Raw genomic sequence first — 57400 nt, 5'->3', positions numbered from 1 at the left:
GAATGCTGCAACTGGCCAGGTAGCCGAGCACGGCAACACCGATGATCGCGCAAGAGACGATGGGCGCGTAGTGACTGGACGACATCATGATCCCGGCGCCGATGGTCCCGGCGAGAATCGCCAGGAAGGTGCCCATCTCCACCAGTCCGTTGCCGCCGACCAGTTCTTCTTCACGCAGGGCCTGAGGCAGGATCGAGTATTTCACCGGCCCGAACAGCGCCGAGTGGGTGCCCATTGCAAAGAGCGCCACCAGCATCAACGACAGATGATCAAAGATGAAACCGACGGCGCCGACCGCCATGATGACGATTTCGCCGAGCTTGATCAGACGGATCAGACGGTCCTTGGCGAACTTCTCGCCGAATTGCCCGGCCAGTGCCGAGAACAAAAAGAACGGCAGGATGAACAGCAGCGCGCAGAGGTTGACCCAGATCGAGCGGTCACCGTCGAGGGTCAGTTTGTACAGAATGGCGAGGATCAACGACTGCTTGAACAGGTTGTCGTTGAACGCCCCGAGGGACTGGGTCACGAAAAACGGCAGGAAGCGCCGGGTGCGGAGCAAGGTGAACTGTGAGGGGTGACTCATCTTCCATGTGTCCCTGATGTTGGGTTGCGAGTGGCGTGGATACCCGTATTGGAATGTCGAACGGCGATCCAGGCCACACACTACCTAATCTTTGCAGGTTATTTCTTTAATCCTGCAATGCACGGCGACACAAACAGTTCGCCCCGCCATGCGCCTTGCAGCGTCCGCCGGGCAACGATCAGCCACATCACCGACAGTAGCGCCACCAGCACACAGCCGAAGATGCTGAAAAAAGTCAGGCTCAAGATGCTGGCCAGTTTCAATGTCGCCAGTGAGTACACCCCCAACGGAAAGGTAAACCCCCACCAGCCGAGGTTGAACGGGATGCCGGCGCGCAGGTAACGCAAGGTAATCAACACCGCGACCATCATCCACCACAAGCCAAAACCCCACAGCGTGATCCCGGCCACCAGCCCCAGGCCAGCGGCGATTTCACCGATACCCGGCAGGCCGTTGGCGGCGAAGATGGCCGGCGCATCCGCCCCCAGCAGCAACATGCCCAGTGCCCCGGTGCCAATCGGGCCCAGCGCCAGCCAACTGGAGGCCGCCATGTTTTCGTGGGGCAGTTTATGCAGTGCCATGCGCAGCAACAGGATCGTCAGAATGCTGAACGCTACCGGCAGGGAAAAGGCCCACAGCACATAACTGGTCACCAGCATCACCAGCTGCGAATGGGCATCCGCCAGGTGCGGCGCCAGCAGGCCACCGCTGGTAGCGGCGACTTCTGCGGCCACCACCGGCAACAGCCAAACGGCAGTCATTTGATCGATGCTGTGTTCCTGTCGGGTGAACATCATGTAGGGAATCAGCACGCCGCACGCCAGCGACATCCCCACATCCAGCCACCAGAGCATTTCGGCGACATGAATCACACCTTCGCCCCAGCGTGGCAGCCCAAACACCAGAAAACCGTTAATGATGGTCGCGAGGCCCATGGGAATGGTGCCGAAGAACATCGACACCGTCGAATGGCCGAAAATTCTCCGGGCTTCGTCAAAGAACAGCACCCAGCGCGCCGCGTACAGGGCGGTGAACACCACGAACAGGAAAAAATTCAGCAGCCATAACCCTTCGGCGAGCACACGCAAGCCGGGCATGGCGAGGGGCAATTGCGCCAGCGCCAGCGCCAGCACTCCGGTGCCCATGGTCGCGGCGAACCAGTTGGGCGTGAATTGACGGATGACTTCACGCGGGTGCTGCAAATGGCTGAACGGTTTGATACCGGTTTTGACGCTTTGGGTGCATGTCATGGCGAACTCCTGGTCCTCTGGTGAGGTAGAGCCCATGGTAGAAGCAGATCGAATATCTATATAACGGGTAATATCTCTATAAGTTATCTGTTTCGCAGATATAGCGTCACACGCTGCCTTCCGATTCGATCACCAGAATCCGCGCAGCTCCCTGTGGATGCGCCACATGCTCGGTGCCAACGGACGCATAAAAGATGTCGCCGACCTCCAGCAACGCCTGCTTCTCAATGCCCGCTTCGCGATACCGCATCTGCACTTGCCCATCCAGCACCACGAACACTTCCTGGCCATCGTTGACGTGCCATTTATACGGCTGGTCCGTCCAGTGCAAACGCGTGGTGATGCCATTCATACTGGCAATGTCCAGCGCGCCCCAGGCACGCTCAGCGGTGAAGGATTTGCTGCGGATGATCTTCAAGGGGGGCGGTCCGTCGAATGAATGGCGACACCAAGGCTAGCGATCAACGCACATTAGCGCTACAGACTTTCAATGATCGCTGACGCACCACTGGAGGTTGACACACAACCTGCGACACACCACCAGGCCACGACCTTGGTCGACACTGACTAACCGCGGCGGTCGTGCGAGACTGTCTGACCGGGCGGGAGTCCCGGGTGTCTTTTGTCTGGAGTTCCCATGTCGCTGTCCAGCGGGCTGATCGCCGCCGTCGCCCTGGCCTATATGGCCATCATGTTCGCCATCGCCTTTTACGGTGACCGTCGCAGCACGCCGTTGCCGCCGCGTGTGCGCGCGTGGGTGTACAGCCTGTCGTTGGCGGTCTATTGCACCAGCTGGACGTTCTTTGGGGCCGTGGGCCAGGCGGCGGAACAGCTCTGGTCTTTCCTGCCGATCTACCTCGGGCCGATCCTGCTGCTGGTGGGCGCGCCGTGGGTCCTGCAAAAAATGGTGATGATCAGCAAGCAGGAAAACATCACCTCCATCGCCGACTTTATCGCCGCCCGTTACGGCAAATCCCAGTCGCTGGCCGTGGTGGTGGCACTGATTTGCCTGGTCGGTGTGTTGCCCTACATCGCCTTGCAGCTCAAAGGCATCGTGCTCGGGGTGAACTTGCTGATTGGCGCGGGTGCCGACGCCATGGGGGTTCGCGCCCAGGACACGGCATTGATTGTGTCGCTGGTGCTGGCGCTGTTCACCATCGTCTTCGGTACCCGCAACCTCGATGCCACGGAACACCACCGTGGCATGGTGCTGGCGATTGCGTTTGAGTCACTGGTCAAGCTGTTTGCGTTTCTCGCCGTCGGCGCGTTCGTCACGTTCGGTCTGTACGACGGGTTCGACGATTTGTTCAACCAAGCCATGCTCGCCCCCCGCCTCGAGCAATACTGGAAGGAAACCATCAACTGGCCCTCGATGGTGGTGCAAACGGGCGTAGCGATGATGGCGATCATCTGCTTGCCTCGGCAGTTCCATGTGACGGTGGTGGAAAACATTGACCCTCAGGATTTGCGCCTGGCCAAATGGGTGTTCCCGGCGTACCTGGCGTTGGCGGCGTTGTTTGTCGTACCCATCGCCCTCGCCGGTCAGATGATGCTGCCCAGTTCGGTTTTGCCGGACTCGTTTGTCATCAGTTTGCCGCTGGCGCAGTCCCACCCTGCCCTCGCCTTGCTGGCGTTCATCGGCGGCGCCTCGGCGGCGACCGGTATGGTGATTGTCGCCAGCGTGGCGCTATCGACCATGGTCTCCAACGACATGCTGTTGCCGTGGTTGCTGCGACGCAACAACGCCGAGCGGCCGTTCGAAGTGTTTCGTCAATGGATGCTCTCGGTGCGCCGCGTGAGCATCGTGGTGATTTTGTTGTTGGCCTACGTCAGTTATCGCCTGCTGGGTTCGACCGCCAGCCTGGCCACCATCGGCCAGATCGCCTTCGCCGCCGTGACGCAACTGGCCCCGGCCATGCTCGGCGCGCTGTATTGGAAGCAGGCCAACCGTCGCGGCGTATTTGCTGGCCTCGCCGCCGGGACATTCCTGTGGTTTTACACGCTGGTCTTGCCGATTGCAGCCCGCGGCCTCGGCTTGTCGCTGGGCACCTTCCCAGGTTTGGAATGGTTGCACAGCAACCCGTTGAACCTGCCGATCACCCCGCTGACCCAAGGCGTGGTGCTATCGCTGGCGGGCAACTTCACGTTGTTTGCCTGGGTGTCGGTGTTGTCGCGCACACGGGTGTCGGAGCACTGGCAGGCGGGCCGTTTCATCGGTCAGGAAATCAGCGCACGCCCCAGCGCCCGTTCGATGCTGGCGGTGCAAATCGACGATCTGCTGCAACTGGCGGCGCGATTCGTCGGTGAAGAACGCGCGCGTCAGAGTTTCATCCGTTTCGCCTACCGCCAGGGCAAAGGCTTCAACCCGAATCAAAACGCCGATGGCGAATGGATTGCCCACACTGAACGCTTGCTCGCGGGTGTGCTCGGCGCGTCTTCGACGCGTGCGGTGGTAAAAGCGGCCATCGAAGGTCGGGAAATGCAGCTGGAGGATGTCGTGCGAATCGCCGACGAGGCCTCGGAAGTGTTGCAGTTCAACCGCGCGCTGCTGCAAGGCGCTATTGAAAACATCACCCAAGGCATCAGCGTGGTCGACCAGTCGCTGAAGCTGGTGGCCTGGAACCGGCGTTATCTGGAGCTGTTCAACTACCCGGACGGGCTGATCAGCGTCGGACGACCAATTGCCGACATCATTCGCTACAACGCCGAACGCGGTCTGTGTGGACCTGGCGAGGCGGAAGTCCACGTTGCCCGACGTTTGCACTGGATGCGTCAGGGCCGCGCCCACACCTCCGAACGACTGTTTCCCAACGGGCGGGTGATCGAGCTGATCGGCAATCCGATGCCTGGTGGTGGTTTCGTCATGAGCTTCACCGACATCACCGCGTTCCGCGAAGCCGAACAAGCACTGACCGAAGCCAACGAAGGCCTGGAGCAGCGGGTGGCCGAGCGCACCCGAGAATTGTCGCAACTCAACGTTGCGCTGACGGAAGCCAAGGGCACCGCCGAGTCCGCCAACCAATCGAAAACCCGCTTTCTCGCGGCCGTCAGCCATGACTTGATGCAACCGCTAAACGCCGCTCGCCTGTTCTCCGCAGCGTTGTCCCACCAGGACGATGGCTTGTCCGGCGAGGCGCAGAAACTGGTCCATCACCTGGACAGCTCGTTGCGCTCGGCCGAAGACTTGATCAGCGACCTGCTGGACATTTCCCGCTTGGAAAACGGCAAGATCAACCCCGATCCCAAGCCCTTCGCGCTCAACGAACTGTTCGACACCCTCGGTGCCGAGTTCAAGGCGCAGGCTCAGGAACAAGGGCTGACCTTCCGTGTTCGGGGCAGCACGTTACGGGTCGACAGCGACATCAAACTGCTGCGACGGATCCTGCAAAACTTTCTGACCAATGCTTTCCGCTATGCCAAAGGGCCGGTGCTGCTCGGCGTTCGACGACGCAAGGGTGAGTTGTGCCTGGAGGTCTGGGACCGGGGACCGGGCATTGCACAGGACAAACTGCAGGTGATTTTCGAAGAGTTCAAGCGCCTCGACAGCCACCAGACTCGCGCCGAGAAAGGTCTGGGTTTGGGCCTGGCGATTGCCGATGGTTTGTGTCGCGTACTGGGTCATACCTTACGCGTACGTTCCTGGCCGGGGCGCGGCAGTGTGTTCAGCGTCAGTGTGCCGCTGGCCCACGCACAAACCGTGGCGCCAACCCAGCCTACCGAACTCAACGGCCATGTGGCGAGCGGCGCGCAGGTGCTGTGCATCGATAACGAAGACAGCATTTTGATCGGCATGAACAGCCTGCTGACGCGCTGGGGGTGCCAGGTCTGGACGGCGCGTAACCGCGAGGAGTGTGCAGCGCTGCTCAATAACGGAATGCGTCCGCAATTGGCACTGGTGGATTACCACCTCGACCATGGCGAAACCGGGACCGAGCTGATGGCGTGGTTGCGCACTCAACTGGGCGAGCCGGTGCCAGGGGTGGTGATCAGCGCCGATGGCCGGCCGGAGACGGTGGCGCAAGTGCATGCGGCGGGGCTGGATTATTTGACCAAACCGGTGAAGCCGGCGGCGTTAAGGGCGTTGTTGAGCCGGCATTTGCCGTTGTAGCGCGCCAGGTTTTAGTCTTGCAGGGCAGAAAATTCCGCCATCGCGAGCAGGCTCGCTCCCACAGGGTTTTGCGCAGTTCATGTGGGAGCGAGCCTGCTCACGATGCTTTTCGGATTACTCCGGCAACTCGACCAAGCCATCCACATCGGTCATCGCCCGCTCCAGCAAGTCTGCCGGCAAGCTCTTGCTCGCGCGCGCGCCGAGCAACTTCAGCTGTTCGCTGCGGCTGACGAGATTGCCGCGGCCCTCTGTCAGCTTGTTGCGCGCAGAGCTGTAGGCTTTGTCCAGTTGCTGCAAGCGATTGCCGACTTCGTCCAGATCCTGAATGAACAACACGAATTTGTCGTACAGCCACCCGGCGCGCTCGGCGATTTCCCGGGCATTCTGGCTCTGCCGTTCCTGCTTCCACAGGCTGTCGATGACCCGCAGCGTGGCCAATAACGTGGTGGGGCTGACGATCACAATGTTGCGGTCGAACGCCTCCTGGAACAGCGTCGGCTCCGCCTGCAAGGCGGCGGAAAACGCCGCTTCGATTGGCACGAAGAGCAACACGAAATCCAGGCTGTGCAAGCCGTCGAGCCGTTTGTAATCCTTGCCGGCCAGGCCTTTCACGTGATTGCGCAGCGACAGGACGTGCTGTTTGATGGCGATCTGGCCGATGGCATCGTCTTCGGCCGCCACGTACTGCTGATAGGCCGTCAGGCTGACCTTGGAGTCGACCACCACCTGCTTGTCGCCCGGCAGGTAAATAATCACATCCGGCTGGAAGCGTTCACCGTCCGGGCCTTTGAGATTGACCTGGGTCTGGTATTCACGGCCCTTCTCCAGACCGGCGTGTTCAAGCACTCGCTCGAGAATCAGCTCGCCCCAATTGCCCTGGGTTTTCTGCCCTTTGAGGGCGCGCGTCAGGTTGGTGGCTTCATCGCTCAGGCGCAGGTTCAGCTGTTGCAGGCGCTCCAGTTCCTTGGCCAGCGAGAAACGCTCGCGGGCTTCGGCCTGATAACTTTCCTCGACGCGTTTTTCGAAGGATTGAATGCGCTCCTTCAAAGGATCGAGCAACTGACCCAGTCGCTGCTGACTGGTTTCGGCAAAGCGTTGCTCACGCTCATCGAAAATCTTGCCCGCCAGTTCGGCGAACTGCGCTCGCAGCTCGTCTCGTGAACCTTGCAGATCGCTGAGACGCTGCTGATGGCTTTCCTGCTGCTCACGCAACTCGGCGTTGAGTGAAGCCGCCTGCGTGTCCAGGCGACGCAGCTCAGCCTCTTTACCCGCGCGCTCAATATTCCAGGCGTGAGCCGCATCGCGGGCGTCGTCGCGTTCGATTTGCAGCAGTTCAACTTCACGGCGCGCGGCGGCGAGGTCTGCCTGCCGGGCGGCGTTAGCCTGGCTCAGGTCACCGATTTCATCGCGACAGGCGTCCAGTTGGGCATTCAGGCCGTCCTGCGCCAATTGCGCCATCGCCAGACGCTCTTCCAACAGTGCCGCCCCGGCTTGCGAGACGCTCGCACGACGCTGAATTTGCCAGGCCAGTACCAGCAACGGCAGACCAGCGCCCGCCAGACCGAGTAATAGGCTGGTCAAGTCCATAGCCATAGGGATTCCTGCCGATGAGATAAAGCTTGAAGGTTAACCAAGGCCGCCAGACTTGGACAGCTCAGTCTTCGATCAGCCCCAGTTCCTGTTGGGCGCGCGCGTCCCCTGCTCGCGCGGCCTGGCGCAACAAGTCCTGACCAATGCGCCGATCCCGGGCATTGCCGCATTCGCGACACATCAGCTGCCCAAGTCGACTTTGCGCGGCCACGACGCCTTCACGGGCGGGCTGTTTGAGCAAACGTCCGGCGAAGTGTTTGATGTTGGGGTTTTCCCCAAGACGCTGACTGTCCAGCAGCCACTCAGCCACGCGCATCGAAAAGCGCTTGGGCGGGGCCACATTGGGAGGTGTGGAGGTAGGAGCGATTGGTACTGAGCGAAACTTCATAAAGCACTGTGGGACAGATCGGAAGGCGCGCAACTCTACTCTTTTTTTCTTACAGGTAAAGCCCAAAAAAACCCAGCACGCCCGTCCTAGAGCAAGCGCTCGGGACAATCCACAGAAGCTGTGGATAACTCAGTGGACAACCGCCCTTGAACTCGCGCAAAGCCCTGTGGGACGGGGCTCGCAGTCAAACTGACGATTTTTTCACCAGTAAAAAAAAGCGATGTTTTTCATTGACTTAAATTTTCAGTACAGGCACCCACTACGTCCCGGACCTGAATGACAGTGGGGTTACAGTCTGCGTGACTAATGTGCACAACTACCTTCGAGACAGTTATATCGACGCACTTTTTCGGCGCGTTTTTGCGCCGGTTTTGGGGATAACCCGGGAAAACCCTTGATCCAGGCAGATCACGGTCCGATGAACGACAGCAACCACCGGTCGGAATGTGAGGCACTGCAGGGCGCGCAGCCCAAGCTGATTTATCTTTTTTGCTAACACACTTCCATTCTCAAATTCAATCCGTTAGTATCCGCGGCGTTAGTACCAAGCTGAAAGTCAATTCTGGTCGAACAAATCCTCGCGGTCAGCCTTCCCTCAAGAGAAGCCTCCACCGACAAAAGAGGAGCGACCACCTCGATGGTTTCCAGGTAAACCTTGCGCCAACACAGCCTTCGAACAAATGCGAAGGGTGTTGCGAAGTTCACTTACTCTGACCGAACCAGCCTGCAAATTGATCAGGATCTTCACCCCGGGCCCAGAACCTTTGCCCTTGATGTGTTGCCTGCCCTCCTAAGTACCTACCTGCCAGCCCAAGCGCGCCAATTATCAGCGCTTCAAACTGGCTGCTTTGTTCCAGTCGGGTTCTTCGTTCGACCAATGGTGGTCGTCGTCACTGGAACGTTTTAACTTTGCACGGCTCTTATTCCGTGTCGCTTGTAGGAACACCCAATAATGACTACTCAAATCCATACCCAGGATGCAATCCGCACCCTAACCAATGCTTTTGCACCAATGAACTGCCTGATCATGGCCGCCCGCAAAGGCTGCTTCAGCTTCACTCTGGTCAACGAACACGGCATCGCTCGTCACAGCGAACGCCTGTACCCCGATCAATACTCCAGCGCAGAACCGCTGCAGGCCGTGATCGAGCGTACCCGTCAGGCATTGATTGCCTGAGACGCCAGAAAGACTGAAAAACCAGAAAGCCCTGCTCAAAAAGCGGGGCTTTTTATTGCCCGTTATTTCTCTTTTTCCAGACAGCCGCTAAGCACTAACCGATATAACGGTTATAACTCGAAGCCGGAAATATTTTAAAAACAGACCTTTACAGCGCGAATATGACACTACACTTCAACTCAAGCGGCTTGTTCCGCTTCCGGCGAGCCTGATTCGATCCACCGCTGCCAACGCTACCTTCAGGTTTCGCCGCCTACTTCACGTTTCGAGGGCTTTATGGGTATCGCTGCCAGCGAACTGTGCCGTTATGTGATTCGTCCGACATTGATTTACCTCGGACGCCATAGCGCAACTGCCGAATCCTTGCTGCTGGGCATCGCCGCCAGTCAGTCAGCCCTTGGCTCCGCCCTGCACGACCGCCGCGGACACGGCCTGTACCGAATTGCCGAGCTTCGCCACCAGGCACTTTGGGATCACTACCTGGCACTGGACCCCGAACGGGCGAGCCTTGTCCGCGGACTGGCCAGCCAACATGCCTTTCTCAGCGGGCCGCACCTGGAATTGACCGTTAACCTGCGTTACGCCACTGCCATCGCCTGGCTGCTGGTAGAAGAACAGAACACTCCCCTCCCCGCCGCCGATGACTTGTTGGGCATGGCCCGCATCTGGCGTCAGACCTTTCAGCCTCAAGGACGCCTGCGCGATTTCACCAGCGCCTGGCAAACCTGTGTTTCACCCCTGAATCAGGTCGCTTGCTGACCCACCAGTTTCACAAGATTGTGCAATCGGTGGCCAACCTGGTCGGATTGTCCTACAAAACCGCTCTAAATCAAGGCATACAGCCTATAGCGCCGGGACGAAAATGTTGGTAATTTTCGCCCCGGTGATCACCTCGAGTTCGAACAATGAAAAAAGTAATGCTCAAAACCACCCTTAGCCTCGCCGTTACCCTGGCTTCCACCCAGATCTTTGCAAGTGGCTTTGCCGTTAACGAACAAAGCATCAGCGGTATGGGTACGGGTTTTGCCGGGCGATCTTCCTCTGCCGATGACGCAAGTACAGTTTTTGGCAACCCCGCCGGCATGTCCCGCATCAAGCGCGAACAAGTCACCGGCGGTGTTGCGCTGATCGACGCGCACACTGACATCAGCGACGCAAGCTCCTTCCCGAACGGCGGCAGCAACGACGGCGACATGGTTCCGTCTATCGCCGTGCCTATGGGCTACTACGTCAAGCCAATCGACGACCAGTGGGCTTTCGGGTTTGGCGTGTACGCACCGTTCGGCCTGGTCACCGACTACGAAAACGGCTTTGCCGGCCGTTACTTCGGCAGCAAGAGCGAAGTAACAATCGTCACCCTGCAACCGACTGTCAGCTATGCCTTCAACGATAAGGTTTCCATCGGTTTCGGTCCGACCATCAACCGCATCGACGGCACCTTGGAATCGAACCTGTCGATCACCCAGGCCGCGCCAGACGGCAAGGTCAAGATCACCGGTGACGACACCGCGCTGGGCTACAACATCGGCTTGCTGGTTCAAGCGACCGACAGCACTCGCGTCGGCCTGACCTACCACTCGAAAGTTGACTACAAGCTCGATGGCAACACCAAGGTCAACTACAACGTACTGGGCCTGATCGGTCAGAACCCGAACCAGAAATACGACGCGTCGCTGGATCTGACCACACCTGAATCGGTGGACTTCTCGGTCACTCACCAGCTCAACGACCAGTGGACTCTTTACGCAGGCAGCACCTGGACTCGCTGGAGCCGCCTGAAAGACATCACCGTTGAAAACAGTGGTGTTCCGGGTGCTCTGAACGGCCAGTTCGGCACCATCACCGAAGAACAGAACTGGCATGACACCTGGGCTCACGCCATCGGCGCGTCCTACCAGCTGAACAAGCAATGGGTACTGCGTGGCGGTCTGTCCGTTGACCAGGCACCGACCAACAACGTCGACCGCTCCCCGCGCATCCCGACGGGCGATCGCAAGGCGTTCAGCCTGGGCGCTGGCTGGAGCCCGACCGACGACCTGACCATCGACGTGGCGTATTCGTACCTGCGTGAAGATTCGGTCAAGGTCAACAACGAAAACAACCGTGGCCAGACCTACAACGCCAAGTATGAAAACTCGGCGAACGGTTTTGGTCTCGGCGCGACCTACCGCTTCTGATGATTCACGGCGAGCCTGAACCGCTCGCCGACCGAATCAAAAAAGCCCCGCTCTCTGGTACAGAGGCGGGGCTTTTTAGTGGGCGCTGATCAGGGTTGGGAAGCCAGGGCTTGCTCCACTGCGGCAATGAACTCGGGATCATCGGGTTTGGTCAGGCTGGAAAAACTGGCGATGACCTGACCCTTGCGATCGACCACGTATTTGTAGAAATTCCACTTCGGCGCGCTGGTCTGTTTGGCGAGAACCTTGAACAGGTGCGTTGCATCGTCGCCTCGCACAGCCTGCGGCTCGGTCATGGTGAAGGTCACGCCGTAATTCACGTAACAGACTTTGGCCGTCTCGGCGGTGTCCTTGGACTCTTGCTTGAAATCGTTGGACGGAACGCCAATCACCTCCAGCCCCTGCCCCTTGAAGCGCTGATTGAGCGCCTCAAGGCTTTTGAACTGCGGGGCGAAACCGCAGTGGCTCGCGGTATTGACCACCACCAGCGGTTTACCCTCAAACCGTTGGCACAGGTCGATGGATTCCTTGGCGCGCAGCTTCTGCAATGAGCCTTGCAACAGCTCCGGGCACTCGCCCGCCTGGGCGAGCCCGGTAAACGTCATCAACAACGCGGAGACTGCAATCCAGCGCATCAGCATGTCGGTGCATCCTTGATAGGTAGTCAAAAACGAAGTTACTCGCCCTCGCCGCTCGCTAGCAAGCACCCATGCCCAACTGCATCAGCGCCAGCCCGCCCTGATGCCAGCCCCACCACGACAACGCCAGCAGCAAGACGCCGACAGCCGTTACAGCGATACGCGGCCACAGACGGCTCATATCGCACTCATCTGCGATTGCAGGCGCGCTACCGGCCGCTCACGCACCGGCCAGTTCAGGGCGGCAGCCAACAGGCTCAACAGAATTGCCACTTGCCAGATCAAGTCATAGCTCCCGGTTCGGTCATACACCACCCCGCCCAACCAGCCACCCAGAAACGAGCCGAGTTGGTGAAACAGGAAAACAATCCCACCGAGCATGGACAGGTTTCGCACGCCGAACAAGGTCGCTACGGTGCCGTTGGTCAATGGCACCGTCGACAGCCACAGAAACCCCATGGCCATGCCGAACAGGTATGCCGTGGTCGTCGTCACCGGCGCCCACAGGAACAGCGCAATTACCACCGCCCGCAGCAAGTACAAACCGGTCAGCAAGCGCGGTTTCGACATACGCCCGCCCAGCCAGCCGGCGGTGTACGTACCAAAGATGTTGAACAACCCGATCAGCGCCAGCACCGTGGTGCCGACGGATGCCGGAAGGTGCTGATCCACCAGGTAAGCCGGCAAATGCACGCCAATGAACACCACCTGAAAACCGCACACGAAGAAGCCGAACGCTAACAGCCAAAACCCCGAGTGAGAGCAAGCTTCACGTAGCGCTTCGGAGAGGGTTTGTTCATGGCCGAGGACCGGCAGCGGCTTGTCCTTGAGCATGCTCACCAGCGGCACGATCAACGCCACCAACAGGCCCAGCACCAGCAACGCGGCGGACCAGCCCAGCCAACCGATCAAGCCCAACGTGCCCGGCAACATCGCGAACTGACCGAATGAACCGGCCGCACTGGCGATGCCCATGCCCATGCTGCGCTTCTCGGGTGGCACCGCACGGCCGACCACGCCGAGGATCACCGAGAACGAGGTGCCGGACAGGCCGATGCCAATCAACAGGCCTGCGCTCAGGGACAGTGTCACGGCGGAATCAGACAGCCCCATGCACACCAGACCCAAGGCGTACAGTACGCCACCGACCAGCACCACTTTCGCCGCACCGAAGCGGTCGGCCAATGCGCCAGTAAAGGGCTGCGCCAGCCCCCAGATCAGATTCTGCAAGGCGATGGCAAACGCAAACGTCTCACGCCCCCAGCCGAACTCGGCACTCATCGGCGCCAGAAACAGCCCGAAGCCGTGGCGCACGCCCAAAGACAACGCAAGGATCAGCGCACTCCCCAACAACACCCAACCGCAGGTACGCCACATCGATGTCATGTCTTATTCTCCGGTAGCGGGTATATACCCGCTTAAGATCGGAAAAACCGGCTTCACGCCAGTTCGTCCAGCAGTCGCAGCAAGGTTTCACGTTTCTCGGCGCCCAGTCGGTCAATCAACCCCTGCTGCGCCGCTTCCCAGGCCGGCAAGGCGGCCTTCAGACGTTCGGCACCGGCTTCGGTCAGTCGGACGATGCGATTACGCATGTCTTCGCCCTCGACCAGCTTCACCAGCCCCTCGCCTTCCAGCACTCGCAAATTGCGCCCGAGGGTGCTGCGGTCCAGCCCCATGGCTTCGGCAAGGGTGGAAATACTCGGTTGATCCAGACGCTGCAAATTGCACAGCAAAGAATACTGGGCAACGTTGATCCCGAAGCCGTCCAGAGCGCCGTCGTAATGCCTGCTGACGCCACGGGCGGCGCGACGCAGGTTGATGCATAAACATTGAGAGTCGAGCATGGTGCGTGTATATACCCGTGGTTGTGTTAAATCAAGTTATGTATTGCCTGATAGACCGCTATCGCCGGCAAGCCGGCGATGAGGCCAGCACATCCGACACACAACCCTTCAAATCAACGCCAAACCTGCCAACACCGCTATCTCCAGCAACTCCAGCATCGCGCCTGCTGTATCGCCCGTCGTCCCGCCCAATCGCCGTAGCATGAGCTGCCGCAACCACAGGAAAATGACCGCTGCCACAGCAACGGCCAGAACACCGCTAAAACCCGCGATCAAAACACAACCCAACGCACTGACCGCCAACACCTGCCAGCCAGCCATTCGCGGCAGATGATCCGCCAGCGCCTGCCCCAAACCGCCAGCACGCACATAGGGCGTGGTCAGGAACAACCCCAGCATAGCGCTGCGACCGATCAGCGGAACGATGATCAGGAAAATACTGTGCTGCTGCTCGATCAACGCCAGTAACGCAGCGAACTTCAGCAACAACACCAGCACCAGCGTCACCACGGCAATCGGTCCGCTGCGCGGGTCTTTCATGATCGTCAGCGTACGTTCCCGGTCGCCAAATCCGCCAAGCCACGCGTCGGCGCTATCGGCCAGGCCATCCAGGTGCAACGCGCCGCTGAGCAAGACCCAAACCGTCAGCAACAACGCGGCATGCAGCAACAAAGGCGTGCCCAGCAAGAGCCAGTTCAGCGCCCACAGAATCGCGCCGAACAGCAGTCCCACCAGCGGATAAAACAGCAGCGAGCGGCCCAGTTCCTGAGGCGTCGGCATGCCGGGCAGGCGAATCGGCAGACTGCTCAGGAATTGCAGGGCGATCCAGAAGGGCAACATGGTCAGATCGATTCCTTGAGAAGGACGCCAGGTTCGACGCTCAACGAAAACAACGAGCCATGAGCGACTTCGACATTGAGCAACTGCTCACGCGGCAACCCCCGCGCTTGAGCCAGCAATAAACGCATGACGCCACCATGACTGATCAGCAGGACCCGTTCGCCAGCGCAAACTACTGACAGACGTTCGATCGCCGCCACTACCCGTTTGGAAAAGTCCGCCACCCGCTCCCCGTCCGGAGGCGTAAACGAATAAGGATCAGCCCAGAACAGACCCAATCCCTCGGCATCAACTTCCATCAACGCCGCTGCGCTCTGCCCTTCCCAGGCACCAAAGTGCAGTTCTTGCAGATCTTTATCCAGGTGCACCGGCAACCCCAGTTGCGCGCCAAGCTCTTCAGCAAACCGCGCGCAACGCTGCAAGGGCGAGCTGATCAATCGATCCCACGGCCCCTGGTCCAAAACCGCCGCGCGCATCTGCTCCCAGCCTTTGGCGGTCAACGCGTCGTCGAGGCTGCCGCGCAACCCGCCACCGAGTTCGGTCTCTCCGTGTCGTAGCAGGTCCAGACGCAACGTCATGCCGGGCGGTCCGCAACGGCGGCTTCGGCGAAGGTTGCCATCTGCCCGTGAAGATCACAGGCCAGACGCAACAACGGCACGGCCAACGCCGCACCACTGCCCTCGCCCAAACGCAGCCCCAGATCCAGCAACGGTTCAGCGTTCAAGGTTTCCAGCACATGACGATGGCCAGGCTCGGCACCGCGATGACCGAACAGTAGCCACGGGCGGCAATCAGGGTTCAAGCGCACCGCCACCAATGCCGCGACGCTGCAAATGAACCCGTCGACCAACACCGCCACGCCGTGTTGCGCACACGCCAGGTACGCGCCAACGAGCGCGGCAATTTCAAAGCCGCCAAGATTGAACAGCGTTTGCAAAGCGTCCCCGCGCTGAGCACGGTGCAGCGCCAACGCACGCTCGATGACCTGAGCTTTGTGGTTGACGCCCGCCACGTCCAGACCGGTGCCCGGCCCGGCCAGATGCACCACCGGGCAATCGAGCAAGGCACAGGCCAATGCACTGGCTGCCGTGGTGTTGCCGATGCCCATTTCTCCACCGATAAACAACTGAGCACCGGCGGCGATGGCGCGCTGCACGCTGTCACCACCGGCCTGCAAGGCGAGTGCGCCCTGCGCTGTCGTCATGGCCGGGCCTTTGACGAAATTCGCCGTGCCGGGACCAACGTTCAAGTGGCGCACCCCGGGCAGATTCAAGGTCGGCGTCACTGTGCCCAAATCAACCACTTCAAGCGAAGCGCCCAACTGTCGCGCCAACACGCTGATCGCAGCACCACCGTTGACGAAGTTGTGCAACATCTGCCCGGTCACTTCCTGAGGAAACGCCGACACGCCTTCAGCCACGACACCATGGTCACCGGCAAAAATCGCGATCCACAGGTGATCAAGACTCGGCTTGACCTGCCCCTGCAACCCGGCCAACTGTACCGCCACCGACTCCAGTCGACCGAGCGAGCCAGCCGGTTTGGTCAGTTGTTGTTGCCGCGCCTGCGCCTGTTCGAGGGCTTGCACATCGATTGGCTTGCACGGGTTCAGCCACCAGGATTGAGTCATGACGCAGTTCCTTTCAAAGTCAGGGGCAGGCCAGCGACCGTCAAGACGACACGCTGGCAACGCACGGCCAGCGCTTGATGCAGCCAACCGGCTTCATCGACGTAGCGGCGAGTCAATTCGCCGAGCGGCACGACACCCATTCCGGTCTCGTTGCTGACAAAAATGATTTCACCCGGCAACGAGGCCAGGCAGCCCAACAGCGCTTCGCGTTCGGCGCTGAGGCGTTCGGCGTCGTCGAGCATCAGCAGATTGGTCATCCACAGCGTCAGGCAATCCACCAGCAGGCAACGGTTGGCACGGGCGGTTTCGCGCAGGACACGGGCGAGCTCGACCGGTTCTTCGATCAATGCCCATTCGGCGGGACGCCGGGCACGGTGATGGGCGACGCGATCATTCATTTCACCGTCCAGTGGTTGGCTGGTGGCAATGTAGGTCACGGCCAATTGGCTATCGGTGGCGAGTTTTTCCGCCAAACGACTTTTGCCGGAGCGGGCGCCGCCGAGGATGAGTTGCAGCATGGTTTATTCCTTAAAATCATCGGTGAGGCGACTGCCGCCTTCGCGAGCAAGCCCGCTCCAACATTAGATCTCCAGTGAACATGGATTTTGTGTTCAACGCCGATCAAATGTGGGAGCGGGCTTGCTCGCGAAGAGGCCAGCAAAACCACCCTATATCCCGCAGAGCTGACGCAACAGCCGCGTATCCAAATGCTGCTCCACCAAATCCGCCAGCCGCTCGATATCGCGCTCGCGCAATGCGTGGTAATCGACCTCCTGCACCGCCTGCAACCCCGCCCAGCGCAGCAGCGCACTGCACGCCGCCGGCGACTCGAACAGACCATGCAGATAAGTGCCGAATATCTGCCCATCCACACTTTGCGCACCATCGCAGCGACCATCGTCCAGCTGCACGGCGGCGTTTTCCAGTGCCGGCCCGGAGGTCACGCCCGCATGGATTTCATAGCCGCTGACGGCGGCATCTTCCAGAGCCAGACGACCGCGCACATTGCGCAACTGCTTCTCTTCTTCGAGCTGCGTTTCGAACGCCAGCAACCCCAGACCAGCGCTGGAACCCGGTGCACCTTCCAGACCCAACGGGTCATGTACCTGTTCACCGAGCATTTGCAAACCACCGCAAATCCCCAGCACTTTGCCGCCATAGCGCAGATGGCGACTGATCGCCGAATCCCAGCCATTGGCCCGCAAAAAAGCGAGGTCACTGCGCACGCTTTTCGAGCCGGGCAGGATGATCAGGTCGGCCGGCGGAATCGACTGGCCGGGGCCGACGAATTGCAGGTCCACTTGCGGATGCAGGCGCAGTGGATCGAAGTCGGTGTGGTTGCTGATGCGCGGCAATACCGGCACCAGCACTTTGAGTACCTGGTCGGCCTTGTCGGCCTGGCGCTGATCGATGCCGTCTTCGGCTTCCAGGTGCAGGTCCATCACGTACGGCAGAACACCGATCACCGGTTTGCCGGTGCGCTCTTCGAGCCAGTCGAGGCCGGGCTGCAGCAAGGCGAGGTCGCCACGAAAACGATTGATGATGAAGCCCTTGATCCGCGCCTGTTCGGTCGGCGACAGCAACTCCAGCGTGCCCACCAGATGCGCGAAAACACCGCCGCGATTGATGTCGGCAATCAGCACCACCGGGCAATCCACCGCTTCGGCAAAGCCCATGTTGGCGATGTCGCCGGCTCGCAGATTGATCTCGGCTGGCGAGCCCGCACCTTCGACCATCACCACCGGATACGCCGCACTCAAGCGCTCGTGGGAGGCCAGTACCGCTTGCATGGCGATGGTTTTGTAGTCGTGATAGGCGACGGCGTTCATGGTCGTGACCGCGCGACCATGAATGATCACCTGGGCGCCGGTGTCGCTGTTGGGTTTGAGCAGCACCGGGTTCATGTCGGTGTGCGGTTCAAGATTGGCGGCCTGGGCCTGCACCGCTTGAGCCCGACCGATTTCACCACCGTCAGCGGTTACCGCGCTGTTGAGCGCCATGTTCTGCGGCTTGAACGGCACGACGCGCACGCCCTGGCGCACCACCCAACGACACAGCGCCGTCACCAGTGTGCTTTTACCGGCGTCAGACGTGGTGCCCTGCACCATTAACGTGGTCATTGGGCTTCCTTGGTGTAGGTTTCAAAGGCTTGGGCCAAGCGTGTCCAGTCCGCTTCGTCGGCAGGCAAGCCAAAGCGAAGGCTGCTGTTGTGTGGGAACAAGCGCAGCAAAATACCCTGCCGAGCCATGAACACATGCAATCGCTCCGCTTGCTCGGTGATCAGCCATTGGAACAAGGCGCATCCGCCCTGCGGCTTGAAACCGAACTGCTCAAGCAGTCGTGCCAGACGCTCGCTGGCTTCTTCGCTGCGCTGGCGCTGGCGGGCGTGACCCTCGGTGTCCAGCAGACAGGCCTGGCCAATCACACGGGTCGGCCCGCTGACCGCCCACGGCCCGACTTGCTCGGCGAGCAAGTTGAGCAGTTTGCGTTCCGCCAGCACGAACCCCAGCCGCACACCGGCCAGACCGAAAAACTTGCCGAACGAACGCAACACAATCAAGCCGACCTGATGGGTAAACGGCGCCACACTCAACTGCGGCGTGTTGTCCATAAACGCCTCGTCCACCACCAGCCAGCCACCACGGGAGGCCAGTCGGGTGTGCCAATCGAGCAGACGACTCGGGGTCAGGCTCAGGCCGGTCGGGTTGTTCGGGTTGACCACCACCAGCACGTCGAGGCTGTCGATAAAGAAATCGACTTCCTGCTCCAGCACCTCACGCACGATGTAGCCACAGCGTCGCCAGGCTTCGGCATGTTCGGCGTAGCACGGCGACAGCACACCGACCTTGCCGGCACGCCGTAAACGCGGGAGTAGCTGGATGGCCATTTGCGATCCGGCCACCGGCAGCACTTGAGCCGCGCTGTAATAGTCGCAGGCCGCCTGCTCCAGGCCGTCTCCGGTTTCCGGCAAGCGTGCCCAGGCACGGAGCGGGATGTCCGGAACCGGAAATGGCCAGGGCGCCAAGCCGCTGGACAAGTCGAGCCAATCGGCTTCGGCGATACCATATTCGCGCGCCGCCTTGCGCAATCGGCCACCGTGCTCAAGCATAGATTTCAGCTCCCACGCAGAGAATCAGCAACCATAACCATACCCCGCGTTGAACCAATTGCCAGCCACGGTCAATGGAATCGGCATCCGCCGGCACGCCTTCGCCCAGTTGTGGACGTTGATGCAATTCACCGTGATAAATCGCCGCCCCGCCCAACTCGACGCCCAATGCACCTGCGCCCGCCGCCATCACCGGGCCGGCATTCGGGCTGTCCCAGGTGGGGCCTTGGGTGCGCCAGCATTTCAACGCCAGACGGGTTTTTCCCAGCAGCGCGTAGGTCAACGCCACCAAGCGTGCGGGAATGTAGTTCAGGACGTCGTCGATTTTCGCCGCCGCCCAGCCGAATCGTTCGAAGCGTTCGTTGCGATAACCCCACATCGCATCCAGTGTGTTGCTCAATCGGTAGAGCACCACACCGGGCGCCCCCGCCACGGCAAACCAGAACAGCGCGGCAAACACCGCATCGCTGCCGTTCTCCAGCACTGATTCGGTGGCCGCACGGGCGACTTCGGTTTTATCCAGTTCACTGGTCTGGCGACTGACCAGATAGCCCACACGCGTGCGCGCTTCTTCCAGATCATCACTGCGCAGCGCCTTGGCCACCGGCTCGACGTGCTCACCGAGGCTGCGCATGCCGAGGGCGCAGTACAGCGCGAGAATCTCGACGACCCAGCCCACATAAGGCGCCCAGGACAATGCCGTGGCAAGCAAGGTCAGCGGCAGCACTGTAAGAACCCACGCGGTAACGCCATGGCTGCGCCAGCCGCGACCACCGCCGTTGAAACGTTGCTCGATGCGCTCGGCAAAACGGCCGAACTCCACCAGCGGATGCCAGCGTTTGGGCTCACCCAGCAGCGCGTCCAGCGCAACTGCGGCGACACTCAATAACGCCACACTCATTGACTCACTCCCCAATAATTTTCATACAGCAACTCACTGAGCGGACGCGCTTGCGCCCAGCCTTCGAGTACCAGCATCGGTGCTGGATAGAATGCCTTGACCGGCCCCAGGCAAAGAATCGCCAACGGCTTGGCCCCGAGTGGTAAACCCAGCAGGTCCGCCAACGCTTGCGGCTCGAACAGCGAAACCCAGCCCATGCCCAGCCCTTCGACGCGCGAGGCCAGCCACAGGTTCTGGATCGCACAGGACAACGAGGCCATGTCCATTTCCGGCAAGGTGCGACGGCCGAAGATGTGACGCTCGCGATCTTCCATCAGCGCCGCGACCATCACTTCCGCGCAGTCGTTGATGCCTTCGACCTTGAGCTTCATGAATTCGTCGGTGCGCTCGCCGAGCGCTTCAGCGGTGCGGATGCGTTCTTCTTCAACCAGCGACTGGATCTTGCCGCGCAGGACTCGATCACTGATGCGGATGAAGCGCCAGGGCTGCATCAGGCCGACACTCGGCGCTTGATGCGCGGCTTCGAGCAGGCGCCGCAATAATTCGGGCTCGACGGTACCGCCGCTGAAATGACGCATGTCGCGGCGTTCGGCGATGGCTCGATAGACTGCCGCGCGTTCGGCTTCGGAGAAAGCGTTGTCGCTCATGGCCTCTTCGCGAGCAAGCTCGCTCCCACAGAGGTTAGATGATCCATTGTGGGAGCGAGCCTGCTCGCGATGGCGGCCTCAAGGTCAGGCACAAACAACGCGGCTACAGCGGCGGGATTGGACGGAAAATAAAAGTGCACATAGGAAGCCGTCATCCGCCCCTCACGATAAACCGCCTCCGCCCCCCGCCCGCCATTCGGGCTCAGGCCCCGCGCAATCGGTTCAAGTTCGGTACTGGTCAGCGAATGGTGATACGTGTGCCCGCGCAACGCACCTTCCGGCAGTTCGACCGCTTGCAGGGCCAACGCCGCCAGACGCTTTTGCATCACCGCATCGCCTTTGAGCAAACCCGCCAGTTCGGCGCGAATGCCCTCGACATCAGTCAACGAATCGAGCAAATACAACATGCCGCCACATTCAGCCAACAGCGGTTTGCCCGCCGCATGATGTCCGCGAATCGCATTCAGCATCGAGGTGTTTTGTGACAGCGCCACATGGTGCAATTCCGGATAACCGCCTGGTAGATAAAGGCTGTCGGCTGCCGGTAATTCGCTGTCACGGATCGGTGAAAAAAACGACAGCTCGGCGCCCATGGCTCGCAGCAAATCCAGGCTCGCGCCGTAGGTGAACGCGAACGCTTCATCACGGGCCACAGCAATTCGCACACCACCGAGCAACGGTTCGGCAGCGATCACATCCGGGGCTGCAAATTCTACCGCCGGCGGCAATGCCACTTCACAACTGCCGGCCAACGCATCGGCCGCCGCATCAAGACGCAGATCGAGATCATTCAACTCACTGGCCTGGACCAGTCCTAAATGCCGACTCGGCAATTCGATCCCGGTTTCCCGCGACAAAGCACCGTACCAGCGCAAACCTTCGGTCAAACTGCCTTCGAGCAATTGCGCGTGCCTCAAGGTGCCCACACGGTTGGCCAGCACGCCGGCAAACGGCAAGTCCGGCTGATACTTCGCCAAGCCCAACGCCAATGCACCAAAGGTCTGGGCCATGGCGGTGCCGTCAATCACCGCAAGCACCGGCACGCCAAAGTGCCGCGCCAGGTCGGCGCTGGACGGCGTGCCGTCGAACAGCCCCATGACACCTTCGATGAGGATCAGGTCCGCATCAGCGGCCGCTTCCCACAACAGTCGGCGACTTTCCTGCTCGCCGACCATCCACATATCCAACTGATACACCGGCGCACCGCTGGCACGCTCGAGAATCATCGGGTCGAGAAAGTCCGGCCCGCATTTGAACACACGCACCTTGCGCCCCTGATTGCGATGCAAACGGGCCAGCGCGGCGGTGACGGTGGTCTTGCCCTGACCGGAAGCCGGCGCGGCAATCAGTACCGCCGGGCAATGACGTGGTTGATTCACAGCTCGACGCCTTTTTGCGCTTTGATCCCGGCCTGGAACGCGTGCTTGATCACGCCCATTTCAGTGACGGTGTCGGCCAATTCGATCATTTCCGGCTTGGCGCCGCGACCGGTCACTACAACGTGCTGCATGGGCGGGCGCGCCTGCAAATCGCTGAGCACCTGATCGAGATCGAGGTAGCCGTGTTTGAGGGCGATGTTCAATTCATCCAGCACCACCAGGCCGACGGACGGATCGCTGAGCAATTCACGGGACACTGCCCAGGCGGCTTCGGCGGCGGCGATGTCACGTTGGCGGTCCTGGGTTTCCCAAGTGAAGCCTTCGCCCATGACATGGAAACGCACTTGCTCCGGGAAGCGACGGAAAAACAGTTCTTCGCCGGTGCTGTTGCGGCCCTTGATGAATTGCACCACACCGCACTGCATGCCGTGGCCCATGGACCGGGCGAGCATGCCGAACGCCGAACTGCTTTTGCCTTTGCCGTTTCCGGTCAGCACCAGCAGCAAGCCGCATTCATTCGGGGAATTGGCGATGCGTTCGTCGATCACGGCTTTTTTGCGCTGCATGCGCGCCAAATGACGTTCGTCACGATCAGGGGTATCGGTCATGGGGGAGCTCTCCGTTGAGGCTGGATAACGGCGGGCAGGCACAAGAATAGACGGCAAGAAGCCTGGCATCGCCCACCGTGATGCCGCTGGATGAATCAGGCCGGTCTCCGGGCTCATGAGCGGCGTTCGGCCGGACTGCACGCCTTCCCATGTCATTTCTCGACACAGTGGCTCAAGGCGCAGTCTTCACTCATTTACCGTTGCGGGGGCAGCGCCGGGATCGTGAGGATTCGTCATTTGACGATAGCCACTCACCGGCTTCCCTGTTTCACTCTGTCGGCCACTGCCACAGAGCACCTGAAACAAGCCGCGAAGGTTAGAGGGTTGGGGGTGGAGCGTCAAATGAAGACAAAGCCGCGGCTAGCGATATACTGCCGCCGATCAATTTACTGACGCCAATCTTGCAGCGCACAGCCAGCAGTGATATCAAAGAGCCACAACCCAACAAATACACAATTACAAGGGTGAGCAACATGCAAGGCATGATTATCAGCAATCCGAAGCTGGAATTCCTGCGACCGGTGCTGGAACGCTGGTTTGACTGTATCGACCGCTACAACGCGATTCGCGGCGATAACGAAGCGCCCTACTGGCATGACGAAAAGGCCAACCTTGGCTTGCTCTCTACCGCGGCGTACATGGCGGAAATGGTCACACTGCAAAACACTCCCACGCGCAAACAGATTGAAGAAGACGAGCGCAACGCCCGCGCCGACCTGTTTATCGCGACCGCCGAAGAACGCGCCTACCTTCAGGCCACTCAACGCTGGCCCAAGGTCAACCGCCTGAACCTGACGCAGGCGTTGCAAGACATAACCGGCGAGGCCAAGCGCATCAGCTACGCCAGCGACCTGAAACTTGGCTGCCTGTTTGTTGCCCCGCAAAAAGCCCAGCAGAGTGCGACCCCGGAAGAACTCCAGGACATGGTCGACGACCTGCAAAAGGAGCACTGCTGTGCGGTAGCCTGGTATTTCCCTTACGCCTACCGCAAGTTGCGTAACGAAGCCGGTAACTATCACCCAGGCATCGCCGTCTTGTTCAAGGAAGCTCGCGGCTAAGTGGTTGAACCATCGCGCCACTATTCTTCTCTATGAATAAGACACTGCATTCATAGGGAAGACCCGCATGCGCAAGTCCCCGCTCGTTATCGCCATTGTGCTCGCCGGAGGGCTCGCCGCCTGTGGTGAAACCTCCCGCCTGCAAGTCTCCGACGGCACCGGCCCGTCACCCAAGTTGCCCGAACCTAATAAAACCCTGATCCCGACGGTGAACATCGCCCCGGCGATCGGCTGGCCGGACGGTGCGAAACCCACCGCTGCCGCTGGGACACAAGTGGCGGCCTTTGCTGAAGGCCTCGATCACCCGCGCTGGCTCTATGTGCTGCCCAACGGCGACGTGCTGGTGGCCGAAACCAGTGCACCACCCAAACCCGATGACGGCAAAGGCATTCGGGGCTGGGTCATGGGTAAAGCCATGGGCCGCGCCGGTGCCGCAGTCCCCAGCCCTAACCGCATCACATTGCTGCGTGACACGAACCACGACGGCATCGCTGAAACCCGTACGGTGTTTCTGGAAAACCTCAATTCACCCTTTGGCATGACGCTGGTCGGCAATGACCTGTACGTGGCCGACACCGACCGCTTGTTGCGTTTCCACTATGAAAGCGGTGCCACGGCGATCAAGTCGCCGCCGATCAAAGTGATTGATCTGCCGGGGGGCACGCTGAATCATCACTGGACCAAAAACGTCATCGCCAGCAAGGACGGCAGCAAGCTGTACGTCACAGTCGGTTCCAACAGCAACGTCGGTGAAAACGGAATGGACCAGGAAGAAGGCCGCGCGGCGATCTGGGAAGTGGACCGCGCCACCGGCAATCACCGGATATTCGCTTCGGGGATTCGCAATCCCAACGGCTTGGCCTGGGAGCCCCGCAGTGGTGCGTTGTGGACGGCGGTCAACGAGCGGGACGAAATCGGCAGCGACCTGGTCCCGGATTACATCACCTCGGTCAAGGATGGCGGGTTCTATGGCTGGCCATTCAGCTACTACGGTCAACACGTCGACATTCGCGTCGAGCCGCAAAATCCGGACCTGGTGGCCAAGGCCATCAAGCCTGACTACGCAGTGGGTCCGCACACGGCATCACTGGGCCTGACGTTCGCTGAAGGCAACACCTTGCCTGCGCAATTCAAGGAAGGCGCTTTCATCGGCCAGCACGGCTCGTGGAACCGTAAACCGCACAGTGGCTACAAAGTCATTTTCGTGCCGTTTTCGGGCGGCAAACCGATCGGGCAACCAGTGGATGTACTGACGGGTTTTCTCAACGAAGACGAAGAGGCCAGGGGCCGGCCGGTGGGCGTGCTGATCGATCAGCAGGGTGGCTTGCTGGTGGCGGATGATGTGGGGAACAAGGTGTGGCGCGTGTCCGCAGCCAAATAATTGCCCTCTTGTGGGAGCGAGACCGGCTTGCCGGCGATAGCGGTTTGTCAGTCAACATTGATGTCGCAGATCCAACGCTAACGCCGGCAAGCCGGTCTCACTCCTGCAGGATTCGGCGCCTTACTAAGGATTGCGTGCGAGATGCTCGGAGCGCAGAACGCGCTTGGCGCTTAGGTATGCCCTCTGCCAATAGGCTTTGGACAGGCTGTCGAGCTTCACCGTGCCGCCCGTCGCGGGCGCATGCACGAAGCGACCTTCACCGACGTAAATCCCCGCATGGCTGACCTGAGAGCCGCCATTGGTGGCGAAGAAAATCAGGTCACCGGTTTGCAGGCCTTCCTTGCCCACATTGGCGGCTTGCATGCTGATCATCTCGCGCGTTGTACGCGGCAGGGAAATGCCGGCAACATCACGGTAGACGTAGCCGATCAACCCGCTGCAATCGAAGCCCGAATCCGGCGTGTTGCCACCCCACCGATACGGCGTCCCCACCAGGCCGAGCGCGCGGAACAGCACATCTTCTGCCTCGGGGGAAAAGGACTGCGGGTTACCGAAGATAATGGGCGCGCGAACCACCGGGGCTGGCGGGGGGCGGCTGGCGCAGGCGCTGAGCAGCGCTGCGAAGAACAGGAGTGCGAGGCGGGCCGACATCGTCATAAGCAGAACATCCTGATCTGGCTGCGGCTTTTTCTGCCGGGAATGCAGAAAAGAAAACCGCCTGCGCAGGGCGCAGGCGGTTTGCCATCATTAATAGATCAGAATTCTAGCGGCTATGCGGCAAACTTCAAGTAAGACTTTAACTTAACCTTGCAAATTGTATGTTTACTTGCGAGCGGTGACCACGGTCGGGGCCATCGCGAGAGCGCGTTTGGCTTCGATGAAGGTCTTGTTCCAGTAGCTGTCGCCCAGGCTATCGACCCGAACACCACCGCTTTTGCGGCTGCTGGAGTGGATGAACTGGTTGTCACCGAGGTAGATCCCGGCGTGACTGACGCGGCCGCGACGGCCATTGGTGGCGAAGAACAGCAGATCACCTGGCTTCAGCGCGCTGCGAGCTACCAGCGGTGCGTCTACGTTGATCATTTCGCGAGTGGAGCGTGGCAGGTTCATGCCCGCTTCTTCACGGAACAGATAACCGATGAAGCCGCTGCAATCGAAACCGGCTTCAGAGGTACCGCCGAAACGGTAACGGGTACCGATCAGGGACATGCCACGTTCGAGAATGCTGTCGGCCAGCCCCGGAAGCTTGTACGACTTGCCGTCGGCGAAGTCGGCCAGTTCTTTATCGGTGGCCAGATCTTCCTGAAAAAGAACGGAAGTAGATTGTGCAGTGACCGAATTTTTAACCTGCTGTTGTTGCTCTTGCTGGGACACTGGAGAGTGAGCAGCGCAACCGATCAACAGGGTGACGAGTGCGAGAGGCACGAGGGGTGCGAAGCGCTTTAGCATGGGCACGACCGTGGCTGTTAGTTATAAAGAAGCCGAGACTATGCCCACAATCATCCTCATTTGCAAATTCAATCGAACTTTATGTGACTTATCGGTTTCTCGTTTACATCTAAGCGCTTAAGCCCGTTTTAGACGCTCGCGCAGCCTGCAGCCCTGTAGGAAAGCGGATTCCTGACGCCTGAAATATGCCAAAACCCCTGCCAGGCTTTGGTTTACCGAGCCTCTGTTACCAGCCCAGGGTTTCTTTCAGGAAGGGAATGGTCAGCTTGCGCTGAGCTTGAAGAGAGGCCTGATCGAGACGCTCAAGCAACTCGAACAGCGCACTCATGCTGCGAGTTCCGCGGGTCAAAATAAAATGCCCGACTTCATCGGTCAGGTGCAAACCGCGACGCGATGCACGCAATTGCAAAGCACGCAATTTGTCTTCATCGGAAAGCGGGCGCATCTGGAAAATCAGTGCCTGGGTCAAACGCGACTTCAAGTCCGCCAGCTTCACCGGCAGTTCACGCGGCGAGGTCGATGCGGCGATCAGCAGACGACGACCGCTGTCTCGCAGACGATTGAACAGATGGAATAGCGCCTCTTCCCAGTCCGCCCGACCGGCCACCGCCTGCAAATCATCCAGACAGACCAGTTCGTATTGTTCGAGGTTATCGAGAATAGTGATGCCACGATCAAGCAGCTCGGCCAATGGCAAGTACACCGCCGGCTCCCCCAACTGCTCGAAGCGCAGGCAGGCCGCCTGCAACAGATGCGTACGCCCTACCCCGTCCTTGCCCCAGAGATAAATCAGGCTTTCGGTCCACCCGGCGTCGGCTTCGCAGAGTCGCTCGACATAGCCGAGTGCTGCGGCATTGGCGCCTGGGTAGTAATTGATAAAGGTAGCGTCATCTCGCAGACGCACACCTAGGGGCAGCTGAATCGGTTTCATGCTGACTGAACAGTTCCAAAGGAACCGTTAGTGGCCTCTGTGTAAAGTTTGCGAAGTTTATACCCGTGACGCTGGTCGCACAATGCGACAGACCATAAGCAAAATCAAAGGTTTGCGTTAACGCTCTGGTTTCATGACAGTTTTGTTGGCGGTGCATGTGACAGCCACGCGAGGATGCAGGCCAACCCGGCGAGATCGGGGTTGGCCGTGACGGCCTTTCAACCGACCTTACTGCTTCGGCTCTTCTGCACCGCTGTACATATCAGAATCTTTGTATAAATCATTTACATGGCGCACCAGCACCATGATCACCGCCGCCACCGGCAACGCCAGCAACACCCCTGTGAAACCGAACAGCTCGCCGCCCGCCAGAACGGCAAAAATCACTGCCACCGGGTGCAGACCGATCCGGTCCCCTACCAACATGGGTGTCAGCACCATGCCTTCGAGCGCCTGCCCGACCATGAACACCGCGACGATGCCCAACATGGGATAGAGGTCGCCACCGAACTGGAACAGTCCGGCAATCAACGCCGCGCCAATCCCGACGACAAAGCCCATGTACGGCACGATTGCGGCCAGCCCGGCGATAACACCGATCAGCAGCCCCAACTCCAACCCCACCAGCATCAAGCCCGCAGAATAGATCACCCCCAGCGCTACCATCACCAGCAATTGCCCGCGAACGAACGCCCCCAGCACTTCGTGGCATTCGGCAGCGAGCATGACAGCGCGCTCTTCGCGATCACGCGGTAACAGGCTTCGGACCTTCCCCATCATCAGGTCCCAGTCCCGCAGCAGGTAAAAACTCACCACCGGGATCAACACCAGATTGGCCAACCAGCCAATCAACGCGAGACCGGACGCCGTGGCCTGACTCAACACAACTCCTACGATGTCACTGGTCTGCGTCACGTGCTCGCTGATCGCAGCCTTGAGCCGGTCAAATTTCCAGAAGCCTTCCGACAACCCAAACTTCGATTGCGCCCACGGCAGCGCAGTGTGCTGCAGCCAGTCGAGCATTTGCGGCGCCAGCTCATACAAACGAAACAGTTGCTTGGCCAGCAGCGGCACCAACACCAGCAGCAGCGTGGTGAATATCAGGGTGAACAGCGCGAACACCGCTATCACGCCCCACGTCCTTGAAAGCCCGACCTTCTCCAGTCGATCCACCAGCGGATCGAACAGATAGGCCAGCAACAGCGCCACCAGAAAGGGAGTCAGAATCGGATGCAACAGCCAGACAAACGCGCAGAGCAGAACCACCCCACCCAACCAGAACCAACGGCGCGTATCGGCCATGTACCACTCCATATGCATCTATATAAAGAAAGAAAACCTTACCAGCGAAAGCGCAATTGCGGCGTAGGGGCCGGGGCTGGCGCCACAGCAGGCGTCGAACCCGGCACCACGGGCTGAACCTGCGCTACGGGTGCTACGGGTGCTACGGGCGCGGCAGCTTCACCGGCCGGTACTTCTTGCAACTTCGCCAGCGACAACTGCGAGCGCAGTTGCTCAGCGCTGCCACTAACCCGATAAAGAATGCGATCAGCGTTAACACTTTGCAGACGCGCGCCAAACGGGTCGAGCAATCGCCCCAGCGACGCATAACGCTCCAGATTCATGCCCTGCACTTCCAGCAATTGTTCACCCGAGGCACCTGGCCTGACGACAAACCGTGGCGCCAGTCGCTGGGTGACCGCCAGCATCACCGCATCGGCCACCGCGGCCTGATCCGCCCCTTGCACGCTGCCCGCTTCTTTCTTGTCGCCCATCCACAAATTCCATTTGGCCTGCCACTGACCACCCTCTTCTTCCTTGGCATGCACCGCGAGCAAGGCGTCTGCGTTGTACCGCTCCGATGCATTGCGCAGAGGCGTCGCATCCGTGCCTTCCAGCGTCGGCGCTGTCGCCACCAGTTGCTCACTCAGGTCCGCCAGCGGCAAGCGCAATGGCAAGCCGCGGTGTTGCGCCGCTCGACGCAGAGGCGCGGCGCTGGCCTGACCATCGCCCACCAGGCTCGAACCTTCGGTGGAGTCATTCAACCACCAGCCAAGAATCGACGGCCGATTCGCCCCCCACAACGACAGCCCCGCACGGCGCAGCGCCTGCTCGGTGGAGGCCGGGTCGAAATCGACCTTCAACACTTCCGGCGGCCCCGCCTCGAAGCCGTATTGACTGATGATTTGTTGTGGATCCTTGCGCAGGGCCGCCAAACCCGGACTTTGCGCGGCCTTGGGATCGCCGGTCAGACGCAATACCAGCGTGTCCAGTGCACGCTGGGTCGCTTGATCACGCTCTTCGGGCGCCTGACTGGTGACAGGCTCGCGCACTTGATAAAGACCTTTTACGTTTTCGGCATGACTGGCGAGGCTGAAAAGGGAAAAACAGCTCAAACACAAGAGTTTTGAAAGAAAACGCATGGAAGATTCCTGACGACAAGAGCGGCTGGAACTGACCGCATGAAGGCATTGAGCAAGCTGTGACCATCGCCTCGCACAAAACATTCACCCGACCCCGATAAGTTTTTGACGCTGCCATAACGATAGACGGTTAATCGCGATACCTTATACAGGCCACCAACAGGCTCAATATCAATTTTTTTAATGGGATATGCCCCTGCTGTCGGCGTGAGGATGGCCGCTGCCCCTCAAGCCTGATAAAATCGCGCGCCTTCGCAGACCGGCAACAGCCGGGTAGCCCGAATTTCGTGTGAGGCAATCGCCCCCCGTTGAATTCGGCGTCCCCGCTGGACTCGGTCGTTACCCCTGAATCCCCCCTAAAGGCCTGGATCATGAGCAAGCAACCCTCCCTGAGCTACAAGGACGCCGGTGTAGACATCGACGCCGGTGAAGCATTGGTCGAACGCATCAAGAGCGTCGCCAAGCGCACTGCGCGCCCGGAAGTCATGGGCGGCCTGGGCGGTTTCGGCGCCCTCTGCGAAATCCCGGCCGGCTACAAGCAGCCCGTGCTGGTTTCCGGCACTGACGGCGTTGGCACCAAGCTGCGCCTGGCACTGAACCTGAACAAGCACGACAGCATCGGCATCGACCTCGTCGCAATGTGCGTGAACGACCTGGTGGTCTGCGGTGCCGAGCCACTGTTTTTCCTCGACTACTACGCCACCGGCAAACTCAATGTCGAAACCGCGACCCAAGTCGTGACCGGCATCGGCGCAGGCTGCGAACTGTCCGGCTGCTCCCTGGTCGGCGGCGAAACCGCTGAAATGCCTGGCATGTACGAAGGCGAAGACTACGACCTGGCTGGCTTCTGCGTCGGCGTCGTGGAGAAATCCGAAATCATCGACGGCTCGAAAGTCGCTGCCGGTGACGCCCTGCTCGCCCTGCCGTCTTCCGGCCCGCACTCCAACGGCTACTCGCTGATCCGCAAGATCATCGAAGTGTCGGGTGCCGACATCGAAAACATCCAGCTCGACGGCAAACCGCTGACCGACCTGCTGATGGCCCCGACCCGTATCTACGTGAAGCCGCTGCTCAAGCTGATCAAGGAAACCGGCGCTGTCAAAGCCATGGCCCACATCACCGGTGGCGGCCTGCTGGACAACATCCCGCGCGTGCTGCCAAAAGGCGCACAAGCCGTGGTTGATGTAGCGAGCTGGACCCGTCCTGCCGTGTTCGACTGGCTGCAAGAGAAAGGCAACGTCGACGAAAACGAAATGCACCGCGTGCTGAACTGCGGCGTCGGCATGGTCATCTGCGTCGCTCAAGAGCACGTTGAAACGGCGCTGAGCGTTTTGCGTGAAGCCGGCGAGCAGCCTTGGGTCATCGGCCAGATCTCCACCGCTGCCGAAGGCGCGGCTCAGGTTGAACTGAAGAACCTCAAGGCTCACTGATGTCAAAGACCTGTGATGTCGTGGTGCTGCTCTCCGGCACCGGCAGTAACTTGCAGGCCTTGATCGACAGCACGCGGACCGGCGACAGCCCGGTCCGTATCGCTGCGGTGATTTCCAACCGCGCCGATGCTTATGGCCTGCAACGCGCCAAGGACGCGGGTATCGACACCCGCGCCCTGGATCACAAGGCTTTCGAAGGCCGCGAGGCCTTCGATGCCGCATTGATCGAACTGATCGACGCGTTCAACCCCAAACTCGTGGTACTGGCCGGCTTCATGCGCATTCTCAGCGCTGACTTCGTGCGCCATTACGCGGGTCGCCTGCTCAACATCCATCCGTCGCTGCTACCCAAATACAAAGGGTTACACACTCATCAGCGCGCGCTGGAGGCCGGCGACACTGAGCACGGCTGCTCCGTCCACTTCGTCACCGAGGAACTCGATGGCGGACCACTGGTCGTACAAGCAGTAATACCAGTAGAGTTGCAGGATTCGCCGCAGAGTCTGGCGCAGCGAGTCCATGCCCAGGAACACCTGATCTACCCGTTGGCTGTACGCTGGTTTGCCGAAGGTCGACTCTCACTCGGCGAACAAGGTGCTTTACTGGATGGAAAGCTACTCGCGGCCAGCGGCCACCTGATTCGTACCTAGGAGATATTATGCGTCGCGCCCTGCTCTTCGCTTGCGCTCTGCTTGCCTTGCCTCTGGCACAGGCTGCGGAACTTCAACCTTTCTCCGCCAGCTATACCGCCGACTGGAAACAGCTCCCCATGAGCGGCACGGCTGAACGCAGCCTGACCAAGGAAGCCAACGGCGTCTGGAAGCTCAGCTTCAAGGCATCGATGATGATCGCCAGCCTGACGGAAGAAAGCACCCTGACCGTGGACAAGGACACCCTGCTGCCTCAGTCCTACCGCTTTGAGCGTGGCGGACTGGGTAAAGCCAAAAAGGTTGATCTGGATTTCGACTGGGCCGCCAAAATGGTCACCGGCACCGATCGTGGCGACCCGGTCAAGGTTCCACTGAACCGTGGCATGCTCGACAAGTCCACGTATCAGCTGGCCCTGCAGGAAGACGTCGCCGCCGGCAAAAAGAGCATGAACTATCAGGTCATCGATGGTGGCGAAGTCGACACCTATGACTTCCGCGTATTGGGTTCGGAAAAAGTCGACACCAAGGCCGGCCAGATCGATGCGATCAAAGTCGAGCGCGTGCGCGACCCGACACAAAACAAGCGCATTACCGTCCTGTGGTTTGCCAAGGACTGGGATTACCTGCTGGTCCGTCTGCAACAAGTTGAAACCGACGGCAAGGAGTACAACATCATGCTCCTCGACGGCAAGGTCAACGGTAAAGCGGTCAAAGGCAGCTAAACCGGCACAACACGAAAATCCGGAATCCGATAAGGGTTCCGGATTTTTTTTGCCTGCTGGAACTTAAATCCGCGCCAACGCTTGCGCCAGATCAGCGCGCAGGTCTTCGACGTCCTCGACCCCCACGGACAATCGCACCAGCGCATCGCCGATGCCAAGTTGGGCACGGGTGTCGGCGGGGATGGTCGCGTGGGTCATGATCGCCGGGTGCTCAATCAGGCTTTCCACCCCGCCCAGGCTCTCCGCGAGCGCAAAGATCTGCACGCTCTCCAGAAAGCGCTTGGCGCCCGCCAGGTCGCTGTTCAGATCGAGTGAGATCATCCCGCCAAAACCGCGCATCTGTTGCCGCGCCAGTTCGTGCTGCGGATGTGATGGCAATCCCGGGTAGTAGACGCGCGCCACCTGCGGCTGTTGTTCCAGCCATTGCGCCAACGCCAGGGCGTTGCTGCAGTGGCGCTCCATGCGCAGTGCCAGGGTTTTCACGCCGCGCAGGGTAAGAAAGGCGTCGAATGGACCGGCGATGGCGCCCACAGCGTTTTGCAGAAAGCCCAGTCGCTCGCGCAGCTGCGCGTTCTGCCCCACCACCGCGATGCCGCCGATCACGTCGGAGTGACCATTCAAATACTTGGTGGTCGAATGCACCACGACATCGAAGCCCAATTCCAGCGGGCGCTGGGTCCAAGGACTCGCGAAGGTGTTGTCGGCCACGCAAATGATCCCGCGCTGGCGGCAGATGCGTGCGATGGCGGCGAGATCAGAGAGGCGCAACAACGGATTGCTCGGCGTCTCGACACAGACCATTCGCGTGTCGTCCTGCAGCGCGGCTTCAAAGGCCGCAAGGTCTGTCAAATCGACGAAGCTGAAACGATGCCCGGCACTGCGCCGCCGCACCTTGTCGAACAGGCGAAACGTACCGCCATACAAATCATTGCCCGAAACAATATGCGAATCGGCATCGAGCAATTCGAGCACTGTGGAAATCGCTGCCAGCCCGGACGCGAACGCAAAGGCCTGGGTGCCCCCTTCGAGATCCGCCACGCAGCGCTCCAGCGCCCAACGCGTCGGGTTGTGCGAGCGCCCGTAGTCGAGGCCTTTGTGCACACCAGGGCTTTGCTGCAAATAAGTAGAGTTGGCGTAAATCGGCGGCATCAACGCCCCGGTGGAAGGGTCCGGCGCCTGCCCCGCATGGATCACACGCGTGGCAAATCCATGCGGCGCAGCCTCTTTATCGTGACTCATGTCAGGGATCTCCGTAGATGATTGAGTAAGTCGAAGCGGGTAATCAGTCCGTGAAAGCCCGATGTATCGGCAATGATCGCCACCAGCCCACGGTCGAGTTCCGCCTGCAGCTGCGCCAGACTGGCAGCGGCAGGCAGGGTTTGCAGCTTGTCCGTCATTGCGCTGGCCACCGTCAAACGGAAGTGCGAGGCGTCCTGATGCACTCCCAGCAGAATGTCGGACTCGTCGATGACACCGACCAGCCGCTGGCCATCCACCAGCACCGGCAGTTGTGACACGTCCGCCAGACGCATGCGCTGAAAAGCAGTCAGCAGCGTGTCGTCAGGGCCCACGCTGATCACTCGACCATCCTCGAAACGGCGCGAGATCAGGTCGCGAAGGTCGCCATAGTGCTTGTACTGCAACAGGCCTTGATCGTTCATCCACTGATCGTTGTAGACCTTCGACAGGTAGCGTGTACCGGTGTCGCAGACGAAACTCACGACCCGTTTCGGCTCGGTTTGCTCTCGGCAATAACGCAGCGCCGCCGCCAGCAATGTGCCAGTCGACGAGCCACCGAGAATGCCTTCGGCGCGCAACAGTTGGCGGGCATGATCGAAGCTTTCTTCGTCGCTGATCGAATACGCGTGGCGCACGCTGGACAGGTCGGCAATCGAGGGAATGAAATCTTCGCCGATGCCTTCCACCGCCCAGGAACCGGGGGTACCGAGGGTGCCGCTGCGGCTGTATTCGGCCATCACCGAGCCGACCGGGTCGGCCAACACCATGACCAGGTCCGGCTGCACGCGGTTAAAGAAACGGGTCAGGCCGGTCAGCGTGCCGGCCGAGCCGACGCCGACGACGATGGCATCCACATCATGCTGGGTTTGCGCCCAGATCTCTGGAGCGGTGCTGCATTCGTGGGCCAGGGGGTTGGCCGGGTTGTTGAATTGATCGGCAAAGAAGGCGTCGGGAATTTCCTTTGCCAGCCGCGCGGCCACATCCTGGTAGTACTCGGGATGGCCCTTGCCGACATCGGAGCGGGTTATGTGCACCTCGGCGCCCATTGCCTTGAGGTGCAAGACTTTCTCGGTGGACATCTTGTCGGGCACCACCAACACCACTCGATACCCCTTGGCACGACCGACAAGGGCCAGACCCAGGCCAGTGTTGCCGGCAGTGGCCTCGACGATGGTGCCTCCGGGTTGCAGGCGACCATCGCGCTCGGCGGCGTCGATCATCGCCAGACCGATGCGATCCTTGATCGATCCGCCGGGGTTTTGTGATTCGAGTTTGAGGAACAGCGTACAGGGGCCGGTATCGAAGCGACTGACACGCACCAGCGGCGTGTTACCAATCAATTCAAGGACGGCAGGGCGGGATTCGTTGGGCATGTCTTCACCTTGCTATGGTTTTCGCACTGGATGGACACCAACCTGCGGCGCGTCATTGTGTGACGCTCGCAAGCATTACCTCGCTTGGACCATAGGCCGCGATAGCGTCATTCGCAACCGTGCGCGGCTAGCCGGTCGCCGGGTATTCAGTCAGCGAACAGGCACGCACCCGCAAGAAAGTGGAACGCTCCGATTGAGGAATGCTCTATAACTTCAAGGTCTTTTTGACCGAACGATTTTTCCAGCCTGGGAGGCTTTCCATGACCGTTACCGTCAATACCGTTTCCGCCGAAGGTTTTCGCCACAGTGTTCAGATCGACGACCACGAACTGTTTGCCGACGTGCCGACCTCGTCAGGCGGTGAAGGCTCGGCGCCAGAACCCCACGATTACTTCGATGCGGCCTTGGGGGCGTGCAAAGCCTTGACCCTGAAGATGTATGCCAGGAAGAAGGACATCCCGCTGACCGGTGTCACGGTCGAGGTCAAACGCGACAACAGCGAAGAACAGAAAGGCAAATACGCCCTGCACGTCAAGCTGACCCTCAAGGGCGTGCTCACCGACGCTCAGCGCGATGAATTGCACCGCGTGGCCGACCGTTGCCCTGTCCACAAGCTGATGACCACCACCGATGTCAGCATCGAAACCCACCTCTCCGAAGGTGCGTTCAGCCAGTAGCGGCAACGGCTGCGCAAGCGGGTTATGCTCCACGCATCACCCGCTCAGCCTGGAATGCAGCATGAACTCTCCGCTCGTGATCCGCCCCCGCATCGAAGATGTCGAAGGCCAGCCGATTCTTCGCCCGCTGCCGTCAGCCAAGTGCCGCAGCGTCGGGCCTTTCGTGTTTTTCGACCACATGCTGCAAACCCGGTATCCCGCGGGAAAAGGCATGAACATCCGCCAGCATCCGCATATCGGCCTGTCGACCCTCACCTATCTGTTTGAAGGGCAAATCCAGCACAAGGACAGCCTCGGTTCCGATCAAGTGGTCGATGCCGGTGATGTGAGCTGGATGACCGCCGGCAGCGCGATTGCCCACGTCGAACGCACCCCCGAGGCGTTGAAGAGCAGCGGTTTCACAATGCACGGCCTGCAGATCTGGCTGGCATCGCCCAAAGAGCATGAACAAGGCCCGGGGCACTACAGCCATCATCCGGCCGCCACCTTGCCGGTCAGCGATAACCTTGGGGTAAAGATCCGGATGATTGCCGGGTCAGGCTTTTGTCTGGAATCCCCAGTCCCGGTGCTCTCTCCTACGTTGTACGCGGAATTAAACCTGCAAACGGCGACCACGCTGCTGATTCCCACCGAGCATGAAGAGCGAGCGTTGTATGTCTTGAGCGGCGAGGCGCAGCTGGATGGCGAAGCACTGGAACTGAATTCGCTGGTGGTGTTGCCGGCGGGGGAAGCGATGACACTGTTTGCCGAGAGCGACTGTCATGCCGTGTTGTTTGGTGGCGCGCCAATGGACGGCCCCAGGAGGATCAATTGGAATTTTGTCTCGAGCGATCCGGCGGCCATCGATGAAGCACGGCGGCGCTGGGCGGCCGGGGATTGGCCGACGGTGCCGGGGGAAAGTGAACGGATCGAACTGCCTCTTCGGTGAACGCCTGATCGTTCCCACGCTCCGCGTGGGAATGCAGCCCGTGACGCTCCGCGTCACTGGACGCGGAGCGCCCCTAGAGGCATTCCCACGCGGAGCGTGGGAACGATCAGCCAGATTGCTAGGTTTTCACACAGTCTGCGAAGCGGGTTTTATCTACAACGCAGTTAAACCGACAGTTCAACCAGCAGCTTGTTCAGACGGCGCACATACGCGGCCGGATCCTTCAAGCTGTCACCGGCAGCCAGGGCCGCCTGATCGAAGAGAATGTGCGACAGGTCGCCGAAACGCTCGTCGCTCTGCTCGTTGTCGAGCTTCTCGATCAGCGGGTGCGCCGGGTTGAACTCGAAGATCGGCTTCGACTCCGGAACCTTCTGACCGCTGGCCTCCAGGATCTGACGCATCTGCATGCCCAGGTCCTGCTCGCCGATCGCCAGAATCGCCGGGGAATCGGTCAGACGGTGGGAGACCCGTACTTCAGCAACCGAGTCACCCAATGCGGATTTCAGACGTTCAACCAGACCTTCTTTGGACTTGGCGACTTCTTCCGCGGCTTTCTTGTCCTCTTCCGAGTCCAGATTGCCCAGGTCCAGGTCACCACGCGCCACGTCAACGAAGCTCTTGCCGTCGAAGTCGCTGAGGTAGCTCATCAGCCACTCGTCGATGCGATCGGTCAGCAGCAGCACTTCGATGCCTTTCTTGCGGAAGACTTCCAGGTGCGGGCTGTTTTTGACTTGCGCGTAGGTTTCGCCGGTCAGGTAGTAGATCTTGTCCTGACCTTCCTTGGCGCGAGCCAGGTATTCGGCCAGACCCACCACTTGCTCGCCTTCATCACCGTTGGTCGATGCGAAACGCAGCAGGCCAGCGATTTTCTCTTTGTTGGCGAAATCTTCTGCCGGGCCTTCTTTCATGACCTGACCGAAGTTCTTCCAGAAGCCCTTGTATTGCTCAGGCTCGTTCTTCGCCAGTTTTTCCAGCATGTCCAGAACGCGCTTGGTCAGCGCCGACTTCATCGAATCGATGATCGGGTCTTTCTGCAGGATTTCCCGCGACACGTTCAACGACAGGTCGTTGGAATCGACCACGCCTTTGATGAAACGCAGGTACAACGGCAGGAACGACTCGGCCTGGTCCATCACGAACACACGCTGCACGTACAGCTTCAGGCCTTTCGGCGCTTCACGCTGGTACAGGTCGAACGGAGCACGGGCCGGCACGTAGAGCAGCGAGCTGTATTCGAGCTTGCCTTCGACCTTGTTGTGGCTCCAGCTCAGCGGGTTCTCGAAATCGTGAGCGACGTGCTTGTAGAACTCCTGGTATTCCTCGTCCTTCACTTCAGTGCGAGGACGGGTCCACAGGGCACTGGCGCGGTTGACGGTTTCCCATTCAACGGCCGGCTGCTCTTCACCTTCAGCGGCGGCCACTTCTTTTGGCAACTCGATCGGCAGGGCGATGTGGTCGGAGTACTTCTTGATGATGTTGCGCAGACGCCAGCCATCGGCGAATTCGTCTTCACCGGACTTCAGGTGCAGAACGATGCGAGTGCCGCGCTCGGCTTTCTCAACGGTGGCCACTTCAAAATCGCCTTCGCCCTTGGACGACCAGTGCACACCTTCGCTGGCCGCATCACCGGCACGACGGCTGAACACGTCGACTTTGTCGGCGACGATGAAGGCAGAGTAGAAACCCACACCGAACTGGCCGATCAGGTGCGAATCTTTCTTCTGATCGCCAGACAGGTGTTTCATGAAGTCGGCTGTGCCGGATTTGGCGATGGTACCCAGATGGGCGATCGCTTCTTCGCGGTTCATGCCAATGCCGTTGTCTTCGAGGGTGACGGTTTTGGCGTCCTTGTCGAAGGTCACACGGATTTTCAGTTCGGCGCCACCTTCCAGCAATTCAGGCTTGGACAGGGCTTCGAAACGTAATTTGTCGACAGCGTCAGAGGCGTTCGAGATCAATTCGCGAAGGAAGATTTCCTTGTTGGAATACAGCGAATGGATCATGAGGTGCAGCAGTTGCTTCACCTCGGTCTGGAAGCCCAGGGTTTCCTTTTGAGTTTCCACACTCATGGTCATCAAACTCCAATCAGATGGCAGTGGCCGCGACCTTCAGGGTCGGCGGCGGGTTGTCATCAGAGTTGGGGGCTGTGTTCAGGATTTCAAGGGCTCCTCAATTTTGAAATGGGCACGGGCCGTCGCAATGGGCTCGGATTCAGTGCTTTGCCAGGCGGTAACGGCCACGTTGGCGACCCGACGCCCCTGTCGGCACACCTGACATTTGGCCCAGGTATCGCGAAACTGCCCGGCGCGCAGGTAGTCGAGGGAGAAATCGATGATTTTCGGTACACCCGGCGAACCCGTGAAAATCAGCAAGTGCAGCGCGGCCGAGAGTTCCATGAACCCGGCAATCACGCCGCCATGAATCGCCGGCAATAAAGGGTTACCAATGTTGTCCTTGTTGGCTGGCAGGCGAAACAGCAGATCATCCCCCACCCGCGAACATTCGACGCCGATCAGTTTGGCATAAGGAATCAGGTGCAACAGTGACGCGTAGTTGCCCTCCTCATGAGCCTGTTGCAGTTGTTCCTTGAAGGAATCAGTCATTGCGCACCTCCGGAGATGACGCCGCCAAAGCCTTTCGTGCCTTTGATGGCTTTGCCCATGCGCATGAACGTACCCACAACATGGGCGATGGGGTGCTCGGGATCGTCCTGATAGGCGAAACCACGGGCGAAGATCACGTCGGTGGTCACTCGGTAGCATTGGGCAAAACCGTAGACATCTTTATGCGGTTCGGCGGCATGCATGTAGTCGATGCGCAGATCGAGGGTCGGGCAGACTTCAAATTCGGGCAGCACGCACAGGGTCGACATACCGCAGGCAGTGTCCATCAACGATGTCAGCGCACCGCCGTGGATCACGCCGGTTTGCGGGTTGCCAACGATTTGCGGGCTGTACGGCAAGATGACCGTTAGTCCGTCATTGCTGGCGCTGTGCACCCGTAACCCAAGGACCTGACAATGCCGCAGCGCCGACAGGAATCGCGTCGCACGCTCAAAAACAGGGTTTTCGGCCATGTGATAAAAAGCTCTAGTTAGTGGGGATTCGAAGTCTTGGAAAAAGCAAAAAGTTCCTTAGCGAATATCCTTCATATATTTGTATGAAATGAGGAACTTATCATTGCCGGGTGTGCTCGAAAGGCCAGTAGTTATTTCCATAAGGAGAAACACCCCATGCGTAAGACTTTAGCTATTGCCTTGATGTTGACCGCTTCCCTCGGTCTCGCTGCCTGCGATAAAAAATCCGAGGACAAAGCTCAAGATGCAGCCAAACATGCTGAACAGGCTCAGCAAGACATGAACAAAGCTCAGGATAAAGTGAACGACGCTGCGAAAGAAAACGCCAAAGCTGCCGAAGCTCAGGCTGAATCGAACGAAGCTGCCGCAAAAGAAGCACCTAAAAACTAAAACAGTTTTTAGCTTGCAAAAGAAAACCCGCCTGGTGCGGGTTTTCTTTTGCCTGCGATTTGCTCCGCTAGAGCAAAATGCTTCTAAAAGTCGGACTAATGATCAGTAACAACGAACAGACGAAACCCACAAACCAGACCAGACTGCGCTGCCAGGCCAAATCGCCCCAGTAACACAGTAAGTAGATAATGCGTGAGATCACAAAGATGATCGCCAGCAGGTCGATCAGCCATCCTGCGGTTTGGGTGGTGTGCGCCATCAACACACCTACCGCAAACAATATAAAGGCTTCAAAACAGTTTTGATGCGCGGCCAACGCACGGGCCCCGAAGCCGGTAAGTTGCCCCTGCTGCTGACGCGGCAGGTGATTGTTGTAACCGCCCTGCTCTTTCATCGCCTTGGCCACCGGCATGCGGGCCACATAAATCAGTAATGCACTGATTAACACACACCAGAACGGAATACTCATCAAGCGACCTCTTTGTTTGCCTCGGGCAAGGGTGCCTCTGTAGGGGTATAGACCATCACGTCCAGAACGTCGGAATGAAACTCCCGGCGATACAACACCAATACCACGCCGGTACTCATCAGCATGAACAGCCACGGGCTGACGAACCAGGCCAGCATGGTCATGCCGAAGTAGTAGGAACGCAGGCCGAAGTTGAACTGGTTAGCGGCCATGGAGATGACCCGTGCCGCGCGGGCAGCGAAGGCTTTGCGTTCCTGTTCGGACACGTGGCGTTCACCGACCATTGGCGCCGAGCCAATCAGAATCGCTGCAAAGTTGTACTGGCGCATGCACCAGCTGAAGGTGAAGAAGGCGTAGACAAACACCAGCGCCAGGCACAGCAATTTGATCTCCGACATGCCCTGGGACGCCTGCTGCACCATCGGGATATCCGCCAACAACGACACCGCTCTTTCGGAAGCACCGAGCACGGTGAGAATACCGGCCAGAATAATCAAGGTGCTGGAGGCAAAGAACGAGGCATTACGCTCTAGGTTACCCACCACACTGGCATCGGCGATGCGGTTGTCGCGTAACAGCATGCGACGCATCCAGTCTTCGCGGTACAGATGCAACACGCTGGCCAGGCACGCGGTGTCACGGCCCTTCCACGTGGCATAGCGGGTGTAACCGCCCCAGCAGATGACAAACCAGAGCGCGGCGAGGATGTGGATCAGGTTGGCGTGGATGAACGACATGCAGGTCCTTTTGATGGAGTGGCGAAATACTCGAAACCTTGTGGGAGCGAGCCGGCTCCGGGCGGCGTTCCGACGATAGCGGTAGATCAGTCAACATCTCTGTTGAAAGTAAAATCGCCATCGCGAGCAGGCTCGCTCCCACATTGGAAATTTGCAAGGCTTCGACGTTAGCTTATGGAAAAAGACACTGCACTGACTCCAAAAAAAATGCCCCGCATCGATTGATACGGGGCATTTCTGTTTCAGCTTGATAGCCCGCTTGTGGCAGGCCATTCAGCGACTTAAGCCAGCGCTTCTTCGCGCTTGCCCAGCAGTCGATCGCAAACCACCGCGACCACCAGGGTCATGACCGCCGGCACCAGCCACGCCAGGCCCTGCTCGCTCAGCGGCAAGTGAGACAACTGAGTCGGCATCCAGTCCGCCAGACCCGCGCCCTTGAGCGCGTCGATCATGCCGAAGAGGAACGACACCAGCATCACCGGACCGACGATGCGGCCCTGCTCATGCCAGAAGTCCTTGCAGAAGCTCAGCGCCACCAGGGCGATGCATGGCGGGTAGATCGCCGTCAGGACCGGGATCGAGAAGGCAATCAGCTTGGTGAGGCCCAGGTTGGACACCAGCAAGGAGAACACCGCCAGGATGATGACCAGCGTCTTGTACGACAGTGGCAGCACGCGGCTGAAGTACTCGGCACAGGCACAGGTCAGGCCTACAGCCGTTACCAGGCAGGCCAGCGAGATCAACACGGCCAGGAAACCGCTGCCCAACGAACCGAAGGTGTGTTGCACATAAGCGTGCAATACCGCCGCGCCGTTGGTCGCACCGGCGGCCACTTCGTGGCTGCCCGAACCGAGGCGGAACAGACTGACATAAACCAGAGCCAGGCCAACGCCGGCAATCAGCCCGGCAATGATGGCGTAACGGGTGATCAGCACCGGCGATTCAACACCACGGGAGCGGATCGCGTTAACAATCACGATACCGAACACCAAAGCGCCCAGGGTATCCATGGTCAGGTAACCATTGATGAAACCTTGAGAGAACGGTGCCGCGACGTATTCCGGCGTGGCCACGCCGATATCACCGGCAGGCAACGCGAACGCGGCGATGCCGAGCGCGGCCAGGGCAATGATCTTCAGTGGTGCGAGAAAACGTCCTACGGTATCCAGCAAACGCCCCGGGTAGAGCGAGATGAAGAACACGATCAGGAAGTACACCGAACTGTAGAGGAACAGCGCCAACGGGCTCTCGCCGGTCAGCGGCGCCAGGCCGACTTCGAACGAGACGGTGGCGGTGCGCGGGGTGGCAAACAATGGGCCGACTGCCAGGTAGCACGCGGCAGCCAACAGGCCACCGGCGATTTTGCCGATCGGGCTGCTCAACGCATCCATCGCACCACCGACTTTCGCCAGTGCAACCACGGTGATCACAGGCAAACCGACCGCGGTGATCAAGAAGCCCAGCGCCGCCATCCAGACATTAGGTCCGGACTGCAAGCCGACGATAGGCGGGAAGATGATGTTGCCAGCCCCGACAAAGAGGGCAAATGTCATAAAACCAAGTGCCAGGATGTCCTGGCCTTTCAACACTTTCATTAAGGAAATACCACACTACTGAATCGGAATTTAGAGAGGGATTTCCCTTTGGGGTGAGGGAAATGCTGTCGATCCGTATAGGACTGACCCTTTAGCGCGTCACTGCTTTGTGGGCCGCGTTCGCAAAAATGGTGTGTAGCCTAACGAGTTTGCCGGGGAAACGCACTGTTAAAGGGCGAACTATCCGATACACGACGTTTCTGTGTCGCGTTTCTGCATGTAAATTGATCTGTGTCTATAAAGCAGATCGTTCCCACGCTCTGCGTGGGAACGCATCCCGTGACGCTCTGCGTCACATCCAAAGGTGGAACGCGGAGCGTCCCCAGCGGCATTCCCACGCAGAGCGGGGGAACGATCACCCGGAAACGACAAAGGCCACCCGAAGGTGGCCTTTGTTTGGTAAAGCGTCAGCTAAGCGCGAGGCTTATTTGATCGCCCAACCGGTCAGCTCGGACAAAGCCTTGCCGATGTCTGCCAGCGAACGCACGGTTTTAACGCCTGCGTCTTCCAGGGCAGCAAACTTCTCGTCTGCAGTGCCTTTGCCGCCAGAGATGATTGCGCCAGCATGGCCCATGCGCTTGCCCGCAGGGGCAGTCACACCAGCGATGTAGGAAACAACCGGCTTGGTCACGTTTGCCTTGATGTAGGCAGCCGCTTCTTCTTCAGCCGAACCGCCGATCTCGCCGATCATGACGATCGCTTCGGTCTTCGGGTCTTCCTGGAACAGCTTCAGGATGTCGATGAAGTTCGAACCCGGGATCGGGTCACCGCCGATGCCGACGCAAGTCGACTGACCGAAACCGGCGTCAGTAGTTTGCTTGACAGCTTCGTAGGTCAGGGTGCCGGAACGGGAAACGATACCGACCTTGCCTGGCAAGTGAATGTGACCTGGCATGATGCCGATCTTGCATTCGCCTGGAGTGATCACGCCTGGGCAGTTAGGGCCGATCAGGGTAACACCCAGCTCGTCGCACTTAACTTTAGCGTCCAGCATGTCCAGGGTAGGAATGCCTTCAGTGATGCAAACGATCAGCTTGATGCCGCCGAAAGCAGCTTCCAGGATCGAGTCCTTGCAGAAAGGAGCTGGAACGTAGATCACGCTGGCGGTGGCGCCAGTGGCAGCTACAGCGTCTTTCACGGTGTTGAACACTGGTAGACCCAGGTGCTCGGTGCCGCCTTTGCCAGGAGTTACGCCGCCAACCATCTTGGTGCCGTATTCGATGGCTTGCTGGGTGTGGAAACTACCTTGCGAACCGGTAATACCCTGGCAGATAACTTTGGTGTCTTTATTGATCAGGACGCTCATTATTTGCCCTCCGCAGCTTTAACGACTTGTTGAGCAGCGTCGGTCAGGCTGGTAGCAGCGATGATGTTCAAACCGCTTTCTGCCAGTACTTTAGCGCCCAGCTCAGCGTTGTTGCCTTCAAGGCGAACAACAACCGGGATTTTCACGCCGACTTCTTTCACAGCGCCGATGATGCCTTCGGCAATCATGTCGCAACGAACGATGCCGCCGAAGATGTTGACCAATACTGCAGCGACGTTAGTGTCGGACAGGATGATCTTGAACGCTTCGGTAACGCGTTCTTTGGTAGCACCGCCGCCCACGTCGAGGAAGTTGGCTGGTTTGCCGCCATGCAGGTTGACGATGTCCATGGTACCCATGGCCAGGCCAGCACCGTTGACCATGCAACCGATGTTGCCTTCCAGTGCTACGTAGTTCAGTTCGAACTTGGCAGCGTGCGCTTCGCGCGGATCGTCTTGCGACGGATCGTGGAAAGTCTTCAGCTTAGGCTGACGGTACATGGCGTTGGCGTCGATGTTGATCTTGGCGTCGAGGCAATGCAGATCGCCGTCAGCCTTGATCACCAGCGGGTTCACTTCCAGCAGAGCCAGGTCGTGATCCTTGAACAGCTTGGCCAGACCTACGAAGATCTTGGCGAACTGAGCAACTTGCTTGCCTTCCAGACCCAGCTGGAATGCCAGTTCGCGACCCTGGAATGGCTGAGCGCCAACCAGTGGATCGATAGTGGCTTTCAGAATTTTCTCTGGAGTGTCGTGAGCGATTTTCTCGATGTCCACGCCACCTTCGGTGGAAGCCATGAACACGATACGACGGCTCGAACGGTCAACGACAGCGCCCAGGTACAGCTCTTTAGCGATATCAGTGCACGATTCAACCAGGATCTTGGTGACTGGCTGACCGTTGGCGTCAGTCTGGTAAGTCACCAGACGCTTGCCCAGCCACTGCTGTGCGAATGCCTTGGCGTCTTCTTTGCTGCGAACCAGCTTGACGCCGCCCGCTTTACCGCGACCACCAGCGTGAACCTGGGCTTTGACAACCCACTCGGTGCCGCCGATTTTGTCGCAAGCTTCTGCTGCTGCTTCCGGGGTATCTACTGCATAACCGGTGGAAACTGGCAGGCCGTATTCAGCGAACAGCTGCTTACCCTGATACTCGTGAAGATTCATGCTTATTACCGTCTTCGTTAGGTACTGCGCATTCGGTGCTGCACTCGTTCAAGTGCCGCACCACCTTTGACTGCTGCTTGCGTAGCCTTTCCGGACAACCGGTGCAGCTACGCAAGACTGCGTCCAGCGGATATTCCGCGGTGAGTCTTGCATGCAAGGCTCACGACGGGCCATTCCGCCGTGGTTTCTTATTGTCTTAACGCTTCTTGCGGTTGGCGATGTGAATGGCGCCGCCATTCACTGCCAGAGCTGCTTCGTGCAAGGCTTCAGACAGGGTCGGATGGGAGAAAACCATCATGCCCAGGTCTTCAGCGCTGGTGCCGAATTCCATACCGATCGCGCCCTGCTGAACCAGTTCTGCAGCGCTCGGGCCAATCACGTGGACGCCCAATACGCGGTCAGTCTTGGCATCGGCAATGACTTTCACGAAACCGCCGGTGTCGTTGGCTGCCATGGCACGGCCACTGGCTGCGAACGGGAAGGTGCCAACGTTAACTTCAACGCCTTCAGCCTTCAAGGCCTGCTCGGTTTTACCGACCCATGCGATTTCCGGGTGAGTATAAATAACCGAAGGGATCAAGTCATAGTTCATCTGGGCTTTGTGGCCCTTGATGCGCTCAACGACCATGATGCCCTCTTCCGAGGCCTTGTGTGCCAGCATCATGCCGCGAACCACGTCACCGATGGCGTATACGCCCGGTACGGTGGTGGCGCAGTGATCGTCAACGTGCACGAAACCGCGCTCGTCGAGGGTCACGCCGCAATCAGCGGACAGCAGATCAGTGGTCACTGGACGGCGACCAACGGCTACGATCAGCTTGTCGAAAGTGATGTTCTGTTCGCCCTTGGCATCGGTGTAGTTCACAACGACTTCGTCGCCATTCACTTTGGAACCGGTAACGCGTGCGCCCAGCTTGATGTCCAGACCTTGTTTGGTCAGGGTTTTCAGCGCTTCCTTGGAAACGGCAGCGTCAGCGGCCATCAGGAAAGTGTCCAGCGCTTCAAGAACGGTAACTTCAGCACCCAGACGGGACCAGACCGAACCCAGTTCCAGACCGATAACGCCAGCGCCGATCACGCCCAGACGCTTGGGTACGGACTGGAATTCCAGTGCGCCAGTCGAATCGACGATCACATTCTGGTCAACCGGAGCCGGTGGAATGTCGATCGGACGCGAGCCTGGAGCCAGAATCACGTTCTCGGCTTCGATGATTTCTACCGAGCCGTCAGGCTTGGTGACTTCAACTTTCTTGCCGGCCAGCAGCTTGCCGTGACCCTGAATGGAAGTCACACCGTTGGCTTTGAACAGGGTGGCAACACCCGAGGTCAGGCCTTTGACGATGTTGGCTTTACGGCCGACCATTGCTGGCACGTCCATGGTCACGCCAGCGTGGTTGATACCGTGGATCGCGAAGCCATCCTGGGCTTCGTGGAACTTCCAGGAGCTGTCCAGCAGCGCCTTGGATGGAATGCAGCCGACGTTCAGGCAAGTACCGCCCAGAGCCAGTTTGCCTTCCTTGTCGGTGTACTTCTCGATGCAGGCCGTCGTCAGACCAAGCTGTGCTGCCTTGATGGCAGCTACGTAGCCGCCAGGGCCCGCGCCGATCACTACTACGTCAAATTTCTGAGTCATAAAAGGTTCCCTTTTAGCAACAAGCTACAAGCCGCAAGCCGCAAGACTGAAGCCCACTTGCTCGCTTTGAGCTGGGGGCTTGCAGCTTACAGCTTGCGGCTGCTTTTTAGATATCCAGCAACAAACGAGCCGGGTCTTCCAGCAGGTTTTTGATGGTCACCAGGAAAGTCACAGCTTCTTTGCCATCGATCAGACGGTGATCGTAGGACAGAGCCAGGTACATCATCGGACGGATAACGACCTGACCGTTGATCGCCATAGGACGCTGCAGAATGTTGTGCATGCCCAGGATAGCGGCTTGCGGCGGGTTGACGATCGGGGTCGACATCATCGAACCGAAAGTACCACCGTTGGTGATGGTGAACGTGCCGCCGGTCATTTCGTCCATCGACAGTTTGCCGTCACGGGCTTTCTTGCCGAAGGTGGCGATGCCGCCTTCGATTTCAGCCAGGCTCATCAGTTCGGCGTTACGCAGAACCGGTACAACCAGACCACGGTCGCTGGAAACAGCAACACCGACGTCGGCGTAGCCGTGGTAAACGATGTCGCCGCCGTCGATCGAGGCGTTGACAGCCGGGAAGCGTTTCAGCGCTTCGGTGGCCGCTTTCACGAAGAACGACATGAAGCCCAGGCGTACGCCGTTGTGGGACTTTTCGAACAGGTCCTTGTACTTCGAACGCAGGGCCATGACTTCGGTCATGTCGACTTCGTTGAAGGTAGTCAGCATCGCCATGTTCGACTGAGCTTCTACCAGACGCTTGGCGACGGTAGCACGAACGCGGGTCATCGGAACGCGCTTCTCGATGCGGTCGCCAGCGGCGAACACAGGAGCGGCAGCAGCAGGTGCAGCAGCCTTGGCAGGCGCGGCAGCAGGTGCGGCTTTCTTGGCAGCAACAGCCGCTACCACGTCTTCCTTGGTCACACGACCGCCTTTGCCAGTACCGGCAACGGAAGCGATGTTGATGCCGTTTTCTTCAGCCAGCTTGCGAGCAGCCGGTGCAGCAACAGGATCGTCTTCACCTTCAGCAGCTGGAGCAGCGGCTTGTGCAGCGGCCGGAGCGGCAGCTGGAGCGGCGGCTGCAGCGCCACCCGCTTCGATGGAGCCCAGGACTTCGTCGGACAGAACGGTGTCGCCTTCGTTCTTGACGATAGCGCCCAGCACGCCGTCAGCAGTGGCCAACACTTCCAGCACAACCTTGTCGGTTTCGATGTCGACAATCAGGTCGTCACGCTTTACAGCGTCGCCCGGTTGTTTGTGCCAGGTGGCAACGGTGCCATCGGCAACCGATTCCGGGAAAGTGGGGGCTTTGATTTCGATAGCCATTATCTGTGGGTCCTTAAATTCGGTTTCAGGTGCGCGAAGGCGTTAAACAGTAAAGGCGTCTTGCAGCAGTTTTTCCTGCTGCTCGGCGTGCATCGATGCATAACCACAAGCAGGTGCAGCAGAAGCCTCACGGCCCGCGTACTCGAGTACGAGAGACTTGTTGAGATTGCTGACGCTACGACGCAAGTGGTGTTGGCTGCAGTACCAGGCACCCTGGTTCATCGGCTCTTCCTGACACCAGACGGCATGTTTGGCGTTGGTGTAAGGAGCCAGGACTTCTTTCAAGTCGTCCTCAGGGAATGGGTACAGCTGCTCGATACGCACGACGGCGATGTCATCACGACCTTCGGCACGGCGTTTTTCCAGCAGGTCGTAGTAGACCTTGCCGCTACACAGAACAATGCGCTCGACCTTTTTCGGGTCTTGAACATCGATTTCCGGGATCACGGTCTGGAACGAACCTTCGGCCAGATCTTCCAGGGTCGATATGGCGAGCTTGTGACGCAACAGCGACTTCGGAGTCAGAACGATCAATGGCTTGCGCAGCGGGCGAATGACCTGACGGCGCAGCAAGTGATAGATCTGAGCCGGCGTGGTCGGTACGGCTACCTGAATGTTGTGCTCGGCGCACAGTTGCAGGTAACGCTCCAGACGAGCCGACGAGTGCTCCGGGCCCTGACCTTCATAACCGTGCGGCAGCAGCATGGTCAGACCGCAGAGACGGCCCCACTTGTGCTCGCCACTGGTGATGAACTGGTCGATAACCACCTGGGCACCGTTGGCGAAGTCGCCGAACTGGGCTTCCCAGATCACCAGCGCATCAGGCGTGGTGGTCGAGTAACCGTATTCGAACGCCAGTACGGCTTCTTCGGACAGGAACGAATCGTACAGGTCGAAACGTGGCTGGCCGTTGTACAGGTTTTGCAGCGGGATGTAGGTGCCCGCGTCTTTCTGGTTGTGCAAGACAGCGTGACGGTGCGAGAACGTACCGCGACCGATGTCCTGACCCGTCATGCGAATCGGGTGACCTTCGAACGCCAGGGTCGCGTACGCCATGGTTTCGGCGTAACCCCAGTTGATCGGCAGGCCGCCGGCTTGCATCTTCTGACGGTCTTCGTAGATTTTCGAGACCTGGCGCTGAACCACGAAGCCTTCCGGAATTTCCAGCAGCTTGGCGGACAGTTCCTGCAAGGTTTTCAGATCGAAACGCGTGTCGTGACGTGCGGTCCAGGCGTGGCCCAGATACGGACGCCAGTCCACGAACAACTCTTTGTTCGGCTCTTTGACCAGGCTTTTTACAACATGCAGACCGTTGTCCAGCGCGTTGCGGTATTCGTCGACTTTCGCCTGAACACGCTCTGCGTCCAGCACTCCGCCCTGAGTCAGACGATCGGCATACAGCTCACGGGTAGTGCGCTGTTTGGTGATCTGCTGATACATGATTGGCTGGGTGCCGCTTGGCTCGTCGGCCTCGTTGTGGCCACGACGACGGTAGCAGACCAGGTCGATCACCACGTCACGCTTGAACTGCATGCGGTAGTCGATGGCCAGCTGGGTCACGAACAACACAGCTTCCGGATCATCGCCATTTACATGGAGGATCGGTGCCTGGATCATTTTCGCAACGTCGGTCGCGTACTCGGTGGAGCGCGAGTCCAGCGGATTGCTGATGGTGAAACCGACCTGGTTGTTGATCACGATGTGCACGGTGCCGCCGGTTTTGAAACCGCGGGTCTGCGACATCTGGAAGGTTTCCATCACCACGCCCTGACCGGCGAATGCCGCGTCACCGTGGATGGAAATCGGCAGAACCTTCTCGCCGGTAGGGTCGTTACGACGATCCTGACGTGCGCGAACCGAACCCTCGACCACTGGAGAAACGATTTCCAGGTGGGACGGGTTGAACGCCATGGCCAGGTGAACTTCACCGCCGGTGGTCATCACGTTGGACGAGAAGCCCTGGTGATACTTGACGTCACCGGAACCCAGCTCGACCTTCTTCTTGCCTTCGAACTCGTCGAACAGCTCGCGCGGGTTCTTGCCGAAGGTGTTGACCAGCACGTTGAGACGGCCACGGTGGGCCATGCCGATGACGATTTCCTTGGTGCCGTAGGAACCGGAGCGCTGGATCAGCTCATCGAGCATCGGAATCAGGCTTTCGCCGCCTTCCAGACCGAAACGTTTGGTACCCGGGTATTTGGTTCCCAGGTATTTTTCCAGACCTTCGCCGGCAGTGACGCGTTCAAGCAGGTGGCTCTTGATGTCGGCGGAGTACGTCGGACGGCCGCGTACGCTTTCCAGACGCTGCTGGAACCACTGGCGCTGCTCGGAATCGGTGATATGCGTAAATTCAGCGCCGATGGTGCGGCAATATGTCTGCTGCAACGCTTCGTGAATTTCGCGTAGGCTCGCTTCCTCTTTGCCGATGAACAGGTCGCCGGCACGGAAGATCGTATCAAGATCGGCATTGGTCAAGCCGTAATGATTGATCGACAGGTCTGCAGGTGCAGGACGCTGCCACAGCCCCAGCGGGTCAAGCTGGGCTGCCTGGTGGCCACGCATACGGTAGGCCTGGATCAATCGCAGCACTTCAACTTGCTTCTTCTCGTGCTCACTGCTCACGCTGCCGGCGGAAACCGGTTGGGCGCGGCGCTGGTTCTTTGCCAGCAAGACGAAATGATCGCGAATTGTGGAGTGCGAAACATCGGTAGCAGTGTTGCCGTCAGCCGGCAACTTCTGGAAGTAGGTGCGCCACTCTTCTGGCACAGCGTTAGGGTCGTGCAGGTAGAGCTCGTAGAGCTCTTCCACATAGGCAGCGTTACTACCGGACAGGTAGGCGCTGTTCCACATGCGCTGCATCACGCTTTCTTGCATGCTTGGTCACCCTCGGTTAGGGGAACACCACCGGCGTCGACACCGAGCACACTTGCAGAAGTCCGAATGCAGCGACCAAAACAAGCCACTTAGGATCACGCTGATAGTCCGGGTACCAGCCCGGATGCCCCTGCTTGTCTCATTTCTTCAAAATAAGAGCCGCAGCCTTATAAGCTGCTGCTCAGGTTAAAACTACGGCGCCGGTTGAAGCCTGCGCCGTAGCATCTACAGGTACTACGGTCTTACGGGTACAGCAGCTGAATCACACGCCGCTTTGCAGCAACATGTTACGTACGTGACCGATGGCCTTAGTCGGGTTCAGGCCTTTCGGACAGACGTTGACGCAGTTCATGATCCCGCGGCAGCGGAATACGCTGAACGGATCATCCAGCGAAGCCAGACGCTCGGCAGTCTTGGTGTCACGGCTGTCTGCCAGGAAGCGGTACGCTTGCAGCAGAGCAGCTGGACCCAGGAACTTGTCCGGGTTCCACCAGAAGGACGGGCAGGAAGTCGAGCAGCAAGCGCACAGGATGCACTCGTACAGACCATCAAGCTTTTCACGCTCTTCCGGGGACTGCAGACGCTCGATGGCCGGAGCCGGCGTGTCGTTCTGCAGGAATGGCTTAACCTTCTCGTATTGCTTGTAGAAGATGCTCATATCTACGACCAGGTCACGGATAACCGGCAAACCTGGCAGTGGACGAACAATCAGCTTGTTACCTTTTACGACAGAAGACAGCGGCGTGACGCATGCCAGGCCGTTTTTGCCGTTGATGTTCATGCCGTCGGAACCGCAAACACCTTCACGGCAAGAGCGACGATAGGAGAAACCTTCGTCCTGCTCTTTGATCAGGGCCAGCACGTCCAGCACCATCAGGTCTTTACCACCGGTATCGACCGAAAATTCCTGCATGAACGGCGCAGCGTCCTGATCAGGGTTGTAGCGATAAACACTGACTTGCAACATGGCGGCCACCCTTAATAAGTCCGAATCTTAGGTTCAAAAGTCGGAACAGTCTTCGGCGAGAAGTTCACAGCACGCTTGGTCACGCGCTTGTCACCCGGGAAGTACAGGGTGTGGCACAGCCAGTTTTCGTCGTCGCGGTCTTCGTAGTCTTCACGGGCGTGAGCACCGCGGGACTCTTTGCGGATCTCTGCAGCGATGGCGGTGGCTTCGGCCACTTCCAGCAGGTTTTGCAGCTCCAGCGCTTCGATACGAGCGGTGTTGAACGCCTGGCTCTTATCGTTGATCTTGACGTTGGCGATACGGCCACGCAGATCAGCCAGTTGGGCAATACCCTTCTGCATGTATTCGCCGGTACGGAACACACCGAAGTAGTTCTGCATGCAGCTTTGCAGTTCTTTGCGCAGGGTAGCGACGTCTTCACCCTCGGTACGCGAGTTCAGGCCATCGAGACGTGCCAGGGCAGCGTCGATGTCGGACTGGCGAGGACGAGCGTAATCAACGCCTTCCTTCAGCGTCTGCTCCAGGAACAGGCCGGCGGCACGGCCGAATACCACCAGGTCGAGCAGCGAGTTGCCGCCCAGACGGTTGGCACCGTGAACCGATACGCACGCCACTTCGCCTACGGCGAACAGACCAGGAATGATCTGGTCAACGCCTTCGGCGTCCTGGGTGATTGCCTGACCATGAATGTTGGTGGCAACGCCGCCCATCATATAGTGGCAGGTTGGAACGACCGGAATCGGCGCTACGGCTGGATCGACGTGAGCGAAGGTCTTGGACAGTTCCATGATGCCTGGCAGACGGCTGTGCAGAACTTCTTCACCAAGGTGATCGAGTTTCAGCATCACGTGGTCGCCATCCGGACCGCAACCGTTGCCGGCGATGATTTCTTTAACCATCGAACGGGCAACAACGTCACGACCAGCAAGGTCTTTGGCGTTCGGAGCATAACGCTCCATGAAACGCTCGCCGTGCTTGTTGATCAGGTAACCGCCTTCACCGCGGCAGCCTTCAGTAACCAGTACACCAGCGCCGGCGATGCCGGTCGGGTGGAACTGCCACATTTCGATGTCTTGTACCGGCACGCCAGCACGCAGAGCCATGCCAACGCCGTCACCGGTGTTGATCAGGGCATTGGTGGTGGACGAGTAGATACGACCTGCACCGCCAGTCGCCAGAACGGTGGCGTTAGCGCGGACGTAGGAAGTTTCGCCAGTCTCGATGCAGATGACGATCATGCCGACAAAGGCACCATCTTCGTTCTTCACCAGGTCGACGCCGTAGTATTCGTTGAGGAATACGGTGCCGGCCTTGAGGTTGGCCTGGTACAGGGTGTGCAGCAGGGCGTGACCGGTACGGTCGGCAGCGGCGCATGTACGGGCAGCCTGGCCACCTTTACCGAAATCTTTCGACTGACCGCCGAACGGACGCTGATAGATGCGACCCTGTTCAGTACGGGAGAACGGCAAACCCATGTGCTCGAGCTCGAAGACCGCTTCCGGGCCTACGGAACACATGTATTCGATAGCGTCCTGGTCACCGATGTAGTCGGAACCCTTGACGGTATCGTACATGTGCCAGCGCCAGTCATCGTTCGGATCAGCGGACGCGATGGCGCAGGTGATGCCACCCTGGGCGGATACAGTGTGCGAACGAGTCGGGAAAACCTTGGTAACCACGGCAGTCTTGTGACCACCTTGCGCCAGCTGCAGAGCAGCGCGCATGCCAGCACCGCCGCCGCCAATGATGATGGCGTCGAACGAAAGCGTATTAACTGTAGTAGACATGAATCAGATACCCCAAAGAATCTGCACACCCCAGACGAAGTAGGCGAACATCGCGACGCCGCATACTGCCTGAAAGAGGAAACGTATTGCAGTCGCGGACTTGCCGAACGCCATCGGCGTCAGGTAGTCGGTCGCGATGGTCCACATGCCGACCCAGGCGTGAGCGCCGAGGGCAACGAGGGCCAGGAGACTGAAAATACGCATCCAGTTGCTTGCGAACAGTTCATGCCATTGGGCGTAGCCGATGCCAGGGTTGGCGACGACGTATCCGATCAGGAAAATGAAGTAAGCCGCGAGAACGACCGCAGACACACGCTGTGCCATCCAGTCATAGAGGCCCGAACGCGACAGGTTCGTGACGTTAGTTACCATATCCAAACTCCTGCCAGAACGATTACCACCACGGAAACGGCGATAACGATTTTCGAGCCCAGTTTGCCGCCTTCAAGCGACTCGCCGATGCCCATGTCCATCATCAAATGGCGCACACCGGCAACCAGGTGATACAGCAAGGCGGACAGGATGCCCCATGTCACTAGCTTGGCTAGCGGACTGGTCAGACACGCTTTCACCTGGCCGAAACCTTCTTCCGAGCTCAGCGACTTGTCCAATGCATAAAGCATGATGGCCAGGCTGACAAAGAGGATGATTCCGGATATCCGGTGAAGAATGGACGTGTAAGCAGTGACTGGGAGTTTGATGGTCCTTAGGTCTAGGTTTACAGGTCGTTGGCTATTCACGGCTTTTTTTTCACACTGAAGAGCCCCTAACAATCAGGGCAAAGTTGTTGGGGAGTGCACTGGTCAGGTACCCACCACCCAGGGAGTGCGACCCCCAATAAAGCAGGCCCAAAAGCCCCTGGCGGTCGGAGGGCGAGTATAGACAGTTAGGCTACTAATGACAACGCGTTCGCCTTCCCCTAATAGCTGATTGCACAAGTTGGATAAAAGGCGTAAACGGCAGTCAATTTCGAGGAAAAAGTCCGGTTAAAGCCTTCAGGAGCAAGACTTTAGGCAAATTGACATTCGAATTTATCTCACTATAGTGGTGCGGGCCCTGCGTGGGGGGTCTGTCTGATGATTTCAAGCATAAATAGGAGGCCACATGGCTGACAAAAAAGCGCAGTTGATCATCGAGGGCGCAGCCCCCGTCGAGCTGCCCATTTTAACCGGCACCGTTGGTCCCGATGTTATCGATGTTCGGGGCCTGACGGCCACGGGCCGTTTCACCTTTGACCCTGGTTTCATGTCGACCGCTTCCTGCGAGTCGAAGATCACCTATATCGACGGCGACAACGGCATTCTGTTGCACCGCGGTTACCCGATCGAACAATTGGCTGAAAAGTCGGACTACCTGGAAACCTGCTATCTGCTGCTCAACGGCGAATTGCCGACCGCAGAACAGAAGGCCCAGTTCGTCAGCACCGTCAAGAACCACACCATGGTTCACGAGCAGCTGAAGACCTTCTTCAACGGCTTCCGTCGCGACGCCCACCCGATGGCTGTCATGTGCGGCGTAGTCGGCGCCCTTTCGGCGTTCTACCACGACTCCCTCGACATCAATAACCCGCAGCATCGCGAAATTTCCGCGATCCGTCTGGTTGCCAAGATGCCGACGCTGGCAGCGATGGTTTACAAGTACTCCATGGGCCAACCCATGATGTACCCGCGCAACGACCTGACGTACGCGGAAAACTTCCTGCACATGATGTTCAACACCCCGTGCGAGATCAAACCGATCAGCCCGGTGCTCGCCAAGGCCATGGACCGGATTTTCATCCTCCATGCCGACCACGAGCAAAACGCATCGACGTCTACCGTTCGTCTGGCCGGCTCTTCGGGTGCCAACCCGTTCGCCTGTATCGCCGCCGGCATCGCTGCACTGTGGGGCCCTGCCCACGGCGGCGCGAACGAAGCCGTTTTGACCATGCTTGATGAAATTGGCGATGTCTCGAACATCGACAAGTACATCGCCAAGGCCAAGGACAAGAACGATCCGTTCAAACTGATGGGCTTCGGTCACCGGGTTTACAAAAACCGCGACCCACGCGCTACCGTCATGAAGCAGACCTGCGACGAAGTGTTGAAGGAACTGGGCATCAAGAACGACAAGCAACTCGAACTGGCCATGCGCCTGGAAGAGATCGCCCTGACCGACCCTTACTTCATCGAACGCTCGCTGTACCCGAACGTCGACTTCTACTCGGGGATCATCCTCAAGGCGATCGGCATTCCAACCAGCATGTTCACCGTGATCTTCGCCCTGGCGCGGACTGTCGGCTGGATCTCCCACTGGAAAGAAATGCTCTCCAGCCCGTACAAGATTGGCCGCCCGCGCCAGCTGTACACCGGCTACGAGTCGCGTGACATCACCAAGCTGGAAGACCGCAAATAAGACCTGTCTTGCGATATAGCCTTAAGTTGCACCGGAAACGGCCTCTATTTATTTAGAGGCCGTTTTTGTTTGTGCGGTTTGTGTGCATATCCGTTTCTTCTGTCACGGCGACTGGCGGTTTCGCTCTTACAGCGAGTCACTTGGAAAAGCCCCAAGTAACCAAGGGCTCTCGCCCCTTTCGTTCGGTGCCTCGCCCAGGCTCGGCATGCCCTCGCTCCGGTCCTGCTCCGTGGGCCCGCCGCCATCGGCCATCCATGGCCGGGGGCGGCTAACCCGGCATCCATGCCGGGTTGCCCACTGCGCAGAACCTCCACTCGGCCTCTCGAGGGGGCGGTGCGTCAAAATCAAAAGCTGCAGGCGAGCTAACGCTCGGCCTATTGAGTGGTGAGAAGCAGGGCTGTACGCCGATCTACTGTAGGAGCTGGCTTGCCAGCGAAGGCGGCTTGGCAGCCGACCAATCCTGCGAAGCTGTTGATCTTGCCTTTGCCTTTGCCTTTGCCTTTGCCTTTGCCTTTGCCTTTGCCTTTGCCTTTGCCTTTGCCTTTGCCT

The 57400-nt window shown here is 59.1% G+C and carries 54 protein-coding genes and 1 riboswitch (1 of these 55 cut by a window edge); of the genes, 13 read left to right on the top strand and 41 right to left on the bottom strand.

Annotated elements, in window-relative coordinates; genetic code table 11:
- The 3 genes from PMI22_RS17665 to PMI22_RS17675 form a co-directional block, all read right to left on the bottom strand.
- Positions 1–586 carry the start of an MFS transporter gene (locus tag PMI22_RS17665; protein ID WP_007945199.1) on the bottom strand. The gene continues 1289 nt to the left of window position 1, outside the view, so 586 of the gene's 1875 nt are visible here — the first part of the coding sequence; its start codon is at positions 584–586; its stop codon lies beyond the left edge, outside the window.
- 98 nt (positions 587–684) lie between these two features.
- The gene (locus tag PMI22_RS17670; protein ID WP_007945198.1) at positions 685–1836 is read right to left on the bottom strand and encodes a TDT family transporter; all 1152 of its coding nucleotides are present in this window, start codon (positions 1834–1836) and stop codon (positions 685–687) included.
- 106 nt (positions 1837–1942) lie between these two features.
- A complete protein-coding gene (locus tag PMI22_RS17675) occupies positions 1943–2254 on the bottom strand; it encodes a hypothetical protein (RefSeq protein ID WP_007945195.1) in 312 nt (103 codons plus the stop codon).
- Between the two features lie 219 nt (positions 2255–2473).
- On the opposite strand from PMI22_RS17675, the gene PMI22_RS17680 reads away from it, so the two are divergent.
- Positions 2474–5944: a hybrid sensor histidine kinase/response regulator gene (locus PMI22_RS17680; protein WP_007945194.1), complete on the top strand. Its 3471-nt coding sequence runs from the start codon at positions 2474–2476 to the stop codon at positions 5942–5944.
- Between the two features lie 114 nt (positions 5945–6058).
- Here the strand turns inward: PMI22_RS17680 and rmuC are convergent, their stop codons facing one another.
- Together rmuC and PMI22_RS17690 are read right to left on the bottom strand one after the other, a co-directional pair.
- Positions 6059–7423: a DNA recombination protein RmuC gene (rmuC, locus tag PMI22_RS17685; RefSeq protein WP_162830876.1), complete on the bottom strand. Its 1365-nt coding sequence runs from the start codon at positions 7421–7423 to the stop codon at positions 6059–6061.
- 175 nt (positions 7424–7598) lie between these two features.
- Entirely contained in the window at positions 7599–7922 is a 324-nt protein-coding gene (locus tag PMI22_RS17690; protein ID WP_081502781.1) for a tetratricopeptide repeat protein, read from the bottom strand.
- A 952-nt stretch (positions 7923–8874) separates the two neighbouring features.
- Between PMI22_RS17690 and PMI22_RS17695 the strand changes: the two genes are divergently transcribed.
- The 3 genes from PMI22_RS17695 to PMI22_RS17705 all read left to right on the top strand — a co-directional run bounded on the left by PMI22_RS17695 (position 8875) and on the right by PMI22_RS17705 (position 11276).
- The gene (locus PMI22_RS17695) at positions 8875–9099 is read left to right on the top strand and encodes a hypothetical protein (protein ID WP_007945191.1); all 225 of its coding nucleotides are present in this window, start codon (positions 8875–8877) and stop codon (positions 9097–9099) included.
- Between the two features lie 276 nt (positions 9100–9375).
- Positions 9376–9858 (top strand): hypothetical protein, encoded by a 483-nt coding sequence (locus PMI22_RS17700; protein WP_007945189.1) that lies wholly within the window; start codon positions 9376–9378, stop codon positions 9856–9858.
- A 146-nt stretch (positions 9859–10004) separates the two neighbouring features.
- A complete protein-coding gene (locus PMI22_RS17705) occupies positions 10005–11276 on the top strand; it encodes an OmpP1/FadL family transporter (protein WP_007945187.1) in 1272 nt (423 codons plus the stop codon).
- Positions 11277–11365: 89 nt separating this feature from the next.
- Here PMI22_RS17705 and PMI22_RS17710 read toward each other — a convergent pair whose 3' ends face one another.
- The 14 genes from PMI22_RS17710 to cobO all read right to left on the bottom strand — a co-directional run bounded on the left by PMI22_RS17710 (position 11366) and on the right by cobO (position 22872).
- Entirely contained in the window at positions 11366–11917 is a 552-nt protein-coding gene (locus PMI22_RS17710) for a glutathione peroxidase (RefSeq protein ID WP_007945186.1), read from the bottom strand.
- 55 nt (positions 11918–11972) lie between these two features.
- Complete coding sequence (locus PMI22_RS32250; protein WP_007945185.1) at positions 11973–12095, bottom strand: hypothetical protein; 123 nt, start codon at positions 12093–12095, stop codon at positions 11973–11975.
- A complete protein-coding gene (locus PMI22_RS17715; protein WP_007945184.1) occupies positions 12092–13300 on the bottom strand; it encodes an MFS transporter in 1209 nt (402 codons plus the stop codon). Before PMI22_RS17715 ends, PMI22_RS32250 begins: the two co-directional genes overlap by 4 nt.
- Positions 13301–13353: 53 nt before the next feature.
- Complete coding sequence (locus tag PMI22_RS17720; RefSeq protein WP_007945183.1) at positions 13354–13758, bottom strand: MarR family winged helix-turn-helix transcriptional regulator; 405 nt, start codon at positions 13756–13758, stop codon at positions 13354–13356.
- Between the two features lie 108 nt (positions 13759–13866).
- Entirely contained in the window at positions 13867–14598 is a 732-nt protein-coding gene (locus PMI22_RS17725; RefSeq protein ID WP_007945182.1) for an adenosylcobinamide-GDP ribazoletransferase, read from the bottom strand.
- A gap of 2 nt (positions 14599–14600) precedes the next feature.
- Complete coding sequence (gene cobC / locus PMI22_RS17730; protein WP_007945181.1) at positions 14601–15176, bottom strand: alpha-ribazole phosphatase family protein; 576 nt, start codon at positions 15174–15176, stop codon at positions 14601–14603.
- On the bottom strand, positions 15173–16228 hold the full coding sequence (gene cobT, locus PMI22_RS17735) for a nicotinate-nucleotide--dimethylbenzimidazole phosphoribosyltransferase (RefSeq protein WP_007945180.1): 1056 nt from the start codon (positions 16226–16228) through the stop codon (positions 15173–15175). The genes cobC and cobT overlap by 4 nt, the downstream gene beginning before the upstream one ends.
- The gene (gene cobU / locus PMI22_RS17740) at positions 16225–16746 is read right to left on the bottom strand and encodes a bifunctional adenosylcobinamide kinase/adenosylcobinamide-phosphate guanylyltransferase (RefSeq protein ID WP_007945178.1); all 522 of its coding nucleotides are present in this window, start codon (positions 16744–16746) and stop codon (positions 16225–16227) included. The genes cobT and cobU overlap by 4 nt, the downstream gene beginning before the upstream one ends.
- Positions 16747–16896: 150 nt before the next feature.
- Entirely contained in the window at positions 16897–18348 is a 1452-nt protein-coding gene (locus PMI22_RS17745; protein WP_007945176.1) for a cobyric acid synthase, read from the bottom strand.
- Positions 18345–19337, bottom strand: a complete 993-nt coding sequence (gene cobD, locus PMI22_RS17750) for a threonine-phosphate decarboxylase CobD (RefSeq protein ID WP_007945175.1) — start codon at positions 19335–19337, stop codon at positions 18345–18347. The genes PMI22_RS17745 and cobD overlap by 4 nt, the downstream gene beginning before the upstream one ends.
- Complete coding sequence (gene cbiB, locus PMI22_RS17755; RefSeq protein ID WP_007945174.1) at positions 19330–20238, bottom strand: adenosylcobinamide-phosphate synthase CbiB; 909 nt, start codon at positions 20236–20238, stop codon at positions 19330–19332. The genes cobD and cbiB overlap by 8 nt, the downstream gene beginning before the upstream one ends.
- On the bottom strand, positions 20235–20885 hold the full coding sequence (bluB, locus tag PMI22_RS17760; RefSeq protein WP_007945173.1) for a 5,6-dimethylbenzimidazole synthase: 651 nt from the start codon (positions 20883–20885) through the stop codon (positions 20235–20237). The genes cbiB and bluB overlap by 4 nt, the downstream gene beginning before the upstream one ends.
- Positions 20882–22264 carry a cobyrinate a,c-diamide synthase gene (locus tag PMI22_RS17765; protein ID WP_007945171.1) on the bottom strand — a complete coding sequence of 461 codons (1383 nt, stop codon included), beginning with the start codon at positions 22262–22264 and terminating at the stop codon, positions 20882–20884. The genes bluB and PMI22_RS17765 overlap by 4 nt, the downstream gene beginning before the upstream one ends.
- Entirely contained in the window at positions 22261–22872 is a 612-nt protein-coding gene (cobO, locus tag PMI22_RS17770) for a cob(I)yrinic acid a,c-diamide adenosyltransferase (RefSeq protein WP_007945170.1), read from the bottom strand. The genes PMI22_RS17765 and cobO overlap by 4 nt, the downstream gene beginning before the upstream one ends.
- An 81-nt stretch (positions 22873–22953) precedes the next feature.
- Positions 22954–23188, bottom strand: a riboswitch (cobalamin riboswitch).
- A gap of 157 nt (positions 23189–23345) precedes the next feature.
- Between cobO and PMI22_RS17775 the strand changes: the two genes are divergently transcribed.
- Positions 23346–23930: a hypothetical protein gene (locus tag PMI22_RS17775; RefSeq protein ID WP_007945169.1), complete on the top strand. Its 585-nt coding sequence runs from the start codon at positions 23346–23348 to the stop codon at positions 23928–23930.
- Positions 23931–23997: 67 nt separating this feature from the next.
- Positions 23998–25311 carry a PQQ-dependent sugar dehydrogenase gene (locus tag PMI22_RS17780; RefSeq protein ID WP_007945168.1) on the top strand — a complete coding sequence of 438 codons (1314 nt, stop codon included), beginning with the start codon at positions 23998–24000 and terminating at the stop codon, positions 25309–25311.
- Positions 25312–25434: 123 nt separating this feature from the next.
- Here PMI22_RS17780 and PMI22_RS17785 read toward each other — a convergent pair whose 3' ends face one another.
- From PMI22_RS17785 to PMI22_RS17805, 5 genes are all read right to left on the bottom strand, one after another.
- Complete coding sequence (locus tag PMI22_RS17785) at positions 25435–25968, bottom strand: C40 family peptidase (RefSeq protein WP_007945167.1); 534 nt, start codon at positions 25966–25968, stop codon at positions 25435–25437.
- Between the two features lie 165 nt (positions 25969–26133).
- The gene (locus PMI22_RS17790) at positions 26134–26760 is read right to left on the bottom strand and encodes a C40 family peptidase (protein ID WP_007945166.1); all 627 of its coding nucleotides are present in this window, start codon (positions 26758–26760) and stop codon (positions 26134–26136) included.
- Positions 26761–26986: 226 nt separating this feature from the next.
- Positions 26987–27691, bottom strand: coding sequence for a DnaA regulatory inactivator Hda (gene hda, locus PMI22_RS17795; RefSeq protein WP_007945165.1), 705 nt, complete (start codon positions 27689–27691; stop codon positions 26987–26989).
- 228 nt (positions 27692–27919) lie between these two features.
- Positions 27920–28993, bottom strand: coding sequence for an AI-2E family transporter (locus PMI22_RS17800; RefSeq protein ID WP_007945164.1), 1074 nt, complete (start codon positions 28991–28993; stop codon positions 27920–27922).
- Positions 28994–29031: 38 nt separating this feature from the next.
- The gene (locus tag PMI22_RS17805; RefSeq protein ID WP_007945163.1) at positions 29032–30114 is read right to left on the bottom strand and encodes a DUF2066 domain-containing protein; all 1083 of its coding nucleotides are present in this window, start codon (positions 30112–30114) and stop codon (positions 29032–29034) included.
- Positions 30115–30485: 371 nt separating this feature from the next.
- On the opposite strand from PMI22_RS17805, the gene purM reads away from it, so the two are divergent.
- The 3 genes from purM to PMI22_RS17820 are packed head-to-tail and all read left to right on the top strand — an operon-like array spanning position 30486 to position 32916.
- The gene (purM, locus tag PMI22_RS17810) at positions 30486–31544 is read left to right on the top strand and encodes a phosphoribosylformylglycinamidine cyclo-ligase (RefSeq protein WP_007945162.1); all 1059 of its coding nucleotides are present in this window, start codon (positions 30486–30488) and stop codon (positions 31542–31544) included.
- Positions 31544–32194, top strand: coding sequence for a phosphoribosylglycinamide formyltransferase (gene purN, locus PMI22_RS17815; RefSeq protein WP_007945161.1), 651 nt, complete (start codon positions 31544–31546; stop codon positions 32192–32194). The genes purM and purN overlap by 1 nt, the downstream gene beginning before the upstream one ends.
- 8 nt (positions 32195–32202) lie before the next feature.
- The gene (locus tag PMI22_RS17820; protein ID WP_007945160.1) at positions 32203–32916 is read left to right on the top strand and encodes a DUF3108 domain-containing protein; all 714 of its coding nucleotides are present in this window, start codon (positions 32203–32205) and stop codon (positions 32914–32916) included.
- Positions 32917–32979: 63 nt separating this feature from the next.
- Here PMI22_RS17820 and PMI22_RS17825 read toward each other — a convergent pair whose 3' ends face one another.
- Together PMI22_RS17825 and PMI22_RS17830 are read right to left on the bottom strand one after the other, a co-directional pair.
- Positions 32980–34155 (bottom strand): trans-sulfuration enzyme family protein, encoded by a 1176-nt coding sequence (locus PMI22_RS17825; protein ID WP_007945159.1) that lies wholly within the window; start codon positions 34153–34155, stop codon positions 32980–32982.
- Entirely contained in the window at positions 34152–35528 is a 1377-nt protein-coding gene (locus PMI22_RS17830; protein ID WP_007945158.1) for a pyridoxal-phosphate dependent enzyme, read from the bottom strand. The genes PMI22_RS17825 and PMI22_RS17830 overlap by 4 nt, the downstream gene beginning before the upstream one ends.
- 260 nt (positions 35529–35788) lie before the next feature.
- Here PMI22_RS17830 and PMI22_RS17835 point away from each other — a divergent pair, with 260 nt between their 5' ends.
- Positions 35789–36205: an OsmC family protein gene (locus tag PMI22_RS17835; RefSeq protein WP_007945157.1), complete on the top strand. Its 417-nt coding sequence runs from the start codon at positions 35789–35791 to the stop codon at positions 36203–36205.
- Between the two features lie 61 nt (positions 36206–36266).
- Positions 36267–37133: a pirin family protein gene (locus PMI22_RS17840; protein WP_007945156.1), complete on the top strand. Its 867-nt coding sequence runs from the start codon at positions 36267–36269 to the stop codon at positions 37131–37133.
- A 164-nt stretch (positions 37134–37297) separates the two neighbouring features.
- On the opposite strand, the gene htpG is transcribed toward PMI22_RS17840, so the two are convergent.
- The 3 genes from htpG to PMI22_RS17855 all read right to left on the bottom strand — a co-directional run bounded on the left by htpG (position 37298) and on the right by PMI22_RS17855 (position 40209).
- Positions 37298–39202 carry a molecular chaperone HtpG gene (htpG, locus tag PMI22_RS17845; RefSeq protein ID WP_007945155.1) on the bottom strand — a complete coding sequence of 635 codons (1905 nt, stop codon included), beginning with the start codon at positions 39200–39202 and terminating at the stop codon, positions 37298–37300.
- Between the two features lie 81 nt (positions 39203–39283).
- Positions 39284–39736 (bottom strand): PaaI family thioesterase, encoded by a 453-nt coding sequence (locus tag PMI22_RS17850; protein ID WP_007945152.1) that lies wholly within the window; start codon positions 39734–39736, stop codon positions 39284–39286.
- Positions 39733–40209, bottom strand: coding sequence for a PaaI family thioesterase (locus PMI22_RS17855; protein ID WP_007945151.1), 477 nt, complete (start codon positions 40207–40209; stop codon positions 39733–39735). The genes PMI22_RS17850 and PMI22_RS17855 overlap by 4 nt, the downstream gene beginning before the upstream one ends.
- Positions 40210–40365: 156 nt before the next feature.
- Here PMI22_RS17855 and PMI22_RS17860 point away from each other — a divergent pair, with 156 nt between their 5' ends.
- Positions 40366–40599: a hypothetical protein gene (locus tag PMI22_RS17860; protein WP_007945150.1), complete on the top strand. Its 234-nt coding sequence runs from the start codon at positions 40366–40368 to the stop codon at positions 40597–40599.
- 67 nt (positions 40600–40666) lie between these two features.
- Here the strand turns inward: PMI22_RS17860 and PMI22_RS17865 are convergent, their stop codons facing one another.
- The 12 genes from PMI22_RS17865 to sdhC form a co-directional block, all read right to left on the bottom strand.
- Positions 40667–41068 carry an MAPEG family protein gene (locus PMI22_RS17865; RefSeq protein WP_007945147.1) on the bottom strand — a complete coding sequence of 134 codons (402 nt, stop codon included), beginning with the start codon at positions 41066–41068 and terminating at the stop codon, positions 40667–40669.
- Complete coding sequence (locus PMI22_RS17870; RefSeq protein WP_007945146.1) at positions 41068–41805, bottom strand: DUF599 domain-containing protein; 738 nt, start codon at positions 41803–41805, stop codon at positions 41068–41070. The genes PMI22_RS17865 and PMI22_RS17870 overlap by 1 nt, the downstream gene beginning before the upstream one ends.
- Before the next feature lie 281 nt (positions 41806–42086).
- Entirely contained in the window at positions 42087–43400 is a 1314-nt protein-coding gene (gene brnQ / locus PMI22_RS17875) for a branched-chain amino acid transport system II carrier protein (RefSeq protein WP_007945145.1), read from the bottom strand.
- Positions 43401–43824: 424 nt separating this feature from the next.
- On the bottom strand, positions 43825–44706 hold the full coding sequence (gene sucD, locus PMI22_RS17880) for a succinate--CoA ligase subunit alpha (protein ID WP_007945144.1): 882 nt from the start codon (positions 44704–44706) through the stop codon (positions 43825–43827).
- Positions 44706–45872: an ADP-forming succinate--CoA ligase subunit beta gene (gene sucC, locus PMI22_RS17885; RefSeq protein ID WP_007898980.1), complete on the bottom strand. Its 1167-nt coding sequence runs from the start codon at positions 45870–45872 to the stop codon at positions 44706–44708. Before sucC ends, sucD begins: the two co-directional genes overlap by 1 nt.
- A 196-nt stretch (positions 45873–46068) precedes the next feature.
- Positions 46069–47505 carry a dihydrolipoyl dehydrogenase gene (gene lpdA, locus PMI22_RS17890; RefSeq protein ID WP_007945143.1) on the bottom strand — a complete coding sequence of 479 codons (1437 nt, stop codon included), beginning with the start codon at positions 47503–47505 and terminating at the stop codon, positions 46069–46071.
- A 106-nt stretch (positions 47506–47611) separates the two neighbouring features.
- A complete protein-coding gene (gene odhB, locus PMI22_RS17895; protein WP_007945142.1) occupies positions 47612–48829 on the bottom strand; it encodes a 2-oxoglutarate dehydrogenase complex dihydrolipoyllysine-residue succinyltransferase in 1218 nt (405 codons plus the stop codon).
- Positions 48830–48871: 42 nt separating this feature from the next.
- On the bottom strand, positions 48872–51703 hold the full coding sequence (locus PMI22_RS17900; protein ID WP_007945139.1) for a 2-oxoglutarate dehydrogenase E1 component: 2832 nt from the start codon (positions 51701–51703) through the stop codon (positions 48872–48874).
- A 262-nt stretch (positions 51704–51965) separates the two neighbouring features.
- Positions 51966–52670: a succinate dehydrogenase iron-sulfur subunit gene (locus tag PMI22_RS17905; RefSeq protein WP_007945136.1), complete on the bottom strand. Its 705-nt coding sequence runs from the start codon at positions 52668–52670 to the stop codon at positions 51966–51968.
- A gap of 11 nt (positions 52671–52681) precedes the next feature.
- Positions 52682–54457 (bottom strand): succinate dehydrogenase flavoprotein subunit, encoded by a 1776-nt coding sequence (gene sdhA / locus PMI22_RS17910; RefSeq protein WP_007945135.1) that lies wholly within the window; start codon positions 54455–54457, stop codon positions 52682–52684.
- Positions 54458–54460: 3 nt separating this feature from the next.
- Positions 54461–54829 carry a succinate dehydrogenase, hydrophobic membrane anchor protein gene (gene sdhD, locus PMI22_RS17915; protein ID WP_007945134.1) on the bottom strand — a complete coding sequence of 123 codons (369 nt, stop codon included), beginning with the start codon at positions 54827–54829 and terminating at the stop codon, positions 54461–54463.
- A complete protein-coding gene (gene sdhC, locus PMI22_RS17920; RefSeq protein ID WP_081502780.1) occupies positions 54823–55197 on the bottom strand; it encodes a succinate dehydrogenase, cytochrome b556 subunit in 375 nt (124 codons plus the stop codon). Before sdhC ends, sdhD begins: the two co-directional genes overlap by 7 nt.
- 364 nt (positions 55198–55561) lie before the next feature.
- Here sdhC and gltA point away from each other — a divergent pair, with 364 nt between their 5' ends.
- A complete protein-coding gene (gltA, locus tag PMI22_RS17925) occupies positions 55562–56851 on the top strand; it encodes a citrate synthase (protein WP_007945132.1) in 1290 nt (429 codons plus the stop codon).
- Positions 56852–57400: the final 549 nt, after the last annotated feature.

This window comes from Pseudomonas sp. GM21, assembly GCF_000282215.1.
GTDB lineage: Bacteria > Pseudomonadota > Gammaproteobacteria > Pseudomonadales > Pseudomonadaceae > Aquipseudomonas.
Note: the sequence above shows the minus strand (reverse complement) of the source record. Positions and strands in the feature narration are given on the sequence as shown.

Coding starts and splice junctions, on each gene's coding strand:
- PMI22_RS17745 (WP_007945176.1), bottom strand. CDS start 18,348: ATGACCACGTTAATGGTGCAGGGCACCACGTCTGACGCCGGTAAAAGC.
- PMI22_RS32250 (WP_007945185.1), bottom strand. CDS start 12,095: ATGAGCCGTCTGTGGCCGCGTATCGCTGTAACGGCTGTCGGCGTCTTG.
- PMI22_RS17800 (WP_007945164.1), bottom strand. CDS start 28,993: ATGGCCGATACGCGCCGTTGGTTCTGGTTGGGTGGGGTGGTTCTGCTC.
- purN (WP_007945161.1), top strand. CDS start 31,544: ATGTCAAAGACCTGTGATGTCGTGGTGCTGCTCTCCGGCACCGGCAGT.
- PMI22_RS17690 (WP_081502781.1), bottom strand. CDS start 7,922: ATGAAGTTTCGCTCAGTACCAATCGCTCCTACCTCCACACCTCCCAAT.
- cobD (WP_007945175.1), bottom strand. CDS start 19,337: ATGCTTGAGCACGGTGGCCGATTGCGCAAGGCGGCGCGCGAATATGGT.
- PMI22_RS17670 (WP_007945198.1), bottom strand. CDS start 1,836: ATGACATGCACCCAAAGCGTCAAAACCGGTATCAAACCGTTCAGCCAT.
- PMI22_RS17860 (WP_007945150.1), top strand. CDS start 40,366: ATGCGTAAGACTTTAGCTATTGCCTTGATGTTGACCGCTTCCCTCGGT.
- bluB (WP_007945173.1), bottom strand. CDS start 20,885: ATGAGCGACAACGCTTTCTCCGAAGCCGAACGCGCGGCAGTCTATCGA.
- cobU (WP_007945178.1), bottom strand. CDS start 16,746: ATGCTGCAACTCATCCTCGGCGGCGCCCGCTCCGGCAAAAGTCGTTTG.
- sucD (WP_007945144.1), bottom strand. CDS start 44,706: ATGAGCGTCCTGATCAATAAAGACACCAAAGTTATCTGCCAGGGTATT.
- PMI22_RS17790 (WP_007945166.1), bottom strand. CDS start 26,760: ATGCTAAAGCGCTTCGCACCCCTCGTGCCTCTCGCACTCGTCACCCTG.
- PMI22_RS17900 (WP_007945139.1), bottom strand. CDS start 51,703: ATGCAAGAAAGCGTGATGCAGCGCATGTGGAACAGCGCCTACCTGTCC.
- sucC (WP_007898980.1), bottom strand. CDS start 45,872: ATGAATCTTCACGAGTATCAGGGTAAGCAGCTGTTCGCTGAATACGGC.
- PMI22_RS17865 (WP_007945147.1), bottom strand. CDS start 41,068: ATGAGTATTCCGTTCTGGTGTGTGTTAATCAGTGCATTACTGATTTAT.
- sdhA (WP_007945135.1), bottom strand. CDS start 54,457: ATGTCTACTACAGTTAATACGCTTTCGTTCGACGCCATCATCATTGGC.
- PMI22_RS17785 (WP_007945167.1), bottom strand. CDS start 25,968: ATGACGATGTCGGCCCGCCTCGCACTCCTGTTCTTCGCAGCGCTGCTC.
- cobT (WP_007945180.1), bottom strand. CDS start 16,228: ATGACTCAATCCTGGTGGCTGAACCCGTGCAAGCCAATCGATGTGCAA.
- PMI22_RS17805 (WP_007945163.1), bottom strand. CDS start 30,114: ATGCGTTTTCTTTCAAAACTCTTGTGTTTGAGCTGTTTTTCCCTTTTC.
- PMI22_RS17775 (WP_007945169.1), top strand. CDS start 23,346: ATGCAAGGCATGATTATCAGCAATCCGAAGCTGGAATTCCTGCGACCG.
- brnQ (WP_007945145.1), bottom strand. CDS start 43,400: ATGAAAGTGTTGAAAGGCCAGGACATCCTGGCACTTGGTTTTATGACA.
- PMI22_RS17825 (WP_007945159.1), bottom strand. CDS start 34,155: ATGAGTCACGATAAAGAGGCTGCGCCGCATGGATTTGCCACGCGTGTG.
- purM (WP_007945162.1), top strand. CDS start 30,486: ATGAGCAAGCAACCCTCCCTGAGCTACAAGGACGCCGGTGTAGACATC.
- PMI22_RS17695 (WP_007945191.1), top strand. CDS start 8,875: ATGACTACTCAAATCCATACCCAGGATGCAATCCGCACCCTAACCAAT.
- PMI22_RS17715 (WP_007945184.1), bottom strand. CDS start 13,300: ATGACATCGATGTGGCGTACCTGCGGTTGGGTGTTGTTGGGGAGTGCG.
- PMI22_RS17700 (WP_007945189.1), top strand. CDS start 9,376: ATGGGTATCGCTGCCAGCGAACTGTGCCGTTATGTGATTCGTCCGACA.
- PMI22_RS17720 (WP_007945183.1), bottom strand. CDS start 13,758: ATGCTCGACTCTCAATGTTTATGCATCAACCTGCGTCGCGCCGCCCGT.
- PMI22_RS17830 (WP_007945158.1), bottom strand. CDS start 35,528: ATGCCCAACGAATCCCGCCCTGCCGTCCTTGAATTGATTGGTAACACG.
- PMI22_RS17850 (WP_007945152.1), bottom strand. CDS start 39,736: ATGACTGATTCCTTCAAGGAACAACTGCAACAGGCTCATGAGGAGGGC.
- cobO (WP_007945170.1), bottom strand. CDS start 22,872: ATGACCGATACCCCTGATCGTGACGAACGTCATTTGGCGCGCATGCAG.
- PMI22_RS17710 (WP_007945186.1), bottom strand. CDS start 11,917: ATGCTGATGCGCTGGATTGCAGTCTCCGCGTTGTTGATGACGTTTACC.
- PMI22_RS17725 (WP_007945182.1), bottom strand. CDS start 14,598: ATGTTGCCCTTCTGGATCGCCCTGCAATTCCTGAGCAGTCTGCCGATT.
- hda (WP_007945165.1), bottom strand. CDS start 27,691: ATGAAACCGATTCAGCTGCCCCTAGGTGTGCGTCTGCGAGATGACGCT.
- PMI22_RS17680 (WP_007945194.1), top strand. CDS start 2,474: ATGTCGCTGTCCAGCGGGCTGATCGCCGCCGTCGCCCTGGCCTATATG.
- sdhD (WP_007945134.1), bottom strand. CDS start 54,829: ATGGTAACTAACGTCACGAACCTGTCGCGTTCGGGCCTCTATGACTGG.
- PMI22_RS17780 (WP_007945168.1), top strand. CDS start 23,998: ATGCGCAAGTCCCCGCTCGTTATCGCCATTGTGCTCGCCGGAGGGCTC.
- gltA (WP_007945132.1), top strand. CDS start 55,562: ATGGCTGACAAAAAAGCGCAGTTGATCATCGAGGGCGCAGCCCCCGTC.
- lpdA (WP_007945143.1), bottom strand. CDS start 47,505: ATGACTCAGAAATTTGACGTAGTAGTGATCGGCGCGGGCCCTGGCGGC.
- PMI22_RS17905 (WP_007945136.1), bottom strand. CDS start 52,670: ATGTTGCAAGTCAGTGTTTATCGCTACAACCCTGATCAGGACGCTGCG.
- PMI22_RS17870 (WP_007945146.1), bottom strand. CDS start 41,805: ATGTCGTTCATCCACGCCAACCTGATCCACATCCTCGCCGCGCTCTGG.
- PMI22_RS17705 (WP_007945187.1), top strand. CDS start 10,005: ATGAAAAAAGTAATGCTCAAAACCACCCTTAGCCTCGCCGTTACCCTG.
- cbiB (WP_007945174.1), bottom strand. CDS start 20,238: ATGAGTGTGGCGTTATTGAGTGTCGCCGCAGTTGCGCTGGACGCGCTG.
- odhB (WP_007945142.1), bottom strand. CDS start 48,829: ATGGCTATCGAAATCAAAGCCCCCACTTTCCCGGAATCGGTTGCCGAT.
- PMI22_RS17820 (WP_007945160.1), top strand. CDS start 32,203: ATGCGTCGCGCCCTGCTCTTCGCTTGCGCTCTGCTTGCCTTGCCTCTG.
- PMI22_RS17835 (WP_007945157.1), top strand. CDS start 35,789: ATGACCGTTACCGTCAATACCGTTTCCGCCGAAGGTTTTCGCCACAGT.
- cobC (WP_007945181.1), bottom strand. CDS start 15,176: ATGACGTTGCGTCTGGACCTGCTACGACACGGAGAGACCGAACTCGGT.
- PMI22_RS17855 (WP_007945151.1), bottom strand. CDS start 40,209: ATGGCCGAAAACCCTGTTTTTGAGCGTGCGACGCGATTCCTGTCGGCG.
- htpG (WP_007945155.1), bottom strand. CDS start 39,202: ATGAGTGTGGAAACTCAAAAGGAAACCCTGGGCTTCCAGACCGAGGTG.
- PMI22_RS17840 (WP_007945156.1), top strand. CDS start 36,267: ATGAACTCTCCGCTCGTGATCCGCCCCCGCATCGAAGATGTCGAAGGC.